We start from the raw sequence: 43,690 nt of genomic DNA, 5'->3' as shown, positions 1-43,690 counted from the left end.
CCTACAAACAGATCGTTTGCGCGGCGATGCGCAAGCTGCTGCACCTGGTTTACGGGGTGGTGAAGTCGGGGATACCGTTTGACCCCAAAATCGCTCTTGCAGGGTGAGGGTCAAGACGGTATCTACAAGGTATGCGGCGCAGGGCTTAAAGCCCATGCGGTTGAGGGGGGGCCGGCTTGCCGACGATAGGGCTGCCGCCAAGTTAAAGCCCAGCCAAAACAGGCCGATAACCCGTTATCCCCTGTTTCCCACGAAGGTCACCATGGCCACGCAAAATGCCCGCGCGGATTCGCTGTCCCTGCTGCTGTTCACCCTGCGCAGCGGCAAGTTGATGGCAATCAACCTGCTCAAAGTCAGCGAGATCATCCCTTGCCCGGCGCTGACCAGGCTGCCCGAGTCGCACCCGCATGTGAAAGGCGTGGCGACCCTGCGCGGCAACCCGCTGTCGGTGATCGACCTGTCCCGCGCCATCGGTGAACGCCCGCTGGCCGACCCCGAGGGTGGCTGCCTGATCGTCACCGAGATCAGCCGCTCACGCCAGGGCCTGCATGTGCAGGGCGTAAGCCGCATCGTCCATTGCCTGAGCACCGACATCAAGCCGCCGCCGTATGGCTCGGGCAGCCGCTCGTTCATCACCGGCGTGACCCGGGTCGACAACACCCTGGTGCAGGTGCTGGACATCGAAAAAGTCATCCATGCCATCGCCCCACCCGAGCCGGAGCCGGCCCCAGGCGTGCTGAGCGAAGAGGACGCCAGCCTGCTCGCCGCTGCCAATATCCTGGTGGTCGACGACAGCCAGGTGGCGTTGCAGCAATCGGTGCACACCCTGCGCAACCTCGGCATCGACTGCCACACCGCGCGCAGTGCCAAGGATGCCATCAACGTGCTGCTGGAGTTGCAGGGCACCGGGCAGGAAATCAACATCATCGTTTCCGATATCGAGATGTCGGAAATGGACGGCTACGCCTTCACCCGCACCCTGCGTGAAACGCCAGACTTCCAGCACCTTTACGTGCTGCTGCATACCTCGCTGGACAGCGCCATGAGCGCCGAGAAGGCCAGGCAGGCGGGGGCCAATGCCATCCTCACCAAGTTCTCCTCGCCCGAGTTGACCGACTGCCTGGTGGTGGCGGCGCGCACTGTGGTGTTTGCCGAGCGTTGACAGCCGTGTTGTTATATTCAGCGACAAACTCCCTGGCTTGCTGCCGGGGATGACTCGGGCATAATTCGCGCCCCTTGGAAGTTTTCCCGGAATTGCGTATGAAGTTTTTCAGCTCCCTCCTGATTGCCTGCGCCGTTTTCAGCGGTGTTGCCCAGGCCTCCAGTAACCAGGCCTGGAACGAACAACGCCAGCAGATGCTGAAAGCCTGCCTGGCTGCCAGCCAGTTCAAGGATGCCCACGCCCGTGGCAAGCCTGCGGAATTCGATGACCAGGTGGGTTTCAGCGCGCTGGTCATCGAAGGGGTCTACCCACAGAAGCACATGCAGCAACGCACCGGCACCGAGCTATGCCTGTACGACCGCCAGCACCAGCGCGCCTTCGTCAGCGAATGGAACCCTGACGCCAAGTGAACGACAGCCTGCGTTTTGCCTGTACCGGCTGCGGCAAGTGCTGCACCGGCCACCATGTGCCGCTGACGCTGGACGAGTCGCGCCAGTGGGCAGCGGCCGGCGGCCAGGTGGTGGTGCTGATCGAAGCGTTCGTGGTAGACGGCCCGGGCATGCCGGCCGATCAGCGTGAGCATGTGCTGCGCCGCTCGTACCCGGTGCCTTGCGGCGGCAGCGACATGCGCGTTTCGGTGACCTTTGCCGCCTTCAACCCCGGGCGCTGCCGTAACCTCGACGACAATGACCTGTGCACCATCTACGAGACCCGGCCGTTGGTGTGCCGCATCTACCCGGTGGAAATCAACCCGCACATTCCATTGCAGCCAGCGAACAAGGACTGCCCACCCGAGGCTTGGGAGCAAGGGCCTGAGCTGATCGTCGGTACGCAACCGGTCGACCCGCAGTTGGCGGCGTTGGTGCAGGCTTCGCGGCAGGCTGACCGGGACGATATCGCCCGCAAGGTTGCCGTGTGCCAGGTGCTGGGGATGACGACCAGTGCGTTGAAGGGGAACGGGTTTACTGCGTATCTGCCGGAGATGGGGGCGTTTGCTGGGGCGCTTGGGCAGGTGCCTGAGCCTGATGATTGCCGGTGGACGTTGCATGTGCAGGATGATGAGCTAGCGGCGAGGCTCCAGGGGCTCGGGCTGCAAACGACGGACGAACCGCCGGTGTATTACGCATTTATCGGTTTTTGAGGGGTTGCTGGGTGCATGCCTTGAGTTTTGGGGTGTGGCGTAAATCGAGCGCCGCCCGCGCGGCGCTTCGCGGGGCAAGCCCGCTCCCACATTTGTTGCAACGCGCCGTTCCAGTCAGGCCATGGTTGTCCGCCTTGGCGCATGATCTGAAGACAGGTGAGGGGGCAGCAGTGGCAGCCAAAAAATTTCGTCGAGCCACCAAGGCTGACAACTATGGCCTATCAGGCCATGGCACGTTGCAACAAATGTGGGAGCGGGCTTGCCCCGCGAAGCGCCGCGCGGGCGGCGCTCGATCTCAAAGGCGCTGAAGATTCCAAGGCATGCGCTTCGCGAAGCGCCGCGCGGGCGGCGCTCGATCTCAAGGGCGCTGAAGATTCCGAGGCAAGCGCGTGGCACCAACCTGTCAGCCCTGTCAGCCAGCGGTCACGCTGCCGACCCGGTACGGGGGCTATAAGTTTGAGTACCGACAACCGTTTCCTATCCCCTGGCCAAGGTGCCCGCACCGATGCGACGTCCTTCCCGCTCTCTCCTTCTCGCCGGCCTGGCACTACTGGCCCTGGTAGCACTGGCCATCTGGTACGGCCAGCGCCACGAGGCGCCAGCCCCCCGCGCGCAAGCCGCCATCCCGGTGCGCGTGGTCAGTGTCGCCGAGCAGGACGTCCCGCGCTTCGCCAGCGCCATCGGCTCGGTGCTGTCGCTGCACAGCGTCGAGGTTCGCCCGCAGGTCGAGGGAATACTGACCCAGGTACTGGTCAAGGAAGGTCAGTGGGTCAAGCAGGGTGACCTGCTCGCCACCCTCGACGACCGCAGCATCCGTGCCAGCCTCGATCAGGCCCGCGCCCAGCTCGGCCAGAGCCAGGCTCAGATCCAGGTGGCCGGCGTCGACCTCAAGCGCTACCGCCTGCTCAGCACCGATGACGGCATATCCAAGCAGACCCTCGACCAGCAGCAGGCGCTGGTGAACCAATTGCAGGCCACGGTCAAAGGCAACCAGGCCGCCATCGCCAATGCCGAAGTGCAGCTTTCCTACACGCAGATCCGCTCACCGGTCACCGGGCGTGTCGGCATCCGCAATATCGACCCCGGTAACCTGGTACGTACCAGCGATACCCAAGGCCTGTTCAGCGTGACCCAGATCGACCCGATTGCGGTCGAGTTCTCGCTGCCGCAGCAGATGCTGCCCACCCTGCAAACCCTGCTCAAGGCACCCACACCGGCACTGGTGCAGGCCTACATGGACGCCGATGGCGAACGCAACCTGCTCGGTGAAGGCCACCTGGCGCTGATCGACAACCAGATTTCGGCCAACACCGGCACGGTACGGGTCAAGGCCGAGTTCGCCAACAAGGACGGTCGCCTGTGGCCAGGGCAACTGGTCACCCTGCGCTTGCGCACGGCAGTTGACGAAAACGCGCTGGTGGTGCCCCCCACGGTGGTGCAGCGCAGCATCGATGGCCACTTCGTCTACCGCGTGGACGGCGACAAGGTGACCAGCGTGCCGGTCAAGGTGCTGTACCAGGACAGCACGCTGAACATCGTCGCCGGGGTCAAGGCCGGTGATCGGTTGGTACTCGATGGCCAGTCGCGGCTCAAGCCCGGCGCCAGGATCGAGATCACCCCGGACGCGCCCGCCCCTGCCGAAATGGCCGACCGCAGGAGCCAGCCATGAACACCCGCAACGGCGTTTCGGCCTGGTGCATCGACCACCCCATCGCTACCCTGCTGCTGACCTTCGCCCTGGTGCTGCTGGGCGCCATTGCGTTCCCGCGCCTGCCGGTGGCCCCCCTGCCCGAGGCCGACTTCCCCACCATCCAGGTGACCGCGCAACTGCCTGGCGCCAGCCCCGAGACCATGGCCTCATCGGTGGCCACACCGCTTGAGGTGCAGTTCAGCGCCATCCCCGGCATGACCCAGATGACCAGCAGCAGCGCGCTGGGCTCGACCACGCTGATCCTGCAGTTCACCCTCGACAAGAACATCGACACCGCGGCCCAGGAAGTCCAGGCGGCGATCAACACCGCCACCGCCCGCCTGCCCCAGGACTTGCCCAGCCCGCCCACCTGGCGCAAGGTCAACCCGGCCGACAGCCCGGTGGTGATCCTCACCGTCAGCTCGGCGCAGATGCCCGGCAACGAACTCAGCGACTACGCCGAAACCCTGCTGGCGCGACAGCTCAGCCAGATCGACGGGGTCGGCCTGGTCAACATCACCGGGCAACTGCGCCCGGCGATACGGGTGCAGGCACAGCCCGAGAAGCTCGCAGCCATCGGCCTGACCCTGGCCGACGTGCGCCAGGCCATCCAGCAGACCAGCCTGAACCTGGCCAAAGGCGCGTTTTATGGCGAGCACAGCGTGTCGACCATCGCCGCCAACGACCAGTTGTTTCACCCCGAAGACTACGCACAGCTGATCGTCAGTTACCGCAATGGCGCGCCGGTCCACCTCAAGGACGTGGCCAAGGTGATCAACGGTGCCGAGAATGCCTACGTCAAAGCCTGGTCCGGCGACCAGCCGGGGCTCAACCTGGTGATCTTCCGCCAGCCTGGCGCCAATATCGTCGACACCGTGGACCGGGTGCTCGACGCCCTGCCGCGCCTGCAGGAGATGCTGCCAGCTTCGGTTGAAGTGTCGGTGCTGCAGGACCGCACCCAGACCATCCGCAGCTCCCTGCACGAGGTTGAACTGACCCTGATGATCGCCGTTGCGCTGGTGATTGGCGTGATGGCGCTGTTCCTGCGCCAGTGGTCGGCCACCTTTATCGTGTCCAGCGTGCTGGGCGTGTCGTTGATCGCCACCTGCGCACTGATGTACGTGATGGGCTTCAGCCTCAACAACCTGACGCTGGTGGCCATCGTCATCGCAGTCGGCTTCGTGGTGGATGACGCGACTGTGGTGGTCGAGAACATCCACCGCCACCTGGAGGCCGGCGACGACAGCCGCACGGCAGCACTCAAGGGCGCCGGCGAAATCGGCTTCACGGTAGTGTCGATCAGCTTCTCGCTGATCGCCGCGTTCATTCCGCTGCTGTTCATGGGCGGCGTGGTCGGCCGGCTGTTCAAGGAGTTCGCCCTGACGGCCACGGCGACCATCCTGATTTCGGTGGTGGTGTCGTTGACGCTGGCCCCGACCCTTTCGGCACTGCTCATGCGCCGCCCGCCTGGCGATCACGAGGGGGGCTTCGGCCCGCGCCTGCTGCGTTGGTACGAAAAAGGCCTGGACCGCGCACTGGCCCACCGGCGCATGACCCTCGGGGTCTTCGGCATCACCCTGGCGCTGGCAGTTGCCGGCTACGTCGGCATTCCCAAAGGCTTCTTCCCGCTGCAGGACACCGGCTTCATCCTCGGCACCAGCGAAGCTGCCGCGGACGTTTCCTACCCGTCGATGATCGAGAAGCATCAGGCGTTGGCCAAGATCATCGGCAACGACCCTGCCGTGCGCGCCTATTCGCACTCGGTCGGGGTCACCGGCAGCAACCAGACCATCGCCAACGGCCGCTTCTGGATCTCGCTGAAACCACGCGGCGAACGGGATGTGTCGGCAAGCGAATGGATTGACCGCATTCGCCCGCAGCTCGCCCAGGTGCCGGGTATCGTCCTGTACATGCGCGCCGGCCAGGACATCAACCTCAGCTCCGGCCCCTCGCGCACCCAGTACCAGTACGTGCTCAAGAGCAACGACGGCGTCGCGCTCAACCTGTGGACACAGCGCCTCACCGACCGCCTGCGCGAAAACCCGGCACTACGCGACCTGTCCAACGACCTGCAACTGGGCGCCAGCGTCACCCGCATCGACATCGACCGCCAGGCCGCGGCGCGCTTCGGCCTGACCACCACCGATGTAGACCAGGCGCTGTACGACGCCTTCGGCCAGCGGCAGATCAGCGAATTCCAGACCGAGACCAACCAGTACAAGGTCATCCTCGAACTGGACGCCCAGCAACGCGGCAAGGCCGAAAGCCTGAACTTCTTCTACCTGCGCTCGCCACTGACCAACGAGATGGTGCCGCTGTCGGCCTTGGCGCATGTCGCGGCGCCCAGCACCGGGCCGCTTTCGATCAGCCATGATGGCTTGTTCCCGGCCGCCAACCTGTCGTTCAACCTGGCCCCCGGCGTGGCCCTGGGCGATGCGGTGCAGATACTCGAGCGCACCCAGCGCGAGCTGGGCATGCCCGACTCCATAGCGGGCAACTTCCAGGGCGCCGCACAAGCGTTTCAGAGCTCGCTGTCGAGCCAGCCGTACCTGATCCTCGCCGCACTGGTGGCGGTGTACATCATCCTCGGCGTGCTCTACGAGAGCTTCGTCCACCCGCTGACCATCATTTCCACCCTGCCCTCCGCCGGCCTGGGCGCGATCATTCTGCTCTGGGCCAGCGGGCAGGACTTCAGCATCATGGGGCTGATCGGCGTGGTGCTGCTGATCGGCATCGTCAAGAAAAACGGCATCCTGCTGATCGACTTCGCCCTCGAAGCCCAGCGCCACCACGGCATGACGCCCGAGCGGGCGATCCGCCAGGCGTGCCTGGTGCGCTTCCGCCCGATCATCATGACCACCCTGGCGGCACTGCTGGGCGCGGTGCCGCTGATGTTCGGCTTCGGCACCGGCTCTGAGCTGCGCCAGCCGTTGGGTATCGCGGTGGTCGGCGGGTTGCTGGTGAGCCAGGCCCTGACGCTGTTCACCACCCCGGTCATATACTTGGCCCTGGAGCGCCTGTTCCACCGCCGCCAGCCCGCACCGGCGGCAGCGCCAAGTACCCACTGAGACAAGACCATGCGCGTGCTGATCATCGAAGACGAAGAGAAAACCGCCGACTATCTGCATCGCGGCCTGAGCGAGCAGGGCTTTACCGTCGACCTCGCGCGCGACGGCATCGACGGCCTGCACCTGGCGCTGGAAGGCGACTACGCGGTGATCGTGCTCGATGTGATGCTGCCGGGGCTGGATGGTTATGGCGTGCTGCGCGCGCTGCGTGCCCGCAAGCAGACGCCGGTGATCATGCTCACCGCCCGCGAGCGCGTCGAAGACCGCATCCACGGCCTGCGCGAAGGCGCCGACGACTACCTGGGCAAGCCGTTCTCCTTCCTCGAACTGGTCGCCCGGCTGCAGGCCCTGACCCGCCGTAGCAGCAGCCATGAGCCGCTGCAGGTGCAGGTGGGCGACCTGTGGATCGACCTGATGGCGCGCAAGGCCAGCCGCGCCGGCCAGCGCCTGGAGCTGACCGCCAAGGAGTTCTCGCTGCTCAGCGTGCTGGCCCGGCGCCAGGGCGAAATCCTTTCGAAGACGGCCATCGCCGAGCTGGTCTGGGACATCAATTTCGACAGCGACGCCAATGTCGTCGAAGTGGCGATCAAGCGCCTGCGCGCCAAGCTCGACGGGCCGTTCGACAACAAGCTGCTGCATACCATCCGAGGCATGGGCTATGTCCTGGAAAACCGTGCCGGTTAACTCCATCGCACTGCGCCTGTCGGCGCTGTTCATCCTGGTAGCGCTGGGCGTGTTCCTGCTGATCGGCTCGGCGCTGTACCGCCAGGTCGACCGCAGCCTCGACCTGCTGCCGGCGGCCGAGCTGGATGCGCGCTACAGCGTGCTCGAATCCACCCTCAACCGCTTTGGCACGGCCGAACACTGGGCGAAGGTCAGCAACAAGCTCAACCTGCTCAGCGAAGAAGACAAGCGCATCCGCTTCTGGGTGGTCGGCAGCAACCCCGCCTTCGAATACGGCCGCCCCAGCGAACTGGTGCGCGCCTTTGCCGAAGGCCCGCCGGGCATGCGCGACCTGCACCTGCCCGACCACCTGTACCCCTACAAGGTGCTGGTCAGCGAGCTGCCGGCCCTGGGCGAACGCCCGGCCCTGCGGTTTCTCATCGCCATCGACACCGAAACCTTCTGGCAGGCCCAACACAGCCTGCTGGTAGCCATCGTCGGCCTGGCAGCGCTCGGCGTCCTGCTGGCCTCGATCCTTGGCTACTGGGTAGCCCGCATCGGCCTGCGCCCGCTGCGGGCGCTGTCCGATGAAGCTCAGGCCCTGGCCCCGCCACGCCTGAACGGCCGCTTGCAGACCGTCGACCTGGCACCGGAACTGGCGCAGTTTGCCGGCGCCTTCAATGCCGCGCTGGACCGGGTCAGCCACGCCTATTCGCGTTTGGAGGCCTTCAACGCCGACGTCGCCCACGAATTGCGCTCGCCGCTGACCAACCTGATCGGCCAGACCCAGGTCGCCCTCACCCGTGGCCGCAGCGCCGAACACTATTTCGAAGTACTGCAGTCGAACCTGGAAGAACTCGAGCGCCTGCGCAGCATCATCAACGACATGCTGTTCCTCGCCAGCGCCGACCAAGGCAGCAAGGCCACCGCCCTGACCCAGGCGTCACTGGCCGAAGAAGTGGCAACCACCCTCGACTACCTCGACTACATCCTCGAAGACGCCCAGGTCAGCGTCAGCGTCAGCGGCGATGCCCAGGCCCCCATCGAGAAAGCCCAGCTGCGCCGTGCGCTGATCAACCTGCTGAACAACGCCGTGCAGCACACGGCGCCGAACCAGGTGATCCGGGTGCATATCGACAATGGACCGGAGCAGGTGAGCATTGCCGTGAGCAACCCAGGGCCGGCGATCGATGACCTGCACCTGCCGCTGCTGTTCGAGCGGTTCTATCGGGTCGATGCCGCGCGCAGCAATAATGGCGGCAGCAACCATGGGTTGGGCTTGGCGATCGTCAAGGCGATTGCGTTGATGCATGGCGGGGAGGTGTTTGTGCGCAGCGAAGCGGGTGCCAACACGTTCGGTATCCGCCTGCCGAACGCTCAAGCACGCAGGTTAGCGGCAAAAGCCTGAGTACTTTCCCCACAATCGTTACCTTTTGCGCAACAGTGCTTATCGCGCCGGGTGCTGTTTCCCACGCGCTGAAGGGACTAACTTTAGCCCTGTCCTCATTAGCACTTGCCCGCGCAAGAAGGTAGTTTCAAATGTCCAACAGTATGGGTATTGCCAGCGTTTTCGTTCTGTCTTCCCTGTTGTTGTCGCCCCTGGCCATGGCCGAAGAATCCCCGGCTTTCGTTGCCCGTAATGCAGAACTTGCAGCTGTTCACCAAGAAGCCCGCGAGGCCGTCGCGCACCAGGCCGACGCAGGCAAAGATGCAGAACAGACCGCTTCGAAAGTCTCCAGCGACGTTAATGCCGACAGCTGATCGCGCGCCGCTACCGCTCCCGTTTTCCCTCGGCTATGCCATGGGCACCACCGGTGCCGATATGTTAGCCTTTTAAAGCCGCTGCCAATCAGCGGCTTTTTTTATGTGCTTTAACGATCAGCCCGGCCGTTACGTCTCTAACAAGAAAGTTGCACATTCAAAAATAAAAACTGCCACACCGTCAGACCAAAGGAGCTAGTACCGGTGCCTTCCGCGTTTCGTTTTACCCCGTTGTTCATTGCATTGACTGCAACGATTCCCTTCGCCGCCCAGGCAGATGAAGACAAGGCTGATGGCTTCATCGAAGGCTCATCCTTCAACCTGCATTTGCGCAATGCCTACTTCAACCGCAACAACCTCAACGCTGGCGTGCGCGACAAGCGCGAGTGGGGCCAGGGTGCGGTTGCGCGTTTCGAGTCCGGCTACACGCCAGGCGTGGTCGGCTTTGGGCTCGATGCCCATGCCATGCTCGGCCTGAAGCTCGACGGCGGTGGTGGCTATGCCGGCACCAGCATTCTGCCCGAGCATATTAAAGATGACGGTGAACTGGGCGCGGCCCCGCACTCGTTCTCCACTGCTGGCGCAGCCGTCAAGCTCAAGGCGTTCGACACCGAGCTCAAGGCCGGTGACCTGTTCCTTACCAACCCGGTGATCGCTGGCGGTGAAACCCGCATGCTGCCGCAGACCTTCCGCGGCGTGAGCCTGACCAACACCAGCGTCGATGGCCTGCTGCTCGAAGGCGGCCAGGTGAGTTTCACCAAGCCGTACAACCAGAGTGGCCACCGCCGTATCGACACCTATTACGGGTCGCTGGACGAACACGACAAGAGCAAGCACCTGAACTGGGCGGGCGCGTCGTGGAGCGGTACCGAGAACATCACCACCAACCTGTACGCCGCCGAGCTGAAGGACATCTGGAACCAGTATTACGCTGACTTCGACTACACCTACGTGGTCAACGACATGGTCAGCCTGAACCCGGGCGTGCACTTCTACCATACCCAGGACACCGGCCAGGCGCTGCTGGGCAAGATCGACAACAACACCTACAGCCTGCACTTCACCGTCAACGCCGGTTATCACAGCGTCACCGCCGCCTACCAGCGCGTCAACGGCGACACGCCGTTCGACTACATCAACCTGGGCGACAGCGTGTACCTGGACAACTCGCGCATGTACTCGGACTTCAACGCACCCAACGAACGTTCGTGGAAGCTGCAGTACGAGTACAACTTCGCCGGTGTCGGCGTACCGGGCCTGAGCACCACCGTGTCGTACTCGCGCGGCGAGGCGGACCTGACCAAGGCCGACCAGAACAACACCCACTACGACTACTACCGCGCCGATGGCAAGAACGCCACACACTGGGAGCGTGACCTGGACGTGAAGTACGTGTTCCAGGAAGGCGACTTCAAGGACTTGTCGGTGCTGGTGCGCTACGCCGCCCACCGTGGCAGCCAGGGCTATGCGTCGATCGACAGCAACAGCGACAACGACGAACTGCGGGTGATCGTCGATTACCCGTTGAACGTGTTCTGATCTGAGATCGCAGGCGGGGGCTCTGCCCCCGTTTCGCCGGCAAGCCAGCGCCCACCGGGCCAGCGGCGGCCTGCGATCAGCGCGATTCCGTCGGACAAATCTTGTCCGACAATCACCACTTCCCTAGAATGTCGCCCGCCGCAAATGGCCCTGCCTCAGCAGTAGCGCGCATGCCCACTCGATTACCGCGTCTCGCACTCTACAGGTCGCACCCCGAGCTGATCCTCAACCTGGGCAGTTGCCTTGCCGTGCTCGCTATCGTGGCGATCGTCAGCTACCTGCTGGCACGCGAGCGCGACAGTGTCGAGCAGTCGGCCATCCGCGCTTCGAACAACATCGTCCAGCTGATCGAAAGCGATATCTTGCGCAATGCCGAGCTTTACGATCAGTCCCTGCAGGGTTTGATCTGGGCGGTCGGGCGCAAGGAACTGCCGGAAATACCCGGCCCGTTGCGCCAGCGCCTTTTGTTCAATGAAGCCTTCGTGGACAAGAAGCGCGGCGACGTGCTGTGGCTCGACAAGCAAGGCGACGTGGTGGGCGACTCCACCAGCAGCGTGCCGCGCAAGGCTAACTTCGCTGACACCGGGGTGTTCCAGGCCCACCTGCACAACCCCAACCTCGGCCTGCTGGTCGGCCCGCCGTTCAGGGCCAGGCTTGGCGACCTGGACTGGTGCATCAGCTTCAGCCGGCGTATCTCCGGGGCCAACGGCGAATTCGCCGGGCTGGCCGCAGGCGCATTGCGGTTGTCCTACTTCAGCGAGCTGTTTCAACGCCTGGACATCGGCCAGGAGAGCAGCATCAACCTGTTCAACACCAGCGGCCAGTTGCTCGCCCGCCAACCCTCGCGCGCACAAGACCCGATGATCGGCAGCAACTACAGCGAGCGGCCGAATTTCAAGCGCATCCTCAGCGAGCACAGCGGCAGCTTCACCGCGCGTTCGAGCAACAGCAGAACCCAGCGCATATATACGTTTTCCCGCGTTGCCGACCTGCCGCTGATCGTGATGGTGGTCCACTCCGCCGATGAAGTGTTCGAGTCCTGGCGGCGCACGGCGATTCTGGTCAGCGTAGCCACGGGCGTGCTGTGCATCGGCATTCTCTGGCTGAGCCTGCTGCTGGGCCGCGAACTGCGCCGCCGCCAGGAAGCGGAACAGGGCCTCGCTACCCTGGCCGCCACCGACAGCCTGACCGGGCTGGCCAACCGCCGTCGGCTCGACCACGTACTGCGCCTGGAATGGGCGCGCGCGCAACGCAACCGCAAGCCCTTGGCGGTACTGATGGTGGATATCGATCATTTTAAGGCGTTCAACCAGCGCCATGGCCACGCTGGCGGTGACCACGCGTTGCGCGAAGTGGCCAAGGCAATCGAACACTGCATACGACGCCCGGCGGACCTGGCAGCACGCTACGGTGGGGAGGAGTTTCAGGTGATATTGCCGGAGACTGAAGCGGCCGGCGCGCTACTACTTGCGGAGCGGATTCGTGCCAGCGTGGAGGACTTGGCGCCGTTTGCCGATGATGCCCGGTCGGTCACCGTGAGTATCGGCATTGGCGTCTACATCCCTGGCACCCAACACGACCTGGCGACGGTGCTGGGTGCCGCGGACGAAGCCCTCTACCGGGCCAAGGCCAATGGCCGCAACCGGGTAGAGGGCCCTGCTGACTAGGAGCGGGCGCGTGCGGCGTTGCGCAGTGCCTTCACCTGGTCATGGTTGCGTTGTACGCCTTGCAGCTGTTTCTCTACCACTGCGTAGCTTGGGTCAGACACCGAGCGGCCCAGCTTGACCAGTTTCTCACGGGCTTCCTTGTAGGCTTTGAGGGCATGGTCCTCACCGCGCTCGACTTCGTTGAGCACCGCCTCTTCGTCCTTGCCGGTAACCATCGACTTGAGGTTGACCCAGCCACGGTGCAGGTCACCGCTGATGCTGGTGGAGGTTTCCGGGTCGCCGCCCAGGCGACGCACTTCACTCTGCAGTTCGCCTGCAGCATTGGCGCATTCGCCGGCACGCTGCACGAAGAACGCTTTCAGCTCAGGGTTTTTCACGTCATCGGCCGAAGCCTTGAAACCCTTCTCGCCGTCCTTGCTGTACTCGATCAGGTCGTTGAGTACGTCGATCACGTCTTTGTTGGGGTTGCTCATGGCGAAACTCCTTGGCAGGTGATAGTCATGTAAACAGGAGCAGCCTTCGTGCCAAATTCTGAAATTAAAAATAACCCTTATAGAACAACTACTTACGATTAATAGCGCCAGGTCGGAAAACGGTGTTCTGCATGATTGCCGCTTGGGCGCTCGTGCAGATTGCAGTATGGTCGGCGCACTTCCATTGCCAGGCGCTGCCGATGAAACCGGAAACACTCGAACTCTTGGTCATCCGCACCATGCCCTTCGGCAAATATCAGGGACGGATCATTGCCGACCTGCCGGGTGACTACCTGGCGTGGTTCGCCCGCAAGGGATTCCCGGCGGGTGAGCTGGGTGGGTTGTTAGCCTTGATGCACGAAGTGGATCACAACGGGCTGGGAGATTTGCTGGTGCCGTTGCGGCGCAAGCATGGGCGATAGCGGGCACCTGTTTCGGCCCTATCGCCGGCAAGCCGGCTCCCACAGGTACGCCACGTGCCTGGAGAACAGTGGGGAACTGAGTGGGAGCCGGCTTGCCGGCGATGAGGCCGGTGATACCACCAGATTGCTTCAGCCCTTGACCGGCGCCACCGCCAGCTCAACCTGCTCACTCTTCTTGATAACCGCATACACCACAGCCGTCACCAGGCTGCCCGCGACGATCGCCAGCAGGTACAGCAACGCATGGTTGATGGCGTTGGGTATCAACAGCACGAACAGCCCGCCATGCGGCGCCATCAGCTTGCAGCCGAAATACATCGACAGCGCGCCGGTCAACGCGCCACCGGCGATACTCGCCGGGATCACCCGCAGCGGGTCTTTTGCGGCGAACGGGATTGCCCCTTCCGAGATAAAGCACAGCCCCAGCGCCAATGCCGCCTTGCCTGCCTCGCGCTCGCTCTGGGCGAACTTGCGGCGGGCCAGGAAGGTGGCGATACCCAGGCCGATTGGCGGCACCATACCCGCAGCCATGGTCGCCGCCATCGGCGCGTAGCTCGATGATGCCAGCAGCCCGACCGAAAACGCATAGGCCGCCTTGTTGATCGGCCCGCCCAGGTCAACGCACATCATGCCGCCCAACAGCAGCCCGAGAAGGATGGCGTTGGTCGTGCCCATGCTGTCGAGAAACTGGGTGAGGCCTACGAGCATGGCCGCCACCGGCTGGCCAACCACGTAGATCATCACAAGGCCCGTGAACAGGCTGGCCAGCAGCGGAATGATCAGGATCGGCTTGAGTGCTTCGAGGCTGCTCGGCAAGCGCGCCCAGCGGGCGATCGCCTTGGCGCTGTAGCCGGCCAGAAAACCCGCGACGATACCGCCGATGAAGCCAGCACCCAGGGTGCTGGCCAGCAGGCCGCCGATCATGCCCGGGGCCAGGCCCGGGCGGTCGGCGATGGACCACGCGATGTAACCTGCCAGCAGCGGCACCATCAGCTTGAATGCCGCCTCCCCGCCGATCTGCATCAGCGCGGCCGGCAAGGTGCCCGGCTCCTTGTAGGCTTCGATACCGAATACGAACGACAAGGCGATCAGCAAGCCGCCCGCCACCACCATCGGCAACATGAACGAAACGCCGGTCAGCAGATGTTTGTAGACACCGGCCTTCTCGGGCTTGCCCGCGCTGCCTGCGGCCACACTATCACCTGCACTTTCCACCTTGGCCTCGGCCAGGGCCTTGTCCAGCGTGGCACGCGCCTGCTTGAGGGCGATGCCGGTGCCGCAGCGGTAGATGCGTTTACCGGCAAAACGGGCAGTGGGCACTTCGATATCGGCCGCCAGCAGCACCACGTCGGCTTCGGCGATGGCCTGGGCCGACAGCGGGTTGCGGGCGCCCACCGAGCCTTGGGTCTCGACAGTGAGCTGGTAGCCCAGCTGTTGCGCAGCCTGCTGCAAGGCCTCGGCGGCCATGAACGTGTGTGCGACGCCGGTCGGGCATGCGGTGACCGCGACGACCTTGACCCCAGCCGTGGCCAGCGGCGGCTCGGCGAGATCGGTATCTGCCTGTACCTGGGCCTTGGCAGCTGCCTCGTCGAGGAAGCCTTCACGGTCGGCCAGCGCTTGCGACGGAGTGCTCTGGTACAGGCGCTTGCCGGCAAAACGGGCCAGATCCACCGGGCCGGTGCTGATCACCAGCACCCAGTCGGCATCGGCGATCTGCGCGGGCGTCAGCTGCCGTTCGGGATGCTCGGCATCCTGCACTTCCACGCTCGTGCTCCAGCCACGGCGCTGGGCCGCAGCCGCCAGCAGGCGGGCACTCAGCACGCTGGACACCTGGCCGTTGGGGCAGGCGGTGACAATGGCAATGTTCATCGGCAACCCTCTTGTTGTTCTGTCAGTTGCACGGCGGCTTCCAGCCGCGCCAATTGTTCGCGGTCGCGGATACCGAAGCCGACCTGGGTCACGGCCTGGGCCGCGATGGCGGTGGCGCGGCGCAGGGTCTGTGCAGGCGCTTCGGCCAGCAACAGGCCGTGGACCATACCCGCCACCAGCGAGTCGCCCGCCCCCACGGTACTGGCGACCCGCACCTGCGGCGGCTGGGCGTGCAGCGCCTGGGCAGCGGCGAACCAGCTGACGCCCTGCTCGCCGGCCGACACCACCACATGCTCGACACCGGTGGCCAGCAGTTGCTGTGCGGCTGCCAGTTGCTCGGCTGGGCTGTCGACAGCGACGCCCAGCACCTCGCCCAACTCCTCGGTATTCGGCTTGACCAGCCAAGGGGCACTCTGCAGGCCGGCACGCAGGGCCTCGCCACTGCTGTCGAGGGCAACCTTGAGGCCTTGGGCCTTCAACTGCCCGAGCAACTGACGCAACCACTCGGGGCTCACCCCGCGCGGCAGGCTGCCGGCCACCACCACCGCGTCATGCCCGGGGGCAACCTGCGCCAGCAGGCGTTCCAGGGCGGCGCGGCCAGCTTCATCAACGTCTGGGCCTTGCCCGTTGATATCGGTCACGCGGCCATCCGCCTCGACCAGTTTGAGATTGCTGCGGGTTTCGCCCGGCACCCGGACGAAACAGTCGGCAAAGCCGCGCCATGCGATGAGCGCTTCGAACGGCTGCAGGTTGTCCTGGCCAAGGAAGCCGGCGACGGTCACCTCATGCCCCAGGTCGGCCAGCACCTGGGCGACATTCAAGCCCTTGCCTGCGGCATGGCTGTGCTGCTCCTGGGCACGGTTGACGTGCCCAGGGCGCAGGGCGTCGAGGCTGACGGTGATGTCCAGCGCCGGGTTCAGGGTCAGGGTAAGGATCTTGGCCATTCAGTAACGCTCCACCAGCGCGCGAACCGCCGCGGCACTGTCCTGTTGCAGGGCCTCGCGCGCCAGGGCGCGGGCCGTCTGATATTCGGCCTGGCGCACCAGGGCTTTGACTTCGGCAATGCTGCGGGCAGCCACGCTGAGTTCATCGACATCCAGGCCCAGCAGCACCGCCACCGCCTGCGGGTCGGCGGCCAGTTCACCGCACACGCCCACCCACTTGCCCTCGGCATGGGCGGCGCGCACGGTCATGTCGATCAGGTTCAGCACCGCCGGGTGCAGGCCGTCGGCCTGGGCCGACAGGCTCGGATGGCCACGGTCGATGGCCAGGGTGTACTGGGTCAGGTCGTTGGTACCGATGCTGAAGAAGTCCACTTCGCGGGCCAGCTGCGGCGCCAGCAAGGCGGCGGACGGCACTTCGACCATGATGCCGAGTTGCAGGTCGGCGACCGGGATTTCCTCGCGCAGGCGCTCGACCATTGCCCGCGCCTCACGCCATTCATGCACTTGGCCGACCATGGGGAACATGATCCGCAAAGGCCGTTGATCGGCGGCGCGCAGCAGGGCGCGCAACTGGTCTTCCATGATCTGCGGGCGTTGCAGGGTCAGGCGCACGCCACGCACACCGAGGAAGGGGTTTTCCTCAGTGGCGATCGGCCAGTAAGGCAACGGCTTGTCGCCACCCACATCGAGGGTGCGCACCACCAACGGCCGGCCGCCCAGGCCATCGAGCACCCGCCGGTACTCGGCTTCCTGGGTGGCAACGTCGGGCGCCTGGGGGTGGGCCATGAAGATCAGCTCGGTGCGCAGCAGGCCGACGCCTTCGGCGCCCTGCTCCACCACCTTGTCGATGCCGCTGCTCTCGCCGATGTTGGCGAACACCTCGATGGCATGGCCATCGCGGCTGACCGCCGGTTCGTGGCGTTGGGCCCAGGCGGCCTGCAGGCGCTGTTCGCGCTGGTCGCGCTCGGCCAGGGCACGTTGCAACTCGTCCGCCACTGGCGCAACGCTGACCACACCACGCTGGCCGTCGAGCAGCAGTGGCGTGCCCGGCGCCAGCAGCAAGATGCCGGCGCCAGCGCCGACCACCGCGGGGATGCCCAGGGCCCGCGCGACGATCGCGCTGTGCGCCGTGGCGCCGCCATAAGCGGTGACGATGCCGGCGACCCGCGCCGGATCAAGCCGGGCGACATCGGAAGGCCCGACCTCGCCCATCACCAGCACGTAAGGTTGCTCGGGCTCGGCCTGGGCCTGCACACCGCACAGCTGCGCCAGCACCCGGCGGCCGATGTCGCGCAGGTCGGCAGCACGCTCGGCAAGCAGCGCATCGTGCAGCGCTTCCTGCTGGCGCGCTGCCGCCTCGATGACGGCCATCCACGCAGCCGCAGCGCTCTCGCCCTGGGCCAGGCGCAGCTCGACGTCGTCGGCCAGCGCCGGGTCGGCGAGCATTTCCTGATGGGTGACGAAAATCTCGCCGATGGCCTTGTCGCTGCGCTGCACCAAGGCCTGCAGCTCAGCGTTCACCGCCGCCAGCGCATGGCGCAGCTTGAGCCGCTCCTGGGTCGGCGATTCGCCCCGCAGCGGGTAGTCGATGTCACGCTCGACGCTGACATGCGCCGGCCCACTGGCAATGCCCGGGGCGGCAGCCACGGCCTGGATACGGCTGCCGGCGGCAGGCGCTTGAAGCACCTCGACAGGCGTGGCGGCAACCGGCGCAGCGGTTTTCGGCAAGGGTTCGATTTCCTCACCCAGGCCTTGTTCGATGGCTGCCAGCAAGGCCGGCAGGGCATCGCTGGCAATAGCAGGCTCGGCGAGCAGTTCCAGTTCCTGGCCACGGCGTGCACCCAGGCTCAGCAGCTTGCTGAGGCTCTTGACCGAGACTGCCGGCTGCGCGCTGTCCAGCACGCGTATGCGGATCTCGCCCGCAAAACCTTTGGCGAGCTGCGCAAGAATCTTCGCCGGGCGGGCATGCAGGCCATGCGGGTTGGCCAGCACGATGCGCACGCTGGGCCAGTCGGGAGCGGCCTCACCACCCAGCACTTCAAGGACGGCACGGCTGCTGGTGGCCTGGTAGAGCGTCTGCCCGCGCCCTTCGATCAGCACTTCGCACAGGCGCTCCAACAGCGCCTGGTGGGCGGCACCGAGGCTGGCCAGGCAGAACAGGCCGTTGAGGGGCTGGTCGCGATAACGCAGCGGCTGCTGCGGGGTGATGAAAGCCAGGCCAGGCTGACGAACCTGGCGCTCACTGTGCAGCCACCACAAACCTTCGCCCAAGGGCAGTGGCTCGGCCTGTTGCAGCACGGCAGCAAAACCACTGTCGACGCAACCGGCCCGCTGCAACAGCCGGGCACCGCGCCAGGCGAGCTCGTCGAAATCTTCGGCGGGCAGGTTCAGGCCTACCAGCTGGGCATCGAGCGCCAGCGCCTGGGGCGCGCCTTGAAGCAGTTTCAGCAGCGCTTCGGCGGAGCTTGCGCGGCGCAGGGCCTCGGCCAGGTCGGTCTCACCGAGGGCGCGGGTCAGCAACTGCAGCAGGCGCAAGTGTTCGTCGGAGCGTGCGGCAATACCGATGGCCAGGTAGACGATCTGGCCGTCGCCCCAGTCCACACCGTCGGGGAACTGCAACAAGCGCACGCCCGTGGCATAAACCAGGTCGCGGGTCTGCGGGGTGCCGTGGGGGATGGCGATGCCCTGGCCAAGGAACGTCGAGCCTTGCGCCTCGCGCGCCTGCAAACCTTGCAGATACCCCTCGGCAACCAGGCCGTCGGCAACCAGTCGGTCGGCCAGCAGGCGCAATGCCTCGGCCTTGTCGGCGGCCGTCTGGCCCATGGCTATCTGCTCATTGGCGAGCTCGAGCATGACCTTCTCCTTTTGCAGCCCCGGTTTGCGCTTTTGCGCCGGGTACTGAGGTATTGTTGTGAAATTCACGTATTCAGCCAGTTCAACGGCCTTGCACAAACGGCCGTCGAGGCAGAAAAATTAATAGCTGAAACGTTTAATCTGACCAAGCGGCCACGTTACTCGATAATCTTCCGGGGAAAAAGCCCCATCCTGTCGGACAATTGCGACAATGGTCGTCTGCGCGTGGCGGCCAGCCCGGGTCAAACTACGTGGTCTGGTTGTACAGCCAGCCCCGGTAATAACAAGGAAAATTCGGTGAAACTCAGCGATATCGCCCGTCTGGCCGGTGTGTCCGTGACCACTGCCAGTTACGTCATCAATGGCAAGGCCGAACAGCAGCGCATCAGCAACAGCACCGTCGAGCGCGTGCGTGCGGTGGTCGAGGCCCATGGCTTCACGCCCAACCCGCAAGCGGCGGGCCTGCGCAGCCGGCACACGCGCACATTGGGCTTCATTCTCCCGGATCTGGAGAACCCCAGCTACGCACGCATCGCCAAGCAGCTGGAACAAGGCGCCCGCGCCCGTGGCTATCAGTTGCTGATCGCCAGCAGCGATGACCAGCCCGACAGTGAGCGCAAGTTGCAGCAGCTGTTCCGTGCCCGCCGTTGCGATGCCTTGTTCGTCGCCAGCTGCCTGCCACCAGAGGATGACAGCTACCGTGAGCTGCAGGACAACGGCTTGCCGGTGATTGCCATCGACCGGCGCCTGAACCCGGCCCATTTCTGTTCGGTCATCAGCGACGACCGCGATGCCAGCCGCCAGTTGGCCGACAGCCTGCTGGCCACCGCACCACGGAGCATCGCCCTGATCGGTGCGCGCCCCGAACTGTCGGTCAGCCAGGCCCGCGCCGGTGGTTTTGACGAAGCGGTGCAAGGGTTCGCCGGCGATGTCCGCCGTTATCAGGGCGAGGCGTTCAGCCGCGAGTGCGGCCAGCGCCTGATGCAGCAACTGATCGACGAACTGGGCGGCCTGCCGGATGCCCTGGTGACCACGTCCTATGTGCTGCTGCAGGGCGTGTTCGACACACTGCAAGCGCGCCCGGCCGATTCTCGCCAGCTGCAGTTGGGCACCTTCGGTGACAACCAGTTGCTGGACTTCCTGCCGCTGCCGGTCAACGCCATGGCCCAGCAACACGGCCTGATCGCCGCTACCGCCCTGGAACTGGCCCTGGCGGCGATCGAAGACAAGCGCTACGAACCCGGCGTGCACGCCATCGGTCGCACCTTCAAGCAACGCATCCCGGCGGCCTGAACATGCGCCTGATCGACACCCACACCCACCTGGACTTCCCCGACTTCGACGCCGACCGCCCGCGCCTCATGGCCGACGCGGCGGCGCGCGGGGTGGAGCGTATGGTGGTATTGGGTGTGTATCAGGCGAACTTCCAGCGGGTCTGGGACCTGGCCTGCAGCGATGCGCGCATTCATGCCGCGCTGGGGCTGCACCCGATCTACCTGGAGCAGCATCGCCCCGAGCACCTGGTGCACTTGCGCGAGTGGCTCGAACGCCTGCGCGGTGACCCGCGGTTGTGCGCCGTGGGCGAGTTCGGCCTTGACTACTATGTCGAAACGCTGGACAAGCAGCGCCAGCAAGCGCTGTTCGAAGCACAGTTGCAGATGGCCTGTGATTTCGACCTGCCCGCCCTGCTGCACGTGCGCCGCAGCCATGCGCAGGTGATTGCCACGCTCAAGCGCTACAAGCCGGCAAGGGCGGGGATCATTCACGCCTTCGCCGGCAGTTATGAAGAAGCGCGGGAGTACATCAAGCTCGGTTTTCGCCTTGGCCTTGGCGGTGCAGGGACATGGCCGCAAGCCTTGCGCTTGCGCAAGACCCTGCCGCGCTTGCCGCTGGAAAGCATCGTGCTGGAGACCGATTCACCGGACATGGCGCCGGTGATGTTTGCCGGCGAGCGCAACAGCCCCGAGCATCTGCCCGAGATCGCCCAGGCACTGGCCGAGGTGATCGGCATCGAGGCGGAACTGTTGGCTGAGGCCACTAGCAAGAATGCCTGTGAGTTGTTTGGTTGGTAGGGCGGGCCTCTTCGCGGGGCAAGCCCGCGCCCACATTTCTCAATGCCTGACTAGACCCTGAACGCCCCGATCAACCGCTTCAACTCCATCACCTGCCCCGACAATGCCCGGCTGGCATCCTCGGTTTGGCAAGCCCCTTGGGTCGTGTCCTGCGCTGCCCGGTTGATCGCGACTATGTTCTGGTCGATGTCATGGGCCACCGCCGTCTGCTGTTCGACCGCTGCAGCGATCTGCTGGTTCTGCTCGACGATGCCTTCGACCGCACCCAGGATGTTGCCCAGCGCCTGCTGCACCTGCCGCGCTTCATCAACCGTACCGGCGGCCATCTGATGGCTACTGCCCATGGCCCGTACCGCCGCGCCGACGCCGTCCTGCAAGCGCTGGATCATCAGCGCGATCTGCGCGGTGGAATCCTGGGTGCGCCTGGCCAGGGTACGCACTTCGTCGGCGACCACGGCAAATCCACGCCCTTGCTCACCGGCCCGCGCCGCCTCGATGGCGGCATTGAGCGCCAGCAGGTTGGTCTGCTCGGCGATGCTGCGGATCACCTCCAGTACCTGGCCAATCGCCCGGCTGTCATCTGCCAGCTGATTGATCGCCAGCACGGTCTGGTCGATTTCTGCGGCCAGGCGGCCGATGCTGCCTTGCTGGCTTTCCACCAGCGTGCGGCCATTGGCGCTCTCGCGATTGACCTGCTGCGCGCCATCGGCGGCCAAGGCGGCGCTGCGCGCCACTTCCTGCGCGGTGGCGCTCATCTGGTTCATCGCCGTGGCGACCTGTTCGATCTGTTCGCGCTGGCCGCTGACGGCCTGATTGCTGCGCGCCGACACCGCCAGCACTTGACCGGCCTGCTCCTCGACTGCCACCACGGTGTGGCCGACCTGGTCGATCAGGCTGCGGATACGGCGTACGGTTTCACTGAAGCCTTGGGCCAGTTCACCGAGTTCGTCGCGGCTGTGGGCCTGGAAGCTGACGGTCATGTCACCCGCCGCCACCTTGTCCATCGCGCCACTCAGCCTGCGCAAAGTCGTCCGGGTTGATACGTAGAAGCCGCCATACAAGTAGAGAATCAGCGCAAATACGCCCGCCAGCACTGCACCCAAGGCGAGCATGCGCAGGTGTTGCTGGGCCAGGCGCGCCTGCAATTGCTCTTGCAGATACCCAACGATCGCCTCATTCAATCGATAGGTGTCGGCGATCAACGCGCTGGCCTGTTGATAAAATTCAGGCCAAGGCGCATCCAGGGTTTGCGCGACCACCACCTGCTCTTCAAATAACGCAGCCGCTTGCTTGACCGAAATCCTGCTCGCCTCGGCCACATTCGCCAGGCTTTTTCCGAGCCCTGAATCACTGGCCAGGGCGTCATCCACACGTAGCCCATAGTCTGCTGCCAACCGCTCCAGCCGTTGCAGCAAGTCTTCGAAGCGGGCGCTACCGGACGAGTCGATGAAGCCTCTGCCGAGCGCAATCGCGCCCATCGCCCGGCCCTCGCCCAAGGCCTGGGTGACCTGGGCTGTGGCAGTGCCCAGCAACTCGCTCAGCTGGCGCAGCGAAGCCTGGCTGTCCTGGCTCAAACCGGATTGGCTCGCGATCAGCTTGTTCAGCACCTGGGCTTGAGTCAGCAACCGCTCGACCAAGGCGACCTTGTTCTGCAAGGACGATTCGGCCTCGGCGATGGCGAAGGCTCCCGCCAGCTCTTCGAGCTTGGCCTGGGGAACGGAGTCATGGCCTTGCAATGCCTGCAACTGCGCCTGGGCCTTGCCCTGCAGCGTGGCAATGCGAGCTTCCAGGTCACCGCCCTGGCCCGACTGGCCGAGCACGGCGTTGATCTGCAGGAGGTTGCCGAGGGTTTCGAGGTCTGCCCGCAATGCCAGGCTGGCCCTGAGCGGGTCAATGCCCTGCAACTCGGCACGGGTGGCCTGGTACTGCTGATACGCGTCGCGCATCAGGTAGCTGCTGGTGACCAGCATCGGCAGGAAAAACAGGACGCTGATGAGGCTGAACTTCTGGCCGAAGCTCAGCCGATTCATCAGTGCGATGGCCGGGTAGAGCAAACGCTTCACTGGCACCTCCTTGGATTCTTTTTGTTCTGCGAGGGGTAGCACTAGGCCACCTGTATAGCGCAGAACGAATCGGAGGTTTGTAACTTAAGGTTAACCAGAAGCCGGAAGGTGCGGGAGCGGCCTTGTGGGGCGCCCCGGCAAGGCCGCCCCTACACAAGCACCGTCCACAGCGCAAACCCGGCATACCACAGCACCGCGCAGCGCAGCAGCAGTTCCCACAGGCTGTCCAGCCGGCCCAGCCCACGCAGGCTTTCCTCTTCGTCGGGGATGTCGTCGGCAATCCGCCCGACCCTGGCCACCAGGTGCGCGGCACTGATATGCCAGTTGAGCAGTTCGTGCAGCATCACACGGGTCACCGCGACAAAATTGCCGACCAAGGCAAAGCTCACGGCTAGCACCCGCACCGGCAGCCAGTCCATGATGTGCCGCAATTGTTCGGCACGGGCCTTGAGCGCAGGTTGGTGGCTGTTATCGGCGGTCAACGCCAACAAGCGATAGGCAAGCGCCGCCCCCGGGCCGAGCACGAAGTACCAGAAGATCACCGCAAAGAAGCTTTGATACGCCTGCCACAACAGGTAACCCTGCACCCGCACCAACAAGCCATGGGGCTCTTCGGCCACCAACCCCAGGTCACGCTCGGCCACATGCAGCGCCGCCTGGTCGTCACCACGCCGCCAGGCATCGCGGAACGGCCCGAGGGCGGCCTTGGCATCCCCGCGGCCCAGGCTGTAGATCAGCACCAGCAGGTGCACCGGCAGGGCAAGCAAGCCATAAGCCACCGGGTCGAGCACATGCAGCAGCAGCACCAGCACCGCCACGGGGGCCAGCACCAGAATGGCCAGGCTCCACCAGGGGTGCACCTTGCCGCTGCGCTCCAGGCGCACGAGTTCACCGACGAAAAAACCATCGCGTTGCACCTGATGGCGCAGGGCGGAGAATTTCTCGAACCACAGCGCCAGTATCAACACCAGAAAACTCATGCCTTGTCCTCGTTGGCTTGCACGGCGGCGCGGTATCGCGGCCAGTCGAATGCAGGGCCCGGGTCGGTCTTGCGCACCGGGGCAATGTCGCTATGGCCCTGGATGCGGCCCATGTCGATGGCCGGCCAGGCCGCCTGGATCTGCCGGGTCAGTTGCTCAAGCACGCTGTACTGGGCATCGCTGTAGGGCAGGTCATCGGTGCCCTCCAGCTCGATACCGATGGAAAAGTCGTTGCAGCCCTCACGCCCGTCGAAGCATGACACGCCCGCATGCCAGGCACGGTCGAGCAACGACACGAACTGGGTCACCCCGCCGTCACGCTCGACGAACAGATGCGCCGACACGGTCAGGTGGCTGATGCTGGCAAAGTAGGGATGCTCGTTGGGGTCCAGGCAGTTCTGAAAGAATTGCTGGACTTTGCCGCTGCCAAAGCAGGCCGGCGGCAGGCTGATGTTGTGAATCACCAGCAGCGAAATCGATTCGCCTTCGGGGCGCGCGTTGAAATTCGGCGAAGGGCAGTGGGTGATTCCGTTTCCGTGGAACCAGCCGGTGGCACGGTCCAATTGCATGGGGCAGATCCTGTAAAGCGCCGGGTACACGAGCGCAGTATGCCCTGCGAGTGCGGCGCTGTGCATGTGAATCCTGCAGCCGTGGGTCAATGCACCTGCTTTTGCCGCAAGCCTTGGAGCACGGCATCCAAAGCCCGTTCGAACAGCAGGCGATCATCCAGCACCCGCGCTTCGCCGCGACGTAGCGCTTGGGCGAGGCCTGCCACGGTCCACTGGCTTACCTGCAGCCCGTTGCGCTTGGCAAACACCAGGCGGTCGCTGCTCTCCATGCGCGCCACCAGCTTGCAGCGCAGCGGCTCATCCTCGTCGAGCACTTCCACCCAGCTACCGATGCGCAGCCGCTGCACCGCACGCAAGTGGGCAACGTAGTCCCCGGGTGGGTGCAGCGGGGCGCATGCGGCCTCGTCAGCGATGGCCAGCACGATGTCTTCGGCCACCAGCACCTCGGCCACCTCGGCAGACGGCTGTCGGGGGCCCGCGCATGCACGCAGGTGCAGTTGCTCGAGCTGCTGGAAAAAGTCGCGCGTCGCCACCGAGTCCAATGCCACGCTGGCAAGGCCTTCACGCAGGGCCTTGAGCAGCCCCGGTACCTGCTGCAAGAGTGCCTGCGGGTCACGGTGGGGAATGATGCTGGCAAGCAACGTATCCATGGTGGCCAACGCCTTGACCCACGCCGGGGAACGCTCACCCTCCTTCAGCCAGGCCAGCAGCAATACCTGGCTCCAGGCTTGCACCAGCATCTGCACCACTACCTCGGGCAGCACACGCCCGCGCAACCGCTGGTTGAGTGCCTGCTGCACCTGCTGGCGGGCCTGCAAGGCACGCACCCGCCCCTCTTCGGCGTCGCGTGTGCGTTGTTCGAGCAACTCGTTGCGCCGGCGTTCGTCCTGGCTGTAGGCGAGGAAGTCTTCCAGCAGTTCGGCGAACAGCGCGCAGTCGTCGGTGAAGTCATTGAGCAGGCGCTGGACGATGTGTTCCACGCGCAGGTGCACGCCGTCACGCAAGCCTTCGTTGCCGCTCTCCCAGCCAATCGCCGCGTCGCCGATCTCGTTGAGCAGGCGACGGGCCGGGTGGCTGGCGCGGCTGAACAGTCCCTTGTCGAGCAGCGCCACCTTGAGCAGGGGGATGTGCAGACGAACGATCAGCGCGCGCAGGCTGGCCGGCAGGTTGTCGTCGCCCTGAATTTGGTCGAACAACAGGCCAATCAGGTTGATCGTGTCTTCGTCGGCCGGGGCGATACGCCGACGGGTGCCACTGCGCACGCTGACCCGCAGCAGCAGTTGTTCGAGTTGCTGGCCGAGCTCGAAACCGTCCTCATCGAGGGTGGCCGGCACATAGTGCTGCAGGTGCGAAAGCAGGCGCAGCAGGTCGGCGTTGCTGATCGGCTGGGCCGTGGCGACCCGCTGCAAGCGTGGTGCGATGCGCCCGCGCGCCGGTGCAAGCAAGCCCTGCAGCGAGGCGAAGAAAGCCTGCCCGGCATCGTCCGCGCCGAGGGTATCGCCCGGCGCGTCCCCTGGGGGCACCCGCCGCGCGCCCAGGCGGCGGTCCGCAACTCGTCGACGTGGCGCCGGGGCCAGTTCTGCCAGCACGCCGGCGGTAGCCAGCAACTGGTTGGCATCGCCATAAAGCACGTCGATGTCACGCAGCACATAGCGTTCGAAAAGCTTCAGCAGGATCAGTTTGACCCGCAGGCCCACCCCCAGGTTACGCCCGGCTTCGAGGAAGTACCCGCACAGCGCAGCAGGGCCGAGCGGGTTGCGCTGCGGATCCACGGGGCACTCGAGCAGGGCCTGCAAGCGCAGGCTCAGTTGGCCGAGGGCAACACCGTCACGCGCCAGCACGCGTGCAACCATGCCGTCGATGGTCGTTGCGCGCTCGCGTTGCGCCGTGTTGCGCAGGCTATCGGTCGCGGCCATGAAACCCGGAGGGGCGGCCTGGCAGATGCGCGCAAAGCTGTCGTGAAAGCTGTCGAGAAAGCCGCGCTCGATACTTTTGCGCTTGAGGCGCAAGTCGCGCATGGCTTCGAAATACAGGTTCTGGTCGGCGCGTTCGGTGGCTTTGTCGGCCATCTCGAACAGGGTATTGTCGGCGTTGTTGAACAACGCCAGCAGGCCCTGACGCAATTGCAGGGCGGCCTTGTCGCGCACCTGCAAAAGCAGCACCGGGAGGCAAGGCAAGGGCGTACGCGCGCCGCGATCGATGGCGGCCACCAGGGACACCACCTTGCCTTCTTCATGCATCCCGAACTCCTTGCAGGGTGACGTGTTTGATAGGGCGACGGATCGTCAAAGCTATGACGCCAAATAGTGGGCGCCATTATCGGTAAAATTGCCGACGCCCGCCAGCAGCACTTGGCTTGCGGGTAAATGACTGTATTTTTTGCAAAATGCTCACGCGACCTGACCAAAGGTGTGCTGCAAGGCGGCTGTACACCACGCCCCCCTGCCCTATAATCGGCGGCACCTAGCTTGTGGAGCCGACCATGCCGAACCTACGCCTTGCCGACCTGACCGCCGAGATCGAAGCCAACGTGCGCCGCGCGCTGCTGGAAGACATAGGCAGTGGCGACATCACCGCACAGCTGATCCCGGCCGAGCGCCTGGCCAAGGCCACCATCATCACCCGCGAGGAATGCGTGATTGCCGGCACCGCCTGGGTCGATGCCGTATTCCGCCAGCTCGACCCGCGCGTGGCGGTGCACTGGCAGGTGGTCGATGGCGAACGCGCCACGGCCAATCAGGTGCTGTTCCACCTTGAAGGGCCGGCCCGTTCGTTGCTCAGCGGCGAGCGCAGCGCGCTGAACTTCCTGCAGATGCTGTCGGGTGTGGCCACCCGTGCGCGCTCGCTCGCAGACTTGGTCGAGGGCACCCAGGTGCACTTGCTCGACACCCGCAAGACCCTGCCCGGCCTGCGCCTGGCGCAGAAGTACGCGGTCACCTGCGGCGGGTGCCACAACCACCGCATCGGCCTGTACGACGCCTTCCTGATCAAGGAAAACCACATCGCTGCCAGCGGCGGCGTGCCCGAAGCCGTCGCGGCGGCGCACCGCATCGCCCCGGGCAAGCCGGTGGAAATCGAGGTGGAGAGCCTGGACGAGCTGCGCCAGGCGCTGGACGCCGGTGCCGACATCATCATGCTCGACGAGTTGAGCCTGGACGAAATGCGCGAAGCGGTGCGCATCACTGCCGGCAAGGCCAAGCTCGAGGCCAGTGGCGGGGTCAACGAAAGCACCCTGCGTGTGATTGCCGAGACGGGCGTGGACTACATCTCGATTGGCGCCATGACCAAGGATGTGAAGGCGGTCGACCTGTCGATGCGCCTGAGCCTGTAGGAGCGGGCTCGCCCGCGATGAGGCCGGCACAGCCGCAGCACATCAAAGGCATAAAAAAACCGGCCAGATGGCCGGTTTTTTTTCATGCCTGAATCAGAACGAGGCGTTGGCCAGGCCGTCCAGATAACGCTCGACGTCCAGCGCCGCCATGCAACCCGCACCCGCCGAGGTGATGGCCTGACGGTAGACATGGTCAGCCACGTCGCCTGCGGCGAACACGCCTTCGACGTTGGTGGCGGTGGCGTTGCCTTCACGGCCGCCATGGACCACCAGGTAGCCGTCCTTCAGGGTCAGCTGGCCTTCGAACAACGAAGTGTTCGGGGTGTGGCCAATGGCGATGAACACACCGTCGACCTTGATTTCGTCGCTGCTGCCGTCGTTGTTCTTCAGGCGCGCGCCGGTCACACCCATGTTGTCACCCAGCACTTCGTCCAATGTGGCGTTGAGCTTGAGCTCGATCTTGCCTTCGGCAACACGGGCGTTCAGCTTGTCGACCAGGATCTTCTCGGCACGGAAGGTCTCGCGGCGGTGTACCAGGGTCACCTTGCTGGCGATGTTGGCCAGGTACAGCGCCTCTTCAACGGCAGTGTTGCCGCCACCGACCACGGCGACCGGCTTGTTGCGGTAGAAGAAACCGTCGCAGGTGGCGCAGGCCGAAACGCCCTTGCCCATGAAGGTTTCTTCCGAAGGCAGGCCCAGGTAACGCGCGCTGGCACCGGTGGCGATGATCAGTGCATCGCAGGTGTACTTGCCGCTGTCACCTTGCAGGGTGAACGGTTTGTTGGCCAGGTCGACAGCGTTGATGTGGTCGAAGACGATCTCGGTCTCGAAACGCTCGGCGTGTTCCTGCATGCGCTGCATCAGCGCCGGGCCGGTCAGGCCATGGGGGTCGCCCGGCCAGTTGTCGACTTCGGTGGTGGTGGTCAGCTGGCCACCGGCCTGCATGCCGGTGATCAGCAGCGGCTTGAGGTTGGCGCGGGCGGCGTACACCGCGGCGCTGTAACCGGCAGGGCCGGAACCGAGGATGATGACGCGCGAATGACGTACTTCAGACATGTCGAACTCCTGTCGAGCGGGCCGCAGGGGCCGGCATCGGTAGACCGGCTGCGCCAGCTGGAAATTAAAGAGGACCCACGCAGCACTTGGGGAAGGCTACAACGCGCAGGTCCAGAAACCGTAAAGTTGAGCGCACTGTAGCGAGGTGGCAAAGATTAAGGAAATATCCTTCGACAATCCACCTCATAGGCATCCTCTATATGTGAATTTCACCTCTGACAGGGGCTCCAAGGCTTTTGTTACAGCCGGTTTCCCGAACCTTGCTCACCTTTCGTCGGCGCGGCAAAGCCGGTAAGGTCAGCGCGTTTTCCCTTCTCTGCGGAGTATCTCGATGCAAGCCCCCGTCCTCTCTGGCCCCCAATACCTGCGCGAAGGCCTGAAACTGGTGCTGAGCCCCAATTTGCGGTTGTTCGTGCTGCTGCCCCTGGCGATCAACCTGCTGCTGTTCGGCGGCATGATCTACTTCGCCGGCCACCAGTTCGGCCTGTGGCTCGATGCCCTCATGCCGACCCTGCCCAACTGGCTGAGCTTCCTCAGCTACATCCTCTGGCCGCTGTTCGTCGCCTTGCTGGTATTGATGGTGTTCTTCACCTTCACCCTGGTGGCCAACATCCTCGCTGCGCCATTCAATGGCTTCCTGGCCGAAAAAGTCGAAGTCGTGGTGCGTGGCGAAGACCACTTCCCGGCGTTCAGCTGGGGTGAGCTGGTGGCGATGGTGCCCCGTACCTTCGGCCGCGAGATGCGCAAGCTCGGCTACTTCCTGCCACGGGCCATCGCGCTGTTCATCCTGTCGTTCATCCCAGTGGTGAACGTGATTGCCGCGCCGCTGTGGCTGATGTTCGGTGTGTGGATGATGGCCATCCAGTACATCGACTACCCGGCGGACAACAACAAAATGAGCTGGCAGGACATGCTCGCCTGGCTGCGCAGCAAGCGCTGGCAGTCGCTGGGGTTTGGCGGTATCACCTACCTGGCGTTGATGATTCCAGGGGTGAACGTGCTGATGATGCCGGCGGCGGTGGCCGGGGCTACGTTGTTCTGGGTGCGGGAAAAAGGCGACATCCGCGTCAGCAAGCCGGCCAATCAGGACGCATGATAACCACGTAAGCGATGACCTTTCCCAGCCCACTGATACACAAGGCTGGTACACATGGCACTGATAGCACAACCATTCAGGCACCCCGACTCGGGCATCTACTACCTACGTCGCAGGGTGCCTGATGACCTCAGGCAAATCATCGGCAAGACCGAGATACGCCGCTCGTTGAACACCCGACACCACCAGCAAGCGAAGGCTGCATTTGCCCTAGCGTATGCAGAGTCCGAGAGGCTGTTTAACGATGCCCGCCAAGGCCTTTACGCTGCCCCCAGCAAGCCAGAGACGGTAGGTCAGCGTATACCTACGCCTTTAATACCCACCCTCGAAAAAGGCTCCATAAGGCTGTCAGAAGCCCTCACCCGTTACGTCCAGTCCATCTCCCTGTCTGGTAGGTCTGAGTACGTTTCGCGTCGCCATGCGGTTGACTACAGCCGTGCCGTCAATCGGTACATTTCGGACATGGGCGACAGGCCAATCGCCTCGATTCAGCCCTCAGATATCCATGCGTTCGCTGCGAACTTGATCCAGCCTGCTGATGCCAAAGTTAAGCCACTGGCTACCTCGTCCACTCGCTTGCTGCTGGCGCGACTGTCATCGGTGATGGCCTTCACCGTCGATTCTGGTTTGGTTGAAACGAATCCTGTGACTGCGTCACGAATCCACAAGCGGCTGGGGTCGGGCAAAGCGAAACGCCGATTGGACGATAACCGTGGATACAGCTGGAATGAACTGGTCTCGCTATTCAGCCACACCGACTTCCAGCAGCTTCGACACGCTGAGGGCCGGCCGGGAAGCGCGGTCTTCTGGATACCGCTGATGGCTGCATACACTGGTGCCCGGCGCGAAGAGCTGGCTCAACTCTATATAGAGGATGTCCACCAGCATGAAGGTGGCTCGTGGTTCATTCGGATTATCGACGACCGACCCGACAAGTCTGTTAAAACTGACAGCAGCCGCAGGGAGATCCCTGTCCATCCTGATCTGATCGCCCTTGGCTTACTGACGCTCGTGATAGGTCGCGCGCCTGGAACACGCGTTTTCCCACAATTGGTGAAGGTCTCGGACGGCTTCGCGGGGATCGTCTCGAAGTCATGGCGCCCCATCACTCAACGGTGCGGGGTGTACCAACCAGGCCGCAATCCACTCCACGCGTTCCGACACAGCTTCAAAACCCTTGCGAGAGAACACGGTATACCGAAAGAAGTCAGTGACTGGATCACAGGCCATGCGTCTGGGCACATTGGTGACAGCTACGGCGTCAACCCGTTATCCCGGATGGCCCAAGAAATACAGAAGCTTCCAAGCCTTGCAAGGGCCGCCGGTCTCTTGCCTGATGAATACACGTAGTGGTCTTGGCCTTAAGGGTGCATTCGACATCTTGGTCTGCTTCGTTAGCTGCGAATCGTCAATGTGATGCAGGCCCCTTCAGTAACTCGTCCGCTGAAGGCTTCCGCCACACGCTCATCGACGATCTGCGTGATGCAGGTGTTCAGGACTCGCTGATCAAGCGTATCGCCGGCCACAAGGATGGGTCAGTGACGTTTAGCGTGTACGGCAGCCGTAGTCCTGTAAGGGCAATGGCAGATGCCTTGGACTGCATCAACCCCCTCTTCGGGATTACGTGACCACTACCCGCCTGCTCTGGTCCTGAGGTCAACCGTAACGGCAGTTCGCCAAGCTATACCTACCAATTTACGAGGCCTCAAACCACATAAATTAACTTTTAACCGTAAACGTGGTATTGATCAAACAGGCCATACAACACAGCGGCTTAAATTTATTTTCGGTCTTTTACGGGATATGAACTTGCGCAGATTTTTTGTTCAAGTAGGATGGCGACCAACAAACAGAGGATAGCCACCCAGACACGAAAGCAACGACTAATAACTGCCACTTAAGACTTCAGCAAAAAACTGCCAAAACAAAGTCTTAGCCAAATCTAAACTTGCATAGATAGTTCTTGCAACCACCGAAACCAGGAAGACACAAGTATTATGTAATCACTGAACAACAACACCTAAAAACCCAAACAAAACATAGAGCACACCAATGACCAAACCACCATAATCCAGAAAACATCGAGCACATATAAATCCAACAAACCAAAGAGACGAAAAATATGCCTTGACACCACAATAAGTTACATTTTCTCTTCAACACAAAAACTAAGCAAACCTGCTATTGACGCCCACCATTTACTGCTCACATCACGAGCACGGGCATCTTTTGGCCAAAAAATAAATTAGGTAAAACTAATGTATCAAACACAAAGTTACGAAAACGCAGCACAAAAATCTACTATCGCGGCACATTGGGTTTCGACACCTAATCAGCAGCAGTTTATGGCAGGTGGTGATTGGGCCATCGTTCATTTTCCCACCATGTCAAGCTTGGAAATTGCAGAGCTGACGGGTAAGAACCATGCTGATGTCATGCGTGACATCCGCAAGATGCTTGGAGAGCTTGAGGCGGTAGATCAAAGCAAATTTGCTGACACCTACACCGACTCACTTCAACGGGTGCAGCCTTGCTACAAGCTGCCGCGTCGTGAGACAGATATTTTGCTCACGGGCTACAGCATCCCCATGCGTGCAGTAGTCATCGACCGCTGGCATGAACTGGAAGCAGATAACAAGGTTGGATCGCTTGCGTTACCGAACAGTCTGAGCGGCGCATTGAACCTTGCGTGTGTACTGGCTTACAAAGTCGAAACGCTGGAGCAACAGCTTACGGAAGACGCCGAGAAGGTTGACTTCTACAACAAGGTTTACGAATGTGACAATCTGCTGAATCCAACGAAGGCTTCCAAGCTCTTAGGCACTGGGCGGACGCATTTTCTCGACTACCTTCGTGACCACAAGATTCTGATGAGTCGCCCGCACCAACAGAACATGCCATACCAACGGTATCTGGATGCAGGCTACTTTGAGGTGAAGTTAGGCATGTACAAGAACGCTAAGACGGGTGTGGTTGAACTTAAGGCGCTCCCGCTCCTGACTGGCAAAGGCTTCACCTGGCTTCAGAAATATATCGCCATGAACGGTCGCGACGGGCTGTAAGCTACTCGCCCGCGCCTATAAGCTAGAGCACGTCTAAATGTAAGTAGAACGTGAAGCGCTAACGACATGTACGTATGTTGCCCAGGGTGACCTTATGCACCGATCTGGACGAAGTACACCCTAACGGTAGCTGGCACATCAAACCGGCTACCGCTTAGCTCAAATGTTAAACCCCACAGTGAGGCCACTCAAGCCAATTGGTCACTGAGCAGAGCGGGCTTCGTGCTGCCTGCAACCAGTCCAATCGCCCTCTTCCCATTCGGAACATCGGAGACTTGCACCCGCACACAATTAAATCAAGGACGAACCATGAGTACAATTAACATCACACCAACAACTCCCGCCGAGCATCGTGCTATCGAACTTCGCAAGGAAGGAATGGCTTACGACAAGATCAAAGATGTGACAGGCCTACCTGAGCGACGCATCAAGGCATTAACGAAGGGAATTGTGAAACCTAAGAAAACATCGCACAAAGCGCCAAAGATACTCAAGCCGTTTGATAGAACCTTCGAAAGAGCGTATGCGCTTGCTTGCCGCATCAACGGCATTAGGGACTACGAACTACGCGAAATCCTACACCAGGAATACCGCAGCACGTGGAACTGCTCAAGCGGCTACTACGAGAGCAATTACAGTCAAGACACCATCAAACGCATTAAAGCGAAAGCACGAGAACGGGCCACCAAAGAAGGTAACAAAGTAATCTTTATAGCAGACTGGATTGATGACTGCTCACCTCGCTCAAGCTTTGACTTTATGCTCAGTGCTGCGTCAGACCTCAGAAGCAGGGCCGAAGAATATGTATCCGAGCACATGGCAACTCATGGAATTAGACAAGATGACGAGAGTGAAGATGCAGTAGTCGCTCGCACTAAGCAACGTTACGCAACATTACGATTTCTCTGGAAGCTGGCAGTGCCAGATTATGGCAAAGAACCACTTGGTACGCTATTGAAAAGATCAGCCAAGTTAGTGGGCGAGCTTGAAGGCGACCCTGACATAGAGCATTCAGGGTACGATACAGATGAGCAAACTGACTACTACCCCGAGCCATCTGGACGTGATCACTTCCTTGACTACGCTGAGGCCCAAGGGTGGATATAATCGCACCGCTGGGAGCTCCTAGAATCAAGATTAATTCCTATCTGTCTGGAAATAGCAAACCGCGCCTACCATACTATATGGCACGTTAACTTTCAGACACGACGATATGGCGTATTGATATTTACATTGTGGCGTATACGCCACAGCAGATCAACCTGTGCCTGAAGCACAGATAACAACTCTATTAAGCAAGGGAGAAAGGGGCGAACCCCCTTCCCGCTCTTGATCTTGCTTTCAACTCTATAGGCTTCTTGTGCTACATAACACCGTAACGGGACGTTACATTTAACTACAGCTTAAAACTAAGCAGTCCGGGGGCTTTCGCTCCTGCCCCCTCTCTATTACCACTATGCCGTCAGGCATCATATAGAGACTTTTACAGTGCAGAGCGGTGTGGTGCACCACCGCCCACCCGCCGACCTTAACCAACATAGAAGAGGTATAAACTCGTGACGAGACGTCACTCAATTACGCTAGCTCTTCGGGCTTCATCACTTGAAGAATTACAGGGTTAATGGTGCATACCAGTGGACCGCCCGGTTCGATGCTCACATCTACCAATTCGATCCAGCTGCCATCGACGAGATAAACGAGCTCTTTAGAAAGCCTGCGAAGGGTTATGTCGCACTCATGGGCGATGGCTGCCTGCGTAACCCGTACTGTCCCGCCCTCACCCACCTTCGACCACAGGGCAAGCATGACAGCTCCTGCGGAGCGATCTGAAAGCACCAACCTGAGCATGTGCGTCATGGCTTCAGGCTTAAAGTACACCGCGCCTTGGGACGCTTGGGAAGTTGAAGCTAGTTCGGCCATTGCATGATCCTCTGGGCAGCCTAGGAAGGTAGTCCCTTTGACGAATGTCACGATTAGTGTGTGTCCGATTAGAGCACATCACCGGACCATTGGGGAATGCCCGCACCACCGCCTTCCCCTGCGCTTCAACATCAGTTCGGCACCCGTGTTAGGGAGCTGCGCGTTGCCATGGGCATGAGCCAGGAAGCCTTTGCTGATCGTTGTGGCTTCGCCAGGACGTACATGTCCCGCATCGAGACCGGTGGCGCTAACCCGTCAATCAATGCCATCAAGGTACTTGCCGATGCCTTAGGTGTCAGCATCTCTGCCCTTTTTGAAGGCATGTGAGCCGGCGCTGAGCCGCGGCGCCAACCGCTGAAAGCGATCGAATGGCAACTGCAGACCTACATGACCTAGCAGCAATCTTGGGGCAAACCCAATCAGCAATTCATTAATGCTGACCACCGCCTGTTGATCGCCAGCACCACGGACCACTGCTGTCACGCCTTCTCGGGTGCCGACATCGGGTTTGTTATGAGCCCGTCTACTGAACTGGCTTGATGTGGCCGCTCTGATGCCAACGGTGCGTGTACCTGTTGAGCAGCGGTTCAAGAAGCTGGGTACATGGCCTAATTACTTCGCTGCTCTGTACGCCGATGCCGAGCAGGTATGACAGCCATTGCTTGCACTTGACTTGTGTACCGCTGAACAGGTTGAAGCAGCCCGCACCGGCTTACTTGATGGCCTACATTCCGCTATCGAAAAGGGCCGTCGAGACTACTTGGCACAGCCCTGTTTCAAGCGGATGTATCGAGGCCGCTGCTACGCTTTAAAAGCTACCCAGCACACCTTGAGTTCCCACCAGTGGCAATAGATCCAGTGGCTGATGCGGCGTAGGGGTATCTCCAGCTTGGGCGATACCCATGTAAGAACGCTCCTAAAAGTCAGGAGCGAATGGGCTGAGTTTTCAGCCGATTAACCGATGGAGCAGCATTGATACACAGGCTGATTGGGCAAGGTGTACGCAGCCCAGGGCGAGCTGCCCAGCAACTAGCCACCCGACTCAAACTTCAGTCGGGGAACCAAGCACCACCAATGGTGGAGCGCCCCACAGCAGCAGGGCAAACCAGCAGCCGCCAGATAACTAATGGAAAACTAGTGGCATATCTAATCCCGCTGACCACCATTTCGAACCTGCTGGATGCCGCTACACGCCTACAGCCCAGTGTTTACGGGGGCTTACGCTATAGGTGCTAAGCCAACTTCCCCATTCACCTCTATTCCACAGTATTTACATGGAAATACAACTTAGCCAGCCCATCAGCCCAACTATGTGCTGGCTTTTTCGTGCTTGTAGGCAGCGTAAAATAGCCTTTACATTGGTTGAACGTTCGTTGGCACAGTTGTAAAGTGACATCATCATCCATCCGCAAGGAATCCCCCGCCATGGAAGTTGTCGCCTACTATCGCGTATCCACCAAGGGCCAAGGCGAGTCAGGTTTGGGTCTTGAAGCCCAGCGGGAATACATCAAGTTCGCTGCCGAGCAGCACGGCTGGGTAGTAGTGGCTGAGTTTGAAGATGTGGGCGTATCTGGTGGCATTCACCCGCTAGAGCGTACAGCAGGGGCCAAAGCGTTCGCAGACGGTCACCCAGTAGTGGTAGCTAAGTTGGACAGGCTTAGCCGCGACGTAGAGCACATAGCGGGCTTGATGAAGCGTCACGAGTTCCGGGTAGCAACGATGCCCACCGCCGATGCATTCCAGCTTCATATCTACGCCGTACTTGCTGAACAAGAACGCCGCTTCATCAGCGAACGCACCAAGGCGGCTCTAAAGTCGCTGGAAGCTCGGGCTGCTGCTGGTGATGCAGAAGCAGTGCAGAAGATAGAGAACCGCACACAGGCGCTGGCGAAGGGCCGTAAGCAGCTGAACCGAGTGAAAGGCCACACTACACAGCGTCAGCAGGCAGATGACCGTGCAGCACTGGTCAAGGACGCCATTGAACTGTGTGTACTTAAGGGCGCCAGCAGTCTACAGGCCGTAGCTGACTGCCTCATAGCACGCAATATACCCACTGCTCGTGGTGGGCAATGGTCACCAACTGCTGTGATGCGTGTGATGCAGCGTCTGGGCTTGGGAGTGACCAAAGCCGCCAATGGCCCTGTAAGCTCATAGTAAGCGATTCCAGCGACGCCCCAGGACGGATACACCCGCCCCCAGATATTCTGAAATCGTGCTGTGCAGCTCGCAGCCGGCCAACCAGAAGCATTAAGCACTGACCCATTCTTGGCCGTCTTTGGCCAGTCTCCAAGAAGATATTCCAGCCTCGATTCAGTGCCGATATTCTGCTGCAAGCGAAGGTCCGTTTGGCGTAGCGTGTAGTCTACTGAGAAAGCACAGAAACGCCGCAGACTTGACACAGGTGCAGTGCTCGAAGGCGCTCAATCACCCACAGTCGTTCATGAGTGATGTTGAAAGCGGGCCCCGTCGGCTTGACATCGTGCAGCTTAGAGACTTGTGTGCAGTGCTAGGGATCAGCCTTACCGAATTGGTAGACAAGCTGGGAAGAGCGATAAGATCAGACGGGGAATGAAGCGAGCTGTTGGTGTAGGCTTGAAGCCCACTCTCATGATCACACTGGACGCCGCCCATGCATGATAAGGCCGCTGCAACCGCTGACGCCCTGGAACTGCTGCTCATGAACCAGACTGCATTGAGGGCAGCCATCGAAGAAGTCAGTACATGGATACGTCAGCGTGGGTCTGTAAATGCCCACGAAAACACCATGACCTGCCTACAGGCCCTTGATACCAACGCGAATGCTATCGCTTCTGCGATTGAAAGACTACGTGTGTAAGCCGCATTCAGGCGGCTTTCGCTTACTTCGGTGATATTTTTTACAATCGCCGACCAGTTAGATCCTAGGCAGCCTCTTTGTAGAAGCTGGAAGCTTTACTACCCTCCAATCAAGTTAAGTTACTTAAGCCTGCATAAAATCATACGCCTAAGATTTCCGACTAGTTACAAGCTGCCTCGCAGGGCGTGCCTGCGAGGCATTGAAGCTGAAGTGATCTTATAATTTAATTTAATTTAATTTTTCTGCATTATTTCTCATAAATGCTAGGCACATAGGCTTTCAGGCTCATGACTTAAATGACGTTTTTGATGGCGCCTTAATAAGAAAAGGCATGGAAGTCTCAAACTCTGATTACTAGGACCCGCTATATCTAATAACTTATAGACAAAGCTCTGCGTCCCATCAGTCACAGTGGTACTTTCGCGCAACATCTCGAAAATATGGCCCACGCCAATATCCTGCACTATCATCTCATGGACAATTATTGCAAGTCGCTCTCCGTCGCGAGCGCTGCAATCTTTTCTAGCCAAATATATCGAAATTTCCGCTAGCTTCAGGTTACAGCACCTGATGGACTCTATTGAAAAAATAGATTTCTGATACTGGACTTCCCGACCTACCACAATGAATCTCGAAAGCAAAATAACTGCATTTGGAAGCTCCGGGTACCTCTCGATAAATCTCTGCAGTTCCTCAATATTTACCTCGGTTGGCTCGTAGGACCAACTTGAATCCTTATTCAAACAATCTAACAGAGCTGTGAGAACAGCATGCACGCCTTCTGTCTCCCAGAATTCAAGCGGCAGCATGTTTAGGAGAGTTGGTTCCAGCCACTCAGTGGATGAGTCATGAATTATTTCAGCCAACCCTTCACATATATTAAGATCCAGAAGCACCCCATCATCAGCATAGTTACAAAGGATGGTGATACCGCAGGCGATCATTCGCCTGGCAGTACGCGACTTCGCAATCTGGTAAAGTTTATATAGACTTTGAGCTACGTCTGGATCGTAATCACCAAATCGAAAATCGACACTCGAATTGCACCTCGGAAATCCGACACTTCCAATATTCGAATCAAAAGGACGATCATGCTCAGGAGCATATGCTAGATCGGCAATTGTTACTTCACAACCTTCCCAGCGAGTCGTTGCTTCCAACCAATCTTTCTTATCCCCCATTTCTCCTCGCAAAATACATGCGGAGATCATTTCAAGCTCGGCTGCGGAATAGCCGTAATCAAGTATAGAAGAAACCTGCCAAGGCATGGACCACAACCAAGATTTCACCAATTTGAAGTTTCCGGTCTCAATCAATTTGGAAGCATCAAAGACAATTTTAGCAAGATACTCCTTACTTGGATTATAAGAAAACAAAGTACAATCACAAAGCCATTGCCACCATGGACTGACGTTTGAATCTGCCGGCACAAAATCAATTCCTTCTAAAAGAGTCTCTTTGAAGGCAATAAATTCAAAATTTTGACCTATTCCAGGCAGCGTCAACGTAAATGACTCTCGCGCCTTCATTGCTCTTGCGAAGTTCTCATACCACTTTGGCAACTCGATTATTGAGCCACCAGCGGGCGAGTCCATATAACCACCCAAATTAGGCAAATAATGAAAATGCATGTAGTCCGGAGCTTTCTCAAGAATGGCTGAGAACCAGCGTTGAGCGATCCACGTTGACGGCTCGCTTGGCATCTTGCTCTCCGCGATTTGCGCAGCTTCCTTTCGATCTACTGGCCACTCTCTTTCAGCTAGTTCTACTGCCCATTCCACATTAGATTTCACGAGCTCTAGTAAGACTTGCCAAGCTCCCATCCTTGCCTCGGGGTAACGATCACGCAACTTCTGAGAAATAGCTTCTACAAATAAATCTTCCACAGCAGGTCGATAAACTTGTCCAAGACGAGAAAAAAGCATCTTCGAATGTGAATCCAGCAATCGTAGAGCTAATCGAGTAAAAATACGGAGCTGGCCAGGCTGATTAGAAATAGCACCATCCTCTATAATATCTAAAGCTAGCTCACTACCAATTAGCAAAGCTTTATTAATACCCGAAACTACGTCTGAGACACCCCCGTCATTCAATTCAGAGCAAATCGCAAATATATTATCCCTTAAATGTTGACGTTCGTAGAAACACCTTCCTGCAGCAAATAAAAAAACGTTTCGCCAGTGTGAGGCATGAGCAATGGATCTGAGTCGAGAGACAACATTCGCGTCACTACCAGAAGTAATTGCTTGTGCTGCCATAAACTCTTGTAGCGATCTAATTTCGAAACCCACTCTACCCTCTTGTGGTGCAACCAAAAAGACCAGCCTTTCAAACGCAGCCTCAATTACATCATTCTTAAACTGCTCGCCTTCTTTCCCCTGATGCCCCTCAGCAGCTAACCTGCTATCAATAATATCTGAAAACTCCAACTCCGTTAGCAACGCATCGGTCTTCCCACTACGCTCTGACTCTACCTGAAGGTGAACACCTACTTTCTGATGAATATAATCAATGTCCGCCTGATAACTATTCAAAAGCTTCGCAGCAGGAATATCTCGCTCCTTCTCGCGCCTATTGATAACTTGATAATATTCATTAAATAGACGCCAACGCTCTTTTGGTGGCTCACCCAACGACTCAACAAGTAGAGCCATGATTGTCACTTGGAGCGGACTTTTCATCAAGCGAGTAGTTGACTCATCCTCACAGGCACGCTTCATACGCGCAACTAAGGTTTGAATCTTATCCTCGTCATCCCCCCACCGTCTCTTAATTAATTTTTCAGCATAATGCAGTGCATGATCGGAATCTAATTCAGTTAGTTTGTAATGCGTATAACTGCTTTGCGAAAAGTCATCATCATATCCCTGCGGCCTACTAGTAGCCACCAACATAATATCGGCATTGCACTCTACGGCATCAATTAGGAAATCTTGTATCGTTTCCAGGACCTGCTCACGATTTGACGATGCAGGAACCTCATCCAGCCCATCGAGAGCAATGAGCCAAGGATAATTTGATAACCATGAACGAAGATCATCACTAGTCAAATCTCGCTCACTGCGCTCTTTGATCCTATTAAGAATAAAACCAAAAAGCGAAGTACTTCCCCCATTAGCTAGTGCTGCCGCAAACTTATTCAGCTCAATCCTGATCGGGAATCTCGCATTAGATGGCGCTTCCACTCCCTCTTCGCCTGATTGTTGAATTATAAGCTTACAGGCCTCATCGACTTCGTGAGATAGGGTCCTCAAAGAGTGCTGCCTGATAAACGCACATCTGTGGAGCTGACAGAAAAATTGCGTTACCGTACTTTTACCTTGACCCGGCCCGCCTATGAAAACTATTTTACCTGGATGTCGAGTTAGCCCATGCGGTGTAGCGGACATTTTTTTTGAAATAGAATCAGGATCTAAGAGCTGCCCGGCAATCTGACTTAACTTTCCAATTGCGTTAGATGCTTTACCAGTCCTTGAAGCTACAGAACTAGGAATAAAAGCACCATACTCTTTAACAACCCCAGACTGCTGAATCGGCAAGTCAACAAAAACTGTTGCAAGTGGTATTCTATCCTTATTATTATGACCCGCCTGCCCAAGATTCACATACTGTTCACCACGAAGTTCCTTCTGAACGAAGTTCAGCATAACGTCTCGGAAGCTTGCAGTTTTTGGCTGCATAAATTCAACAAGTGCCGCAAGCACATCTCCAGGTGTAACCCAAGCTTTGTACGTGTTCCTTATGGACGGGTATAGATCCAAAAAACAGCAAAGCTGATCATAATCCCATATCTTGAAATCCTTGATCCCTAATCGGTCTTTGTACTTATCTATTAACGCAGTTATTCGATCCTTCCCCCCGCTTGTTGCCACAGGCGTTAGAATAACGTTAGTCACAAAAATATAAAACTCTGGTTTCTTTAAGCCTGAGTTCTTAGATAGCTTGGTAAGCTCAGCCCGCAGCTCTCTAACAGCCCAAGCTGAGTTACCTGAAGTGGCTCGCTGACGAAACTTTGCTTGAATAACTCCGTATCCATTCCATGGAGCAGCTGCTGTAGGAAAGTCTTGTAAACCATCAAAAGTTGCTTCTCGTCCCCCATCAGGTCCATCACCAAAAACACTCACCCCACTCCCCAGCGTAGCCAGAGAGACTGCTTGAACCAACTGCTCAAAAGATCGAGTTGAAAGCCTACTGAAGTCGTAATCCATTAAACTGCTCCATCAGTTAAGTGTCATGAGAACATTTAAGACTTTGGAAATTATTGTGATTGGCAAGCTAACCGACCTACCACCCAATAAAATCATGGCAATACAGTATCACAAAAATTAATCGAACAAAACGCGAATTCACGAACGATGTAAAGATGCCATTACCCCATTAAGGCAAAACACTAGAACATCTCAATTATTCTTCATTGACACCCAAGTGCAATCAATCAGGCATAGAACCAATTTATCCTTTTGATCTTCCATACTAATTCGCCATCCAAACGCCCATTACGTTGAAGCGAAAGATCAACCAATACGTTGATTTATTACGTAAAAATTTTTAATTGAACAACTGCAAGGCAATCGAGCGTGAAGCATACCCATCACTGTCGAAGACGGGTCGTTGAGTCCCTTGGCTGGAGCGAAAGACAGGCTTGTATCACTTTCCAACACATCCATCTAGCTGATACATTTCCCATTCAAGCCCTTGGGAAGGGGCCTTGATTTACGTGGTTTGCAAGCGATGTATCTGGCTTTTGCTGTACATCGACTACCCGGCAGACAACAACAAGATGAGCTGGCAGGACATGCTCGCCTGGCTGCGCAGCAAGCGCTGGCAGTCGCTGGGCTTTGGCGGTATCACCTACCTGGCGTTGATGATTCCAGGGGTGAACGTGCTGATGATGCCAGCGGCGGTGGCCGGGGCCACGTTGTTCTGGGTCAGGGAAGGACAAGCCGTCGACCGCACCAGGGGATAATTATTTACACCACCCCCGTTATCTTCGACAGGCTAAATCATCGTCGAACACCATTTGGTGTTTCTCTCTACAGGAGTAAACCAATGATTGACGACGATGACATCAAAAAGGAAATTCAGGATGAAGCTGAGACTCTTGATCGTCCAGAAGCGCCTGAAGAGGTCGATGAGGTAGTACTGGAGCCAGAAGCAGAACCGGCCCCAGAAGAGCTTGAAGAACCTGAAGCAACGGGCCCAATAGATCCGAAAGGCCCACTAGGCCTACGCGGGCGAGTAGGCTTGGAAGGGCCGTCGCTCACGAATGAAGAAAACGAAGCATTCGAAAAGATCCAGGGACGCGTTTACAACGTCCTCAAGGAGACGCTTGCAAAACATGATTTGGAATCTGCAACCAACTGGTTCATCTACAGCAACGATGAGTTTGCCGAACAGCGCTCTGCCATTAACTTCCTGACATGGGCATTGATCAGCGGAGCACTGCATAAGCC

34 protein-coding genes and 2 pseudogenes (1 of these 36 cut by a window edge) are annotated in these 43,690 nt (G+C 60.1%); 25 read left to right on the top strand and 11 right to left on the bottom strand.

Annotated features, from left to right (window positions below):
* Positions 1–262 precede the first annotated feature (262 nt).
* The 10 genes from ABEH27_RS18545 (at position 263) to ABEH27_RS18500 (ending at position 12,691) form a co-directional block, all read left to right on the top strand.
* Entirely contained in the window at positions 263–1,162 is a 900-nt protein-coding gene (locus tag ABEH27_RS18545; RefSeq protein WP_346614964.1) for a chemotaxis protein, read from the top strand.
* A 98-nt stretch (positions 1,163–1,260) separates the two neighbouring features.
* Positions 1,261–1,572 (top strand): hypothetical protein, encoded by a 312-nt coding sequence (locus ABEH27_RS18540; RefSeq protein WP_346614963.1) that lies wholly within the window; start codon positions 1,261–1,263, stop codon positions 1,570–1,572.
* Positions 1,569–2,303 (top strand): YkgJ family cysteine cluster protein, encoded by a 735-nt coding sequence (locus ABEH27_RS18535; RefSeq protein WP_346614962.1) that lies wholly within the window; start codon positions 1,569–1,571, stop codon positions 2,301–2,303. Before ABEH27_RS18540 ends, ABEH27_RS18535 begins: the two co-directional genes overlap by 4 nt.
* A gap of 505 nt (positions 2,304–2,808) precedes the next feature.
* Positions 2,809–3,972 carry an efflux RND transporter periplasmic adaptor subunit gene (locus tag ABEH27_RS18530; protein ID WP_346614961.1) on the top strand — a complete coding sequence of 388 codons (1,164 nt, stop codon included), beginning with the start codon at positions 2,809–2,811 and terminating at the stop codon, positions 3,970–3,972.
* A complete protein-coding gene (locus ABEH27_RS18525) occupies positions 3,969–7,061 on the top strand; it encodes a multidrug efflux RND transporter permease subunit (protein ID WP_346614960.1) in 3,093 nt (1,030 codons plus the stop codon). The genes ABEH27_RS18530 and ABEH27_RS18525 overlap by 4 nt, the downstream gene beginning before the upstream one ends.
* Before the next feature lie 9 nt (positions 7,062–7,070).
* Positions 7,071–7,745, top strand: a complete 675-nt coding sequence (locus ABEH27_RS18520) for a heavy metal response regulator transcription factor (RefSeq protein WP_346614959.1) — start codon at positions 7,071–7,073, stop codon at positions 7,743–7,745.
* The gene (locus ABEH27_RS18515; RefSeq protein ID WP_346614958.1) at positions 7,720–9,132 is read left to right on the top strand and encodes a heavy metal sensor histidine kinase; all 1,413 of its coding nucleotides are present in this window, start codon (positions 7,720–7,722) and stop codon (positions 9,130–9,132) included. Before ABEH27_RS18520 ends, ABEH27_RS18515 begins: the two co-directional genes overlap by 26 nt.
* Positions 9,133–9,263: 131 nt before the next feature.
* Positions 9,264–9,485 carry a hypothetical protein gene (locus ABEH27_RS18510; RefSeq protein ID WP_346614957.1) on the top strand — a complete coding sequence of 74 codons (222 nt, stop codon included), beginning with the start codon at positions 9,264–9,266 and terminating at the stop codon, positions 9,483–9,485.
* Between the two features lie 204 nt (positions 9,486–9,689).
* On the top strand, positions 9,690–11,024 hold the full coding sequence (locus ABEH27_RS18505; protein ID WP_346614956.1) for an OprD family porin: 1,335 nt from the start codon (positions 9,690–9,692) through the stop codon (positions 11,022–11,024).
* Positions 11,025–11,194: 170 nt separating this feature from the next.
* Positions 11,195–12,691: a sensor domain-containing diguanylate cyclase gene (locus tag ABEH27_RS18500; RefSeq protein ID WP_346614955.1), complete on the top strand. Its 1,497-nt coding sequence runs from the start codon at positions 11,195–11,197 to the stop codon at positions 12,689–12,691.
* Here ABEH27_RS18500 and ABEH27_RS18495 read toward each other — a convergent pair.
* A complete protein-coding gene (locus ABEH27_RS18495; protein ID WP_346614954.1) occupies positions 12,688–13,164 on the bottom strand; it encodes a PA2169 family four-helix-bundle protein in 477 nt (158 codons plus the stop codon). The two genes, ABEH27_RS18500 and ABEH27_RS18495, sit on opposite strands and share 4 nt — an antisense overlap.
* 200 nt (positions 13,165–13,364) lie before the next feature.
* Between ABEH27_RS18495 and ABEH27_RS18490 the strand changes: the two genes are divergently transcribed.
* Complete coding sequence (locus ABEH27_RS18490) at positions 13,365–13,586, top strand: DUF3820 family protein (protein WP_346614968.1); 222 nt, start codon at positions 13,365–13,367, stop codon at positions 13,584–13,586.
* 129 nt (positions 13,587–13,715) lie between these two features.
* On the opposite strand, the gene ABEH27_RS18485 is transcribed toward ABEH27_RS18490, so the two are convergent.
* Genes ABEH27_RS18485 through ptsP form a run of 3 tightly spaced genes read right to left on the bottom strand, consistent with a single transcriptional unit; the run spans position 13,716 to position 19,252 of the window.
* Positions 13,716–15,455 carry a PTS fructose-like transporter subunit IIB gene (locus ABEH27_RS18485; RefSeq protein WP_346614953.1) on the bottom strand — a complete coding sequence of 580 codons (1,740 nt, stop codon included), beginning with the start codon at positions 15,453–15,455 and terminating at the stop codon, positions 13,716–13,718.
* The gene (gene pfkB / locus ABEH27_RS18480) at positions 15,452–16,399 is read right to left on the bottom strand and encodes a 1-phosphofructokinase (RefSeq protein ID WP_346614952.1); all 948 of its coding nucleotides are present in this window, start codon (positions 16,397–16,399) and stop codon (positions 15,452–15,454) included. Before pfkB ends, ABEH27_RS18485 begins: the two co-directional genes overlap by 4 nt.
* Entirely contained in the window at positions 16,400–19,252 is a 2,853-nt protein-coding gene (gene ptsP / locus ABEH27_RS18475) for a phosphoenolpyruvate--protein phosphotransferase (RefSeq protein WP_346614951.1), read from the bottom strand.
* Positions 19,253–19,549: 297 nt separating this feature from the next.
* Here ptsP and cra point away from each other — a divergent pair, with 297 nt between their 5' ends.
* Positions 19,550–20,545, top strand: coding sequence for a catabolite repressor/activator (gene cra / locus ABEH27_RS18470; protein WP_346614950.1), 996 nt, complete (start codon positions 19,550–19,552; stop codon positions 20,543–20,545).
* Positions 20,546–20,547: 2 nt separating this feature from the next.
* Positions 20,548–21,324: a TatD family hydrolase gene (locus ABEH27_RS18465; RefSeq protein WP_346614949.1), complete on the top strand. Its 777-nt coding sequence runs from the start codon at positions 20,548–20,550 to the stop codon at positions 21,322–21,324.
* Between the two features lie 50 nt (positions 21,325–21,374).
* Here ABEH27_RS18465 and ABEH27_RS18460 read toward each other — a convergent pair whose 3' ends face one another.
* The 4 genes from ABEH27_RS18460 to ABEH27_RS18445 all read right to left on the bottom strand — a co-directional run bounded on the left by ABEH27_RS18460 (position 21,375) and on the right by ABEH27_RS18445 (position 27,176).
* Positions 21,375–23,387 (bottom strand): methyl-accepting chemotaxis protein, encoded by a 2,013-nt coding sequence (locus ABEH27_RS18460; protein WP_346614948.1) that lies wholly within the window; start codon positions 23,385–23,387, stop codon positions 21,375–21,377.
* Between the two features lie 149 nt (positions 23,388–23,536).
* Positions 23,537–24,367 (bottom strand): regulatory signaling modulator protein AmpE, encoded by an 831-nt coding sequence (gene ampE / locus ABEH27_RS18455; RefSeq protein WP_346614947.1) that lies wholly within the window; start codon positions 24,365–24,367, stop codon positions 23,537–23,539.
* The gene (ampD, locus tag ABEH27_RS18450; RefSeq protein WP_346614946.1) at positions 24,364–24,936 is read right to left on the bottom strand and encodes a 1,6-anhydro-N-acetylmuramyl-L-alanine amidase AmpD; all 573 of its coding nucleotides are present in this window, start codon (positions 24,934–24,936) and stop codon (positions 24,364–24,366) included. Before ampD ends, ampE begins: the two co-directional genes overlap by 4 nt.
* A gap of 86 nt (positions 24,937–25,022) precedes the next feature.
* On the bottom strand, positions 25,023–27,176 hold the full coding sequence (locus ABEH27_RS18445) for a DUF1631 domain-containing protein (protein ID WP_346614945.1): 2,154 nt from the start codon (positions 27,174–27,176) through the stop codon (positions 25,023–25,025).
* A gap of 242 nt (positions 27,177–27,418) precedes the next feature.
* Between ABEH27_RS18445 and nadC the strand changes: the two genes are divergently transcribed.
* A complete protein-coding gene (gene nadC, locus ABEH27_RS18440) occupies positions 27,419–28,267 on the top strand; it encodes a carboxylating nicotinate-nucleotide diphosphorylase (RefSeq protein ID WP_346614944.1) in 849 nt (282 codons plus the stop codon).
* Between the two features lie 93 nt (positions 28,268–28,360).
* On the opposite strand, the gene trxB is transcribed toward nadC, so the two are convergent.
* Positions 28,361–29,323 (bottom strand): thioredoxin-disulfide reductase, encoded by a 963-nt coding sequence (gene trxB, locus ABEH27_RS18435; protein WP_346614943.1) that lies wholly within the window; start codon positions 29,321–29,323, stop codon positions 28,361–28,363.
* A 331-nt stretch (positions 29,324–29,654) separates the two neighbouring features.
* Between trxB and cysZ the strand changes: the two genes are divergently transcribed.
* The 5 genes and pseudogenes from cysZ to ABEH27_RS18410 all read left to right on the top strand — a co-directional run bounded on the left by cysZ (position 29,655) and on the right by ABEH27_RS18410 (position 34,588).
* The gene (gene cysZ, locus ABEH27_RS18430; RefSeq protein ID WP_346614942.1) at positions 29,655–30,419 is read left to right on the top strand and encodes a sulfate transporter CysZ; all 765 of its coding nucleotides are present in this window, start codon (positions 29,655–29,657) and stop codon (positions 30,417–30,419) included.
* Positions 30,420–30,473: 54 nt separating this feature from the next.
* Positions 30,474–31,769: a site-specific integrase gene (locus ABEH27_RS18425; protein ID WP_096009895.1), complete on the top strand. Its 1,296-nt coding sequence runs from the start codon at positions 30,474–30,476 to the stop codon at positions 31,767–31,769.
* Between the two features lie 101 nt (positions 31,770–31,870).
* A pseudogene (locus ABEH27_RS18420) lies at positions 31,871–32,047 on the top strand (integrase); the annotation flags it as partial.
* A 630-nt stretch (positions 32,048–32,677) separates the two neighbouring features.
* On the top strand, positions 32,678–33,481 hold the full coding sequence (locus ABEH27_RS18415) for a phage regulatory protein/antirepressor Ant (RefSeq protein WP_346614941.1): 804 nt from the start codon (positions 32,678–32,680) through the stop codon (positions 33,479–33,481).
* 309 nt (positions 33,482–33,790) lie between these two features.
* A complete protein-coding gene (locus ABEH27_RS18410) occupies positions 33,791–34,588 on the top strand; it encodes a hypothetical protein (RefSeq protein ID WP_346614940.1) in 798 nt (265 codons plus the stop codon).
* Between the two features lie 468 nt (positions 34,589–35,056).
* On the opposite strand, the gene ABEH27_RS18405 is transcribed toward ABEH27_RS18410, so the two are convergent.
* The gene (locus ABEH27_RS18405) at positions 35,057–35,401 is read right to left on the bottom strand and encodes a hypothetical protein (RefSeq protein WP_182375534.1); all 345 of its coding nucleotides are present in this window, start codon (positions 35,399–35,401) and stop codon (positions 35,057–35,059) included.
* Between the two features lie 96 nt (positions 35,402–35,497).
* Between ABEH27_RS18405 and ABEH27_RS18400 the strand changes: the two genes are divergently transcribed.
* The 4 genes from ABEH27_RS18400 to ABEH27_RS18385 all read left to right on the top strand — a co-directional run bounded on the left by ABEH27_RS18400 (position 35,498) and on the right by ABEH27_RS18385 (position 38,237).
* Entirely contained in the window at positions 35,498–35,728 is a 231-nt protein-coding gene (locus ABEH27_RS18400; protein ID WP_182375533.1) for a helix-turn-helix transcriptional regulator, read from the top strand.
* A 1,098-nt stretch (positions 35,729–36,826) separates the two neighbouring features.
* Positions 36,827–37,555 carry a recombinase family protein gene (locus tag ABEH27_RS18395; protein WP_102690281.1) on the top strand — a complete coding sequence of 243 codons (729 nt, stop codon included), beginning with the start codon at positions 36,827–36,829 and terminating at the stop codon, positions 37,553–37,555.
* Between the two features lie 154 nt (positions 37,556–37,709).
* Positions 37,710–37,973 carry a helix-turn-helix transcriptional regulator gene (locus ABEH27_RS18390; protein ID WP_346614967.1) on the top strand — a complete coding sequence of 88 codons (264 nt, stop codon included), beginning with the start codon at positions 37,710–37,712 and terminating at the stop codon, positions 37,971–37,973.
* 57 nt (positions 37,974–38,030) lie between these two features.
* Complete coding sequence (locus ABEH27_RS18385; RefSeq protein WP_346614939.1) at positions 38,031–38,237, top strand: hypothetical protein; 207 nt, start codon at positions 38,031–38,033, stop codon at positions 38,235–38,237.
* Between the two features lie 263 nt (positions 38,238–38,500).
* Here ABEH27_RS18385 and ABEH27_RS18380 read toward each other — a convergent pair whose 3' ends face one another.
* Positions 38,501–42,445, bottom strand: coding sequence for a hypothetical protein (locus ABEH27_RS18380; RefSeq protein ID WP_346614938.1), 3,945 nt, complete (start codon positions 42,443–42,445; stop codon positions 38,501–38,503).
* A gap of 530 nt (positions 42,446–42,975) precedes the next feature.
* On the opposite strand from ABEH27_RS18380, the pseudogene ABEH27_RS18375 reads away from it, so the two are divergent.
* Together ABEH27_RS18375 and ABEH27_RS18370 are read left to right on the top strand one after the other, a co-directional pair.
* Positions 42,976–43,203, top strand: a pseudogene (locus tag ABEH27_RS18375) (EI24 domain-containing protein); the annotation flags it as partial.
* A gap of 83 nt (positions 43,204–43,286) precedes the next feature.
* Positions 43,287–43,690, top strand: the 5' portion of a protein-coding gene (locus ABEH27_RS18370) for a hypothetical protein (RefSeq protein WP_346614937.1). Its footprint extends 121 nt past the window's final position; only the first 404 of its 525 coding nucleotides appear in the window; it begins with the start codon at positions 43,287–43,289; the stop codon falls past the right edge of the window.

Origin of the sequence: Pseudomonas sp. P39-UII1, assembly GCF_039672635.1 — a bacterium.
GTDB lineage: Bacteria > Pseudomonadota > Gammaproteobacteria > Pseudomonadales > Pseudomonadaceae > Aquipseudomonas.
Note: the sequence above shows the minus strand (reverse complement) of the source record. Positions and strands in the feature narration are given on the sequence as shown.

Excerpts from the sequence above, each read along its gene's own strand:
- ABEH27_RS18525 (WP_346614960.1), top strand. The coding sequence starts at position 3,969 with ATGAACACCCGCAACGGCGTTTCGGCCTGGTGCATCGACCACCCCATC.
- ABEH27_RS18510 (WP_346614957.1), top strand. The coding sequence starts at position 9,264 with ATGTCCAACAGTATGGGTATTGCCAGCGTTTTCGTTCTGTCTTCCCTG.
- ABEH27_RS18445 (WP_346614945.1), bottom strand. The coding sequence starts at position 27,176 with ATGCATGAAGAAGGCAAGGTGGTGTCCCTGGTGGCCGCCATCGATCGC.
- trxB (WP_346614943.1), bottom strand. The coding sequence starts at position 29,323 with ATGTCTGAAGTACGTCATTCGCGCGTCATCATCCTCGGTTCCGGCCCT.
- ampD (WP_346614946.1), bottom strand. The coding sequence starts at position 24,936 with ATGCAATTGGACCGTGCCACCGGCTGGTTCCACGGAAACGGAATCACC.
- ABEH27_RS18540 (WP_346614963.1), top strand. The coding sequence starts at position 1,261 with ATGAAGTTTTTCAGCTCCCTCCTGATTGCCTGCGCCGTTTTCAGCGGT.
- ampE (WP_346614947.1), bottom strand. The coding sequence starts at position 24,367 with ATGAGTTTTCTGGTGTTGATACTGGCGCTGTGGTTCGAGAAATTCTCC.
- ABEH27_RS18485 (WP_346614953.1), bottom strand. The coding sequence starts at position 15,455 with ATGAACATTGCCATTGTCACCGCCTGCCCCAACGGCCAGGTGTCCAGC.
- ABEH27_RS18515 (WP_346614958.1), top strand. The coding sequence starts at position 7,720 with ATGTCCTGGAAAACCGTGCCGGTTAACTCCATCGCACTGCGCCTGTCG.
- ABEH27_RS18395 (WP_102690281.1), top strand. The coding sequence starts at position 36,827 with ATGGAAGTTGTCGCCTACTATCGCGTATCCACCAAGGGCCAAGGCGAG.
- ABEH27_RS18405 (WP_182375534.1), bottom strand. The coding sequence starts at position 35,401 with ATGGCCGAACTAGCTTCAACTTCCCAAGCGTCCCAAGGCGCGGTGTAC.
- ABEH27_RS18500 (WP_346614955.1), top strand. The coding sequence starts at position 11,195 with ATGCCCACTCGATTACCGCGTCTCGCACTCTACAGGTCGCACCCCGAG.
- nadC (WP_346614944.1), top strand. The coding sequence starts at position 27,419 with ATGCCGAACCTACGCCTTGCCGACCTGACCGCCGAGATCGAAGCCAAC.
- ABEH27_RS18400 (WP_182375533.1), top strand. The coding sequence starts at position 35,498 with ATGCCCGCACCACCGCCTTCCCCTGCGCTTCAACATCAGTTCGGCACC.
- ABEH27_RS18490 (WP_346614968.1), top strand. The coding sequence starts at position 13,365 with ATGAAACCGGAAACACTCGAACTCTTGGTCATCCGCACCATGCCCTTC.
- ABEH27_RS18425 (WP_096009895.1), top strand. The coding sequence starts at position 30,474 with ATGGCACTGATAGCACAACCATTCAGGCACCCCGACTCGGGCATCTAC.
- ABEH27_RS18495 (WP_346614954.1), bottom strand. The coding sequence starts at position 13,164 with ATGAGCAACCCCAACAAAGACGTGATCGACGTACTCAACGACCTGATC.
- ABEH27_RS18410 (WP_346614940.1), top strand. The coding sequence starts at position 33,791 with ATGAGTACAATTAACATCACACCAACAACTCCCGCCGAGCATCGTGCT.
- ABEH27_RS18520 (WP_346614959.1), top strand. The coding sequence starts at position 7,071 with ATGCGCGTGCTGATCATCGAAGACGAAGAGAAAACCGCCGACTATCTG.
- cysZ (WP_346614942.1), top strand. The coding sequence starts at position 29,655 with ATGCAAGCCCCCGTCCTCTCTGGCCCCCAATACCTGCGCGAAGGCCTG.
- ABEH27_RS18385 (WP_346614939.1), top strand. The coding sequence starts at position 38,031 with ATGCATGATAAGGCCGCTGCAACCGCTGACGCCCTGGAACTGCTGCTC.
- ABEH27_RS18530 (WP_346614961.1), top strand. The coding sequence starts at position 2,809 with ATGCGACGTCCTTCCCGCTCTCTCCTTCTCGCCGGCCTGGCACTACTG.
- ABEH27_RS18415 (WP_346614941.1), top strand. The coding sequence starts at position 32,678 with ATGTATCAAACACAAAGTTACGAAAACGCAGCACAAAAATCTACTATC.
- pfkB (WP_346614952.1), bottom strand. The coding sequence starts at position 16,399 with ATGGCCAAGATCCTTACCCTGACCCTGAACCCGGCGCTGGACATCACC.
- ABEH27_RS18545 (WP_346614964.1), top strand. The coding sequence starts at position 263 with ATGGCCACGCAAAATGCCCGCGCGGATTCGCTGTCCCTGCTGCTGTTC.
- ptsP (WP_346614951.1), bottom strand. The coding sequence starts at position 19,252 with ATGCTCGAGCTCGCCAATGAGCAGATAGCCATGGGCCAGACGGCCGCC.
- ABEH27_RS18465 (WP_346614949.1), top strand. The coding sequence starts at position 20,548 with ATGCGCCTGATCGACACCCACACCCACCTGGACTTCCCCGACTTCGAC.
- ABEH27_RS18380 (WP_346614938.1), bottom strand. The coding sequence starts at position 42,445 with ATGGATTACGACTTCAGTAGGCTTTCAACTCGATCTTTTGAGCAGTTG.